Annotated in this window: 48 protein-coding genes, 1 tRNA gene and 1 pseudogene; 30 read left to right on the forward strand and 20 right to left on the reverse strand. The window is 64.1% G+C overall.

Annotated elements, in window-relative coordinates; all coding sequences use genetic code 11:
- Both MTR64_RS19030 and MTR64_RS19035 read left to right on the forward strand, forming a co-directional pair.
- Nucleotides 1-537: amidohydrolase family protein (locus MTR64_RS19030; protein ID WP_243996123.1), on the forward strand; the 537-nt coding region annotated here is incomplete at its 5' end.
- Nucleotides 538-774: 237 nt separating this feature from the next.
- The gene (locus tag MTR64_RS19035; RefSeq protein WP_243996124.1) at nucleotides 775-1,917 is read left to right on the forward strand and encodes an alpha/beta hydrolase family protein; all 1,143 of its coding nucleotides are present in this window, start codon (nucleotides 775-777) and stop codon (nucleotides 1,915-1,917) included.
- A gap of 30 nt (nucleotides 1,918-1,947) precedes the next feature.
- Here the strand turns inward: MTR64_RS19035 and MTR64_RS21420 are convergent, their stop codons facing one another.
- Genes MTR64_RS21420 through MTR64_RS19045 form a run of 3 tightly spaced genes read right to left on the reverse strand, consistent with a single transcriptional unit; the run spans nucleotide 1,948 to nucleotide 4,743 of the window.
- On the reverse strand, nucleotides 1,948-2,076 hold the full coding sequence (locus MTR64_RS21420; RefSeq protein WP_268741024.1) for a hypothetical protein: 129 nt from the start codon (nucleotides 2,074-2,076) through the stop codon (nucleotides 1,948-1,950).
- 46 nt (nucleotides 2,077-2,122) lie between these two features.
- Nucleotides 2,123-3,106, reverse strand: coding sequence for an agmatine deiminase family protein (locus tag MTR64_RS19040; RefSeq protein WP_243996125.1), 984 nt, complete (start codon nucleotides 3,104-3,106; stop codon nucleotides 2,123-2,125).
- The gene (locus tag MTR64_RS19045) at nucleotides 3,103-4,743 is read right to left on the reverse strand and encodes a M28 family metallopeptidase (protein ID WP_419144969.1); all 1,641 of its coding nucleotides are present in this window, start codon (nucleotides 4,741-4,743) and stop codon (nucleotides 3,103-3,105) included. Before MTR64_RS19045 ends, MTR64_RS19040 begins: the two co-directional genes overlap by 4 nt.
- Nucleotides 4,744-4,926: 183 nt before the next feature.
- On the opposite strand from MTR64_RS19045, the gene MTR64_RS19050 reads away from it, so the two are divergent.
- From MTR64_RS19050 to MTR64_RS19065, 4 genes are all read left to right on the forward strand, one after another.
- Entirely contained in the window at nucleotides 4,927-7,617 is a 2,691-nt protein-coding gene (locus MTR64_RS19050; RefSeq protein ID WP_243996127.1) for a bifunctional [glutamine synthetase] adenylyltransferase/[glutamine synthetase]-adenylyl-L-tyrosine phosphorylase, read from the forward strand.
- Nucleotides 7,614-8,087 (forward strand): peroxiredoxin, encoded by a 474-nt coding sequence (locus MTR64_RS19055; protein ID WP_243996128.1) that lies wholly within the window; start codon nucleotides 7,614-7,616, stop codon nucleotides 8,085-8,087. The genes MTR64_RS19050 and MTR64_RS19055 overlap by 4 nt, the downstream gene beginning before the upstream one ends.
- Nucleotides 8,088-8,879, forward strand: coding sequence for a ferritin-like domain-containing protein (locus MTR64_RS19060; protein ID WP_243996129.1), 792 nt, complete (start codon nucleotides 8,088-8,090; stop codon nucleotides 8,877-8,879).
- Nucleotides 8,880-9,029: 150 nt separating this feature from the next.
- Complete coding sequence (locus MTR64_RS19065; protein ID WP_243996130.1) at nucleotides 9,030-9,746, forward strand: M23 family metallopeptidase; 717 nt, start codon at nucleotides 9,030-9,032, stop codon at nucleotides 9,744-9,746.
- Between the two features lie 128 nt (nucleotides 9,747-9,874).
- Here MTR64_RS19065 and MTR64_RS19070 read toward each other — a convergent pair whose 3' ends face one another.
- The 10 genes from MTR64_RS19070 to MTR64_RS19115 form a co-directional block, all read right to left on the reverse strand.
- The gene (locus MTR64_RS19070) at nucleotides 9,875-11,527 is read right to left on the reverse strand and encodes an EAL domain-containing protein (RefSeq protein ID WP_327194293.1); all 1,653 of its coding nucleotides are present in this window, start codon (nucleotides 11,525-11,527) and stop codon (nucleotides 9,875-9,877) included.
- Between the two features lie 39 nt (nucleotides 11,528-11,566).
- Nucleotides 11,567-12,364, reverse strand: coding sequence for a LytR/AlgR family response regulator transcription factor (locus MTR64_RS19075; protein WP_243996132.1), 798 nt, complete (start codon nucleotides 12,362-12,364; stop codon nucleotides 11,567-11,569).
- A 47-nt stretch (nucleotides 12,365-12,411) separates the two neighbouring features.
- The gene (locus MTR64_RS19080; protein ID WP_243996133.1) at nucleotides 12,412-13,575 is read right to left on the reverse strand and encodes a sensor histidine kinase; all 1,164 of its coding nucleotides are present in this window, start codon (nucleotides 13,573-13,575) and stop codon (nucleotides 12,412-12,414) included.
- Nucleotides 13,576-13,638: 63 nt separating this feature from the next.
- Nucleotides 13,639-14,337: a DsbA family protein gene (locus MTR64_RS19085; protein WP_243996134.1), complete on the reverse strand. Its 699-nt coding sequence runs from the start codon at nucleotides 14,335-14,337 to the stop codon at nucleotides 13,639-13,641.
- A gap of 48 nt (nucleotides 14,338-14,385) precedes the next feature.
- The gene (locus MTR64_RS19090; RefSeq protein ID WP_243996135.1) at nucleotides 14,386-15,747 is read right to left on the reverse strand and encodes a M48 family metalloprotease; all 1,362 of its coding nucleotides are present in this window, start codon (nucleotides 15,745-15,747) and stop codon (nucleotides 14,386-14,388) included.
- Nucleotides 15,748-15,847: 100 nt separating this feature from the next.
- On the reverse strand, nucleotides 15,848-17,203 hold the full coding sequence (locus MTR64_RS19095; protein ID WP_243996136.1) for a hypothetical protein: 1,356 nt from the start codon (nucleotides 17,201-17,203) through the stop codon (nucleotides 15,848-15,850).
- 102 nt (nucleotides 17,204-17,305) lie between these two features.
- Nucleotides 17,306-18,595, reverse strand: coding sequence for an MFS transporter (locus MTR64_RS19100; RefSeq protein ID WP_243996137.1), 1,290 nt, complete (start codon nucleotides 18,593-18,595; stop codon nucleotides 17,306-17,308).
- Between the two features lie 41 nt (nucleotides 18,596-18,636).
- Nucleotides 18,637-19,026 (reverse strand): DUF2141 domain-containing protein, encoded by a 390-nt coding sequence (locus tag MTR64_RS19105; RefSeq protein WP_243996138.1) that lies wholly within the window; start codon nucleotides 19,024-19,026, stop codon nucleotides 18,637-18,639.
- Between the two features lie 20 nt (nucleotides 19,027-19,046).
- Complete coding sequence (locus MTR64_RS19110) at nucleotides 19,047-19,727, reverse strand: sterol desaturase family protein (protein WP_243996139.1); 681 nt, start codon at nucleotides 19,725-19,727, stop codon at nucleotides 19,047-19,049.
- 94 nt (nucleotides 19,728-19,821) lie between these two features.
- A complete protein-coding gene (locus tag MTR64_RS19115) occupies nucleotides 19,822-21,345 on the reverse strand; it encodes a DEAD/DEAH box helicase (protein WP_243996140.1) in 1,524 nt (507 codons plus the stop codon).
- Nucleotides 21,346-21,627: 282 nt separating this feature from the next.
- Between MTR64_RS19115 and MTR64_RS19120 the strand changes: the two genes are divergently transcribed.
- Entirely contained in the window at nucleotides 21,628-21,801 is a 174-nt protein-coding gene (locus MTR64_RS19120; RefSeq protein ID WP_243996141.1) for a DUF1289 domain-containing protein, read from the forward strand.
- 17 nt (nucleotides 21,802-21,818) lie between these two features.
- Here MTR64_RS19120 and MTR64_RS19125 read toward each other — a convergent pair whose 3' ends face one another.
- Nucleotides 21,819-22,271: a tRNA (cytidine(34)-2'-O)-methyltransferase gene (locus MTR64_RS19125; RefSeq protein ID WP_243996142.1), complete on the reverse strand. Its 453-nt coding sequence runs from the start codon at nucleotides 22,269-22,271 to the stop codon at nucleotides 21,819-21,821.
- A 467-nt stretch (nucleotides 22,272-22,738) separates the two neighbouring features.
- On the opposite strand from MTR64_RS19125, the gene MTR64_RS19130 reads away from it, so the two are divergent.
- The gene (locus MTR64_RS19130) at nucleotides 22,739-23,401 is read left to right on the forward strand and encodes a LuxR C-terminal-related transcriptional regulator (protein WP_243996143.1); all 663 of its coding nucleotides are present in this window, start codon (nucleotides 22,739-22,741) and stop codon (nucleotides 23,399-23,401) included.
- A gap of 178 nt (nucleotides 23,402-23,579) precedes the next feature.
- Nucleotides 23,580-23,765 carry a hypothetical protein gene (locus MTR64_RS19135; RefSeq protein ID WP_243996144.1) on the forward strand — a complete coding sequence of 62 codons (186 nt, stop codon included), beginning with the start codon at nucleotides 23,580-23,582 and terminating at the stop codon, nucleotides 23,763-23,765.
- A 138-nt stretch (nucleotides 23,766-23,903) separates the two neighbouring features.
- Here MTR64_RS19135 and MTR64_RS19140 read toward each other — a convergent pair whose 3' ends face one another.
- Genes MTR64_RS19140 through MTR64_RS19150 form a run of 3 tightly spaced genes read right to left on the reverse strand, consistent with a single transcriptional unit; the run spans nucleotide 23,904 to nucleotide 25,319 of the window.
- On the reverse strand, nucleotides 23,904-24,374 hold the full coding sequence (locus MTR64_RS19140) for a pyridoxamine 5'-phosphate oxidase family protein (RefSeq protein ID WP_243996145.1): 471 nt from the start codon (nucleotides 24,372-24,374) through the stop codon (nucleotides 23,904-23,906).
- The gene (locus MTR64_RS19145) at nucleotides 24,374-24,874 is read right to left on the reverse strand and encodes an MmcB family DNA repair protein (protein WP_243996146.1); all 501 of its coding nucleotides are present in this window, start codon (nucleotides 24,872-24,874) and stop codon (nucleotides 24,374-24,376) included. The genes MTR64_RS19140 and MTR64_RS19145 overlap by 1 nt, the downstream gene beginning before the upstream one ends.
- Nucleotides 24,875-24,920: 46 nt before the next feature.
- Nucleotides 24,921-25,319 carry a hypothetical protein gene (locus tag MTR64_RS19150; protein WP_243996147.1) on the reverse strand — a complete coding sequence of 133 codons (399 nt, stop codon included), beginning with the start codon at nucleotides 25,317-25,319 and terminating at the stop codon, nucleotides 24,921-24,923.
- A gap of 171 nt (nucleotides 25,320-25,490) precedes the next feature.
- On the opposite strand from MTR64_RS19150, the gene MTR64_RS19155 reads away from it, so the two are divergent.
- The 3 genes and pseudogenes from MTR64_RS19155 (at nucleotide 25,491) to MTR64_RS21425 (ending at nucleotide 27,338) form a co-directional block, all read left to right on the forward strand.
- Nucleotides 25,491-25,567: transfer RNA gene (locus MTR64_RS19155), tRNA-Arg, on the forward strand.
- A gap of 410 nt (nucleotides 25,568-25,977) precedes the next feature.
- Nucleotides 25,978-27,027, forward strand: a pseudogene (locus MTR64_RS19160) (integrase core domain-containing protein).
- 185 nt (nucleotides 27,028-27,212) lie between these two features.
- Nucleotides 27,213-27,338 carry a hypothetical protein gene (locus MTR64_RS21425; RefSeq protein ID WP_268741026.1) on the forward strand — a complete coding sequence of 42 codons (126 nt, stop codon included), beginning with the start codon at nucleotides 27,213-27,215 and terminating at the stop codon, nucleotides 27,336-27,338.
- A 57-nt stretch (nucleotides 27,339-27,395) separates the two neighbouring features.
- Here the strand turns inward: MTR64_RS21425 and MTR64_RS19165 are convergent, their stop codons facing one another.
- Nucleotides 27,396-27,857: a MarR family winged helix-turn-helix transcriptional regulator gene (locus tag MTR64_RS19165; protein WP_243996148.1), complete on the reverse strand. Its 462-nt coding sequence runs from the start codon at nucleotides 27,855-27,857 to the stop codon at nucleotides 27,396-27,398.
- Between the two features lie 301 nt (nucleotides 27,858-28,158).
- Here MTR64_RS19165 and ectA point away from each other — a divergent pair, with 301 nt between their 5' ends.
- The 8 genes from ectA (at nucleotide 28,159) to MTR64_RS19205 (ending at nucleotide 36,840) form a co-directional block, all read left to right on the forward strand.
- Nucleotides 28,159-28,644 (forward strand): diaminobutyrate acetyltransferase, encoded by a 486-nt coding sequence (gene ectA, locus MTR64_RS19170; RefSeq protein WP_243996167.1) that lies wholly within the window; start codon nucleotides 28,159-28,161, stop codon nucleotides 28,642-28,644.
- A gap of 16 nt (nucleotides 28,645-28,660) precedes the next feature.
- The gene (gene ectB, locus MTR64_RS19175; protein WP_243996149.1) at nucleotides 28,661-30,001 is read left to right on the forward strand and encodes a diaminobutyrate--2-oxoglutarate transaminase; all 1,341 of its coding nucleotides are present in this window, start codon (nucleotides 28,661-28,663) and stop codon (nucleotides 29,999-30,001) included.
- A gap of 41 nt (nucleotides 30,002-30,042) precedes the next feature.
- Entirely contained in the window at nucleotides 30,043-30,456 is a 414-nt protein-coding gene (locus tag MTR64_RS19180) for an ectoine synthase (protein WP_243996150.1), read from the forward strand.
- 20 nt (nucleotides 30,457-30,476) lie between these two features.
- Nucleotides 30,477-31,403, forward strand: coding sequence for an ectoine hydroxylase (thpD, locus tag MTR64_RS19185; protein WP_243996151.1), 927 nt, complete (start codon nucleotides 30,477-30,479; stop codon nucleotides 31,401-31,403).
- Nucleotides 31,400-32,839, forward strand: coding sequence for an aspartate kinase (locus tag MTR64_RS19190; RefSeq protein WP_243996152.1), 1,440 nt, complete (start codon nucleotides 31,400-31,402; stop codon nucleotides 32,837-32,839). Before thpD ends, MTR64_RS19190 begins: the two co-directional genes overlap by 4 nt.
- 62 nt (nucleotides 32,840-32,901) lie before the next feature.
- Nucleotides 32,902-34,155, forward strand: coding sequence for an MFS transporter (locus MTR64_RS19195; RefSeq protein WP_243996153.1), 1,254 nt, complete (start codon nucleotides 32,902-32,904; stop codon nucleotides 34,153-34,155).
- A gap of 26 nt (nucleotides 34,156-34,181) precedes the next feature.
- The gene (locus MTR64_RS19200; RefSeq protein ID WP_243996168.1) at nucleotides 34,182-35,510 is read left to right on the forward strand and encodes an MFS transporter; all 1,329 of its coding nucleotides are present in this window, start codon (nucleotides 34,182-34,184) and stop codon (nucleotides 35,508-35,510) included.
- A gap of 598 nt (nucleotides 35,511-36,108) precedes the next feature.
- Nucleotides 36,109-36,840, forward strand: coding sequence for an HAD-IIA family hydrolase (locus MTR64_RS19205; RefSeq protein WP_268741028.1), 732 nt, complete (start codon nucleotides 36,109-36,111; stop codon nucleotides 36,838-36,840).
- A gap of 2 nt (nucleotides 36,841-36,842) precedes the next feature.
- Here the strand turns inward: MTR64_RS19205 and MTR64_RS19210 are convergent, their stop codons facing one another.
- The gene (locus tag MTR64_RS19210) at nucleotides 36,843-37,742 is read right to left on the reverse strand and encodes a MurR/RpiR family transcriptional regulator (protein ID WP_243996155.1); all 900 of its coding nucleotides are present in this window, start codon (nucleotides 37,740-37,742) and stop codon (nucleotides 36,843-36,845) included.
- Nucleotides 37,743-38,068: 326 nt separating this feature from the next.
- Between MTR64_RS19210 and MTR64_RS19215 the strand changes: the two genes are divergently transcribed.
- The 7 genes from MTR64_RS19215 to fcl all read left to right on the forward strand — a co-directional run bounded on the left by MTR64_RS19215 (nucleotide 38,069) and on the right by fcl (nucleotide 47,868).
- Nucleotides 38,069-40,234 carry a TonB-dependent receptor plug domain-containing protein gene (locus tag MTR64_RS19215; protein WP_243996156.1) on the forward strand — a complete coding sequence of 722 codons (2,166 nt, stop codon included), beginning with the start codon at nucleotides 38,069-38,071 and terminating at the stop codon, nucleotides 40,232-40,234.
- 154 nt (nucleotides 40,235-40,388) lie between these two features.
- On the forward strand, nucleotides 40,389-41,312 hold the full coding sequence (locus MTR64_RS19220; RefSeq protein WP_243996157.1) for a phosphate/phosphite/phosphonate ABC transporter substrate-binding protein: 924 nt from the start codon (nucleotides 40,389-40,391) through the stop codon (nucleotides 41,310-41,312).
- A gap of 11 nt (nucleotides 41,313-41,323) precedes the next feature.
- On the forward strand, nucleotides 41,324-42,103 hold the full coding sequence (locus MTR64_RS19225) for a phosphonate ABC transporter ATP-binding protein (protein ID WP_243996158.1): 780 nt from the start codon (nucleotides 41,324-41,326) through the stop codon (nucleotides 42,101-42,103).
- A complete protein-coding gene (gene phnE / locus MTR64_RS19230; protein WP_243996159.1) occupies nucleotides 42,100-43,089 on the forward strand; it encodes a phosphonate ABC transporter, permease protein PhnE in 990 nt (329 codons plus the stop codon). The genes MTR64_RS19225 and phnE overlap by 4 nt, the downstream gene beginning before the upstream one ends.
- Before the next feature lie 23 nt (nucleotides 43,090-43,112).
- On the forward strand, nucleotides 43,113-45,218 hold the full coding sequence (locus MTR64_RS19235) for a phosphocholine-specific phospholipase C (RefSeq protein WP_243996160.1): 2,106 nt from the start codon (nucleotides 43,113-43,115) through the stop codon (nucleotides 45,216-45,218).
- Between the two features lie 557 nt (nucleotides 45,219-45,775).
- Nucleotides 45,776-46,900, forward strand: coding sequence for a GDP-mannose 4,6-dehydratase (gene gmd / locus MTR64_RS19240; RefSeq protein ID WP_243996161.1), 1,125 nt, complete (start codon nucleotides 45,776-45,778; stop codon nucleotides 46,898-46,900).
- A gap of 11 nt (nucleotides 46,901-46,911) precedes the next feature.
- On the forward strand, nucleotides 46,912-47,868 hold the full coding sequence (fcl, locus tag MTR64_RS19245; RefSeq protein ID WP_327194294.1) for a GDP-L-fucose synthase: 957 nt from the start codon (nucleotides 46,912-46,914) through the stop codon (nucleotides 47,866-47,868).
- 74 nt (nucleotides 47,869-47,942) lie between these two features.
- Here fcl and MTR64_RS19250 read toward each other — a convergent pair whose 3' ends face one another.
- A complete protein-coding gene (locus tag MTR64_RS19250) occupies nucleotides 47,943-49,007 on the reverse strand; it encodes a glycoside hydrolase family 76 protein (protein ID WP_243996163.1) in 1,065 nt (354 codons plus the stop codon).
- Between the two features lie 151 nt (nucleotides 49,008-49,158).
- Here MTR64_RS19250 and MTR64_RS19255 point away from each other — a divergent pair, with 151 nt between their 5' ends.
- The 3 genes from MTR64_RS19255 to MTR64_RS19265 are packed head-to-tail and all read left to right on the forward strand — an operon-like array spanning nucleotide 49,159 to nucleotide 51,409.
- Nucleotides 49,159-50,484 carry an erythromycin esterase family protein gene (locus MTR64_RS19255; RefSeq protein ID WP_243996164.1) on the forward strand — a complete coding sequence of 442 codons (1,326 nt, stop codon included), beginning with the start codon at nucleotides 49,159-49,161 and terminating at the stop codon, nucleotides 50,482-50,484.
- Entirely contained in the window at nucleotides 50,481-50,726 is a 246-nt protein-coding gene (locus MTR64_RS19260; protein ID WP_243996165.1) for a hypothetical protein, read from the forward strand. The genes MTR64_RS19255 and MTR64_RS19260 overlap by 4 nt, the downstream gene beginning before the upstream one ends.
- Complete coding sequence (locus tag MTR64_RS19265) at nucleotides 50,723-51,409, forward strand: phosphoribosyltransferase (RefSeq protein WP_243996166.1); 687 nt, start codon at nucleotides 50,723-50,725, stop codon at nucleotides 51,407-51,409. Before MTR64_RS19260 ends, MTR64_RS19265 begins: the two co-directional genes overlap by 4 nt.
- Nucleotides 51,410-51,577: the final 168 nt, after the last annotated feature.

Raw genomic sequence — 51,577 nt, forward strand, 5'->3', positions numbered from 1 at the left:
GAAGGCTCGATCGGCTGGGTGCCCTACCTGATGGAGCGCGCAGATTTCTCGAACTGGCGCCACAAGGCGTGGACCCGCTCGCGCTTCCAGGACATCAAGCCCAGCGAACTGATGAAGCGGCACTTCTGCCACTGCTTCCTGTGGGATCCCTATGGCCTGAAGAACCTCGACGAAGTGGGCGTCGAAAACGTCACCTACGAAGTCGACTATCCGCACTCGGACGCGCTGTGGCCGGATGCCGCCGAACTGCTGTGGGAGCAGGTGAAGAACCTGTCGGACGAGTACATCGACCTGATCACCCACAAGAACGCGATCAAGTGGCTCAGGCACGACTCGCTGTTCGAGAACTACAAGCGCGAGGAAATCAACGTTGGCGCGCTGCACGCCAAGGCCGCGGCCAAGGGCGTCGACACTGCTCCAAAGTCCTCGGGCGGTTCGGTCCCGACCAACGAGACCCGTCCGGTCACCTCGGGCGACGTCATGGAAATGTTCAAGGCGCACGCTGAAAAGCGCGCCGGCGAACACGAAATGGCCTGATTGCCCTCGAACGGCCCCGGTACGACTGTGCCGGGTTCACCGCCGGGGTTCAGGGAGCGCCGCGCGAAGGGATCCGTCCTTCGCGCGGCGTTTTTGCTCCGCTGTCATGCGCCGGGCGGTAATGTGAATGGCTTGCTGCGGGCTTCGGAGCACCAGCGCTTGCTGTGGCAAGCAGGCCTGCATAAGCATTCCTCTCAGAAAATACGCCGGTAGGCTCTGGCAACTGGGAGGGACAAAATGAAGCGGACGTGGTGGCACCGGCTGTGGGCCTGCGCGTTTCTGGCACATGTGACTGCCGGTGCGGCTGTGGCCGGGCTGGCTCTTTCGGCCTCGGTTCCGGCACTGGCTGCATCGGGTGACCGGGAAGAGGATTTCGGGTTCGCCATTGGATTGCGGCGGGCAAGCTGGGTGGATACCGCCCGGAAAATAAAGCCCAATGGCGATTTTCCGGGCGCGGATACGCGCAGGCTCGATGTCATGATCTGGTATCCCGTCACCAGCGGTGCTGGCCGCGGAGCACCGGCGGGCGATGCTGTGTTCGAGGGTGCGCCGCCAGCGGCAGGGCGCCGGCCTTTGCTGATCTATAGTCACGGCACCAACGGCCGGCCCGATAACGCGATGGGTATTGTGCGCGCGCTTGTGCACCATGGTTATGTCGTGGCTGCACCGGCTTATCCGTTGTCTTCGCTGGCTGCCTATACTCACATTCGCATGACCGATGTCTCGGATGTCGCCAATCAGGTAAAGGACATTCACTTTCTCATTGATCAGTTGCTGGCCGACGGAGTGACCGGGCCGGTTATCGACCCCGGCGCCATAGGCATCTATGGCCATTCGCTCGGTGGGGTGACGTCCTATTTCGCCGTATACGGCAGGCAGCTGCGCGACCCGCGTGTCAAGGCGGTGGCGCTGCTCGGCGGGGGTGATCCTGTCCAGACTGCGCTGGCCAACGACATGGGACTGTGGGGCACAGGCCATGCCGAAGTGGCCGTGCCGTCCCTAATCCTCAGCGCGGACAAGGACATCTTCAGCCGCATGACGGGGCGTCCGTTCGCGGCCTACGAGCGGGTGGAAGGGCCGAAGACCGAAGTGCTGATCCACGGAGGCGCTCACGTCTGGTTCCGGGACGAGGAGGCCTGGCCCTCGGATAACAGCAACCCCGACTGCCTGTTTTTCGTCCGCAACATGCCCGGCGTGAAAATTCCGGGCTGCGATGACCGCACGCCATTGATCGGTCCCGGCCGCCAGCAGGCGATCACCGTGGCGGCCTTGCGCGATTTCTTTGATTCTGTCCTTCAGGGTGATGCTCAGGCGAAGACCCGGCTGCATGCTTTGGGGGGCATGGACCCGGCGGTGACCGTAAGGTTCGAGGACCAATAAGCCGCAACCTCCAACCGCCGGAGGCTTCCGTCAGAAGGGCAGGGGCGCCTTCGCGAGGATAAGCGCCAGCGCGCAACCGGCCACGATCAGCGACCGCAGTACCTCGAAGTGCTGAAGACGCGGCGCTCTGGCGCTGGCAAGGGCGATGACTCGGGCCATGGAAGTAAAAATGCGCCCGGGGGTGTTGCCAAAGGGTTAAAGCCTCTCACCCCCGCGAGGGCATCTGCTGGCTGGAACAGTGGAACGAGCCGCCGCCTGCAAGTACCGCGTCAGCCAGAATCCCCACGGTTTCGCGGTCCGGGAACAGTTCGGCGATAGCCGCGATGCCCTCGTCATCGTGGGCGGTGCCGTAGATCGGAACCACCACCAGATTCGAGGTGATTGCGAAGTTCATGTAGCTGGCCGGTTCGATCCGCCCGTCTGTTTCCACCCGTCCGGGCGAGGGGACTTCGCGCACGGTCACGCCCATGGCTTCGGCGCGCGCCCTGGCATCGGCATAGATCGGGGCGTTGGGATCGTCCGCGCCGGTTGCGCGCGGCAGGGCGAGCACGTTGGGCGCCACGAAGCGCGCGAGATTGTCGACGTGGCCGTCGGTGTGATCGTTGATCAGACCATCGCCCAGCCATAGCACACGGGTGTAACCGAGATCGCGCTCGAGGCGCATCTCGAGGTCCGCACGGGTGAGGTGCGGGTTGCGGTTGGGGTTGAGCAGGCATTGTTCGGTGGTGACCACCAGCCCGGTGCCGTCACCATCTAGCGCGCCGCCTTCGAGAATCCAGTCGGCCGTCTCGACCGCCAGTCCGGCGCTCTCTGCCAGTCTGGCGCCGATCTCCTGATCGCCGTCCATCAGGTACTTACCGCCCCAGCCATTGAAACCGAAGCGCTTGGCCTTGCGCTGCCCGGTTTCGTTCATCACGACCAGTGGCCCGGTATCGCGCAGCCAGACGTCACCGTAGCGGCGCACTTCCAGCGTGACCTTCTCGGAGACGAGTGATGCCGCCCGGGCGCGGTTGGCCTCGTCGCGCACGATCAGGCGGACTTCCTGACCGGACTCGGCGACCGCACTGGCAAACTGCGCCATCTGCACCTGGGCAGCTTCCAGGAAGCCCGGCCATTCGACCGGGTCATGCGGGAAGCCGATCCAGATCCAGTCCTGCGCATGCCATTCGGGCGGCAGGGTGAACGTCACTTGTGGCAGCCTCCTGTTGCTGCGGCGCAGGCCTTGTCGCGGATTGCGCGGAATTCGTCGCCCTCGTTCCAGTTCGGCCAGAAATCCGAATCGGCGAGCGTGCGGCCGAGCGCGTAGTAGAGGTCCACGTCCTCGACAATCCCGTCCCAGTTCCAGTCTTCCGAATATTCGTCGCTGGGCGCGTGGTAGTGCTTGGCGGTATATTCCTCGCCGATCTTCTCGCCCGCTTCCTTGCCGCCTTCGAACAGGTCGGAACTGCGGCCCACGTCGAACATCGGCACGCCGCGCTTGGCCATCGAGAAGTGGTCGGACCGGTAATAACCGCCGCGTTCGCTGTGGCCTTCGGGCACTTCGGTCAGTCCGGCATCGGCGAGCGCATCGCGGAACACGCCGGTGAGGTCGGACTTGTCGCCGCCGGTCATCGAATAGGAGCGCGAACGCGGCGCGGGCATCAACGCGTCCATGTTCACGCCGCCCACGGTGTGATCGAGCGGAAAGATAGGGTTGGCCGCGTAATATTCGGAACCCAGCAGGCCCGATTCCTCGAGCGTAACGGCGAGGAACACTTCGCTGCGCGCAGCTGCACCGGCCTCCTGATTGGCCCTGGCGATCGCGGTCAGTGCAGCGACTCCCGTCGCGTTGTCGACCGCGCCGTTGCAGATGTCGTCGCCGGTGGTATCGGGCGTGCAGTGGCCGAGGTGATCCCAGTGCGCCGAATAGAGCACGTATTCGTCGGGCCGGGTCTTGCCGGGGAGAATGCCGACGACATTGTTCGAGGTGGACCGGCGGATGGCATTGTCGAAGCCGAAGCTGACTTTGAGGCCTAGCGGTACCGCTTTGAAGCCCTTTTGCTTCGCGGCGGCGGACAGTGCGGCGAGGTCCTTGCCCGAGGCCTTGAGGATCGCTTCGGCGACGGGATTCTGCACCCATCCGTTGGCCGCGGTCTGGTCCATGCCGTCATTGGGCTTCTGCACGTAGTACTGCGCGCCGGTCCAGCTTGAGTTGACGACGTTCCAGCCGTATGCGGCGGGGAAGGTGTCGTGGACTATGATGGCGGCGGTGGCACCCTGCCGGGCGGCTTCCTCGAACTTGTAGGTCCAGCGGCCATAGTAGGTCATGCGGCGGCCCTTGAAGAGGCCCTCCTCGGTCTCGTTGGCATAGTCGGGATCATTGACGAGGATGACCGCCGTCTTTCCGTGCATGTCGATCCCGGCGTAGTCGTTCCAGCCCAGTTCGGGCGCGTCGATCCCGTAGCCTACGAAGACCAGTTCGCTGTCCTTCACCTGCGTCTTCGGCGTGACGCGGTAGCTGGCGGCGACGTACTGATCGCCGAAGCTGAACGAGAGCGGCTTGGTGCCGCCCGTCACGGTGAGCGGGGTGTGGTCCTTGCCTGTGATCTCGACCGTCGGCACCGGCTGCAGCCATTCGCCGTGGTTGCCCGGCTGCAGGCCCGCCGCCTTGAACTGGGAGATGATGTAGTCCAGCACCTTGGGTTCGACCGCGGTGCTGGGCGCACGGCCTTCGAAATCGTCCGACGCGAGCTGCTTCACCATCGCCTTCATCAGGCTGACCGAGATGTCCGGCGTCTTTGCCGCAGCGGCCTCCGCGGGCGGCGGCAGCGCCGTCCCCTTGGGCATTTTCGGGCCTTCGTAGGTGGACGTGCAGGCGCCCAGGGCCAGGACGGCGAGAACAAGCGCGGGATGTTTCAAGAGTGCGGCCTCTGTCTGGAGTGGGGGGAGGCGCACAGGTGCCAGACGATCCCGGGATATACAAGCCGGGCACCTCTTGCCCCGGCGCCGCGCAGCGGGCAGGGATGCGGCATGAGTGCCGACTGGACCGGAGCGATCGACCGCGCGCGTGCCCACGCGCCGCACCTCGAGGCAGCCTTGCGGCGCTTGCCCGATCTTGCGGACATTCTGGCATCCGGCAATGGCGAAGCCGCGCTCGCTTATGCCCGAGCGGCGGGCGAGGGCGTTGCCGATACGGGTGTGGCCTTGCGGCGCGAGAGGCTGGCGTTGTCGCTGGCTCTGGCGATCGGCGATCTGGCCGGAGCTTTCCCACTGCTCAAGGTGACTGGCGAATTGTCCGCATTTGCCGATCGTGCGCTCGATGCCGCGATTGCAGAGGGCATCCGCCGCCGTGCGCCGGACAGCGAACCGGCAGGGTTTTTGGCGCTCGCGCTCGGAAAGCACGGCGCGGGCGAACTCAACTACAGTTCGGACATCGATCCGATCCTGCTGTTCGATCCGGCGCTGCTCCCCCGCCGAGAGCGAGACGAGCCGGGCGAGGCAGCGCAGCGGGTTGCGCGCGTGGTGGTAGAAACGCTCTCGAATGTTACCGCCGAGGGCTACGTTTTCCGCGTCGACCTGCGGCTGCGGCCTGCCTCGGAAGTGAGCCCGCTGGCGATCTCGATCGATGCTGCTCTGACGCACTACGAATCCTCTGCGCTTGCGTGGGAGCGGGCGGCGTTCATCCGCGCGCGCGCCTGTGCCGGCGATGTGGCAGCGGGCGAGGCGTTCCTGTCGGCGATCCGCCCCTTCGTCTGGCGCAAGAGCCTCGATTTTGGCGCGATCGCCGAGATCGGGCGGCTGACCGGGCAGATCCGGGCGAGTGCGCGCGGTACGCCCGAAGTCGGGCCGGGCTTCGACATCAAGAAGGGCCGTGGCGGCATTCGCGAGATCGAATTCTACGCCCAGACTCACCAGCTCATCCACGGCGGCCGCAATCCGGCGCTGCGCCTGCGCGGCACCCGCGCGACGCTCGACGCGCTGGCCGACGCGGGACTGATCGCCAGTGAGGACGCCTGTCTGCTTGGCGAGAGCTATGACCGGTTGCGTATGGTCGAGCACCGGCTGCAGATGATGCACGACCAGCAGACCCAGAGCCTGCCGGTGCATGCCGAAGCGCTTGATGTCGTCGCGCGGCTCGACGGCTTGCCGGACGGGAAGGCGCTGCTGGCCGAACTGGCTACGATCACTGCGGCAGTCGGCGAACGCTACGATGCGCTGATTATGGCCAATACGCCCAGCGCGCCCGGTGTGGCGGTGCCGATGCCCGATCAGGCGACGCTGCTCGAAGACCTTGAGGGGCTGGGGTTCGACGATCCACAGGCGGTGGCGCAGCGGATCGAGGGCTGGCAGTCCGGCCGGATGCGCGCCTTGCGTTCGGATGCGGCGCGCACGGCCTTCGAAGCGATCCGGCATGACCTGCTTGCCGCGTTGGCCTCTGCGCCAGAACCCGAACGCGCGCTGTCCCGGTGGGAGCAGCTGCTCAACAACCTGCCGAGTGCGATCAACCTGTTCCGCCTGCTCGAAGCGCGACCGGCGCTGCTTGAGCTGCTGGCCCGCATTCTCAGTCTGGCACCGCCGCTTGCCGATGCCCTGGCGCGGCGGGCCGATCTGCTCGATCCGCTGATCGATGCCAGTGCCTTCGACCTGCCTGGAACCACGGACGAGCTGATCGCCGTATTCAGCCGCTTCGAGCCGGGGGACGACTATGAGCGTAAGCTCGATTCGGTGCGCCGCAAGGTGGGCGAACTGCGCTTCAAGCTGGGCGTCCAGCTGATCGAGGGCGCTAACGACCCGCTCGACATCGGCCATGCGCTCGCCCGCGTGGCCGAAGCGGCGCTGGTGGTGCTCACCGATGCCACGGCCGAGGAATTCCGCGCTATGCATGGCATCATTCCCGGCAGCGAAATGCTGGTGCTGGGGCTCGGCCGTATGGGCGGGGGCGTGCTTACCCATGCTTCCGACCTCGATCTGATCTACCTGTTTACCGGCGATTTCCATGCCGAATCCGATGGCCGGAGGCCTCTTGGCGGCACGCACTACTACAACCGGCTCTCGCAGCGGGCGATTTCCGCCTTGTCCGTGCCGACGGCCGAAGGGGCACTCTACGAGGTCGATACGCGCCTGCGCCCTTCGGGCACGCAGGGGCCGCCTGCGGCCAGTCTCGATAGTTTCGAACGCTATCAGTGCGAGCAGGCGTGGACCTGGGAACACATGGCATTGTGCCGGGCCCGGCCGCTCTTCGGTTCGCAAGGCGCGCGCGAGGCGCTTTGCGGTGTGATCGGCGGGGTGCTCAAGGCGCCGCGCGATCAGGAAAGGCTCAGGGCCGATGTGCTGGAAATGCGCGGCACCATGACGCAGCACAAGGCGCCCAAGGGGCCGCTTGACGTCAAGCTGGCACGCGGCGGTCTCGTCGATCTGGAATTCATCGTTCACTATACCCAGCTGCGCGAGTGCAAGGGATTCCGGCCTGATCTGGCCGATGCGATTCGCGAACTGGCGCTGCCGCTCGGCGAGGCGCACGACGCGCTTACCCGCTTTCTGGTTGCCGCACGCCTGTTGGCGCCCGATTCGCAGGTGCCCGGCAGCGCGGCGTGCATGGCGCTTGTGCGCGCCTGCGGCTATGGGAGCTGGGATACCCTCGAAGCCGGGCTGTCGGCCGCGCGCGCGCAAGTGGCCGCCGCGTGGCAGGACGCATTCGGCGAAACACTGGAGACAGCATGATGAGCAAGCCCGGAACCGGCGACACCTTCCCCGATATCGCGATGGAAGCCCCCGATGGCGGCAGCGTGAAGGCGTCGGACTTTGCGGGCCAGAAGCTCGTCGTGTTCTTCTATCCCAAGGACAACACGCCCGGTTGCACCACCGAGAACATCGACTTTTCGGCCTTGAAGAGCGAGTTCGACGCTGCCGGCGTGGCGCTCCTCGGCGTCAGCAAGGATGGGCCAAAGAAGCACCAGAACTTCATCGCCAAGCACGATCTCAAGGCGCCGCTCGCCAGCGATGCCGAGGAAAACGGGCTGTCCGACGCGCTCGGCATCTGGACCGAGAAACAAAACTACGGACGGACCTACATGGGCATGGTGCGCACTACATACCTCGTCGGGCCCGACGGCAAGATCGCGCAAGTCTGGGACAAGGTGAAAGTGAAGGGCCACGCCGCCGCTGTCCTGGAGGCCGCAAAGGCGCTCTGAATGCCTGCCAGTGTTTCTGCCGCCATCCGTGCGGCCATGCTCGAAAGCGATCCGCGCGCCAAGGTCATGGCCGCGCGCAAGGTGGCGCGCGATTGGCGGCTGGGGCGGCTGGCCTTCGTGTTCGACGAGCCAATGCCTGACCAGCCGGGCTGGCCCGATGCGCCCGAACTCCTGCCGCCCGGCCGGATGCCCCGCCGCCGTAAGGCCGGATCGGAACGCGGGCGGATCGCGCTGTGGCACGCGATCGGGCATATCGAATTCGTCGCCATCGATCTCGCGCTCGACATGGCGGGCCGGTTCGGCGCGGAGATGGGCGAGGGATTCGTCGGCGATTTCCTCTCCGTCGCGGCTGACGAAGCGATGCACTTCGTGTTGATCGACCGGCACTTGCGTACACTGGGCAGTCACTACGGAGCTTTGCCGGCCCATGCCGGGCTGTGGAGCGCTGCGCATGACACCCGACACGACGTGGCGGCGCGTCTGGCCGTAGTGCCCATGGTCCTGGAAGCGCGCGGTCTTGACGTCACGCCGTTGACGCTGGAACGAGTCCGCGCGGCAGGCGACGAACGCGGCGCGCGAATCCTGCAACGAATCCTTGACGATGAAATCCGGCACGTCCGTTTCGGCGCAAATCATTTCGCCGACGTTGCCAAACGTCTCGGCGCGGTAAACGGTGAACTGTGGAAAGTACTGGTTTCCCGCCACTTTCGCGGCACGCTCAAACCCCCGTTCAACGACTCAGCGCGTCTTGCAGCCGGTTTGTCGCGAGATATTTACCATGGGGTTGCCTGAACGAAACATGACGGCATAAGTCATAACCCGTGAGACGGCGGGGGGTTCCGACCATCTCCAACAATAACGCCGGACGGCTTTTCGGGGGCCGTATCCAGGAAACGAACGTCGTGCCTGTCGCGGGTTTCGACGAATAACAAGGTATTGCGAGTGGTCGTAACGAAGTCTTTCGCCAAGTTCCGCGCAGTGACCGGTGCATTCGTCGCCGCGGGTCTTTCCATCGCCGCCCATCCCGCGATGGCCAACAGCGCTGCTGCTGCTGCCGATATTTCCGCCCCACTGCGTGCCGCCCAGTCGGCCAATCAGTCGGTCTCCGGGGGTGAGGACGAGCAGTTCCGCAATCTCTTCAGCTCCTGGCAGAACTTCGAGGAAACCGGCCTTGCCGTCTCGAAGGCCAGGCCTGCCGTTTCCGGCGGCATTGCCGGAGTTTCCATCCCGTCGCGCAATCCGCTTGACCGTGATGTGATGACCAGCAGCTTCGGCATGCGCGAACATCCGGTGCTCGGCGGCCGCCGCGCTCACAAGGGTGTCGATCTCGCCGCGCCGGTAGGCACGCCCGTCTATGCTCCCGCCGACGGCGTCGTGGGCCGCGCTTCGTGGTTCAGCAGCTATGGCCTGTTCATCGCACTTGAGCATGGCGCCGACATGGAAACCCGCTACGGTCACCTTTCGCGGCTCAACGTTGCCGAAGGCCAGATGGTCCACAAGGGTGACGTGATCGGCTACGTCGGAACCACGGGCCGCTCCACTGGCCCGCATCTGCACTACGAAGTCCGCGTCGATGGCGTGGCGGTCAATCCGGTGCCCTACATGCAGTCGACGGCCGGCATGGCCGCTGCCGAGATGGACGAAGCCCGGGGCGGCTGATCCGGAAAGTTTCATACCAAGGCTCTGATCCGCGTTCAGACGCGGCGGGCCTGGCAAGGTTTGGAGAGGGAGGAAGAGGCGGTCCGCAAGGGCCGCCTTTTCTGGTTGGGCATGTATGGGCTGCGGTATTACGCGGCTATGGCAGACAACTGACGATGTCTCGTCCGCCCGTGGTGTTCGCTCCGCAACCGCTCCAGGAGGGCGCTGGCGGTTAACGGCCCGCTGTAGTAATAGCCCTGGGCGAGTTCGACGCCGAGGCTGCCGAGCATTTTTGCCTGATCTTCCGTTTCGACGCCTTCGGCGATCACCTGCAACTGAAGATCCTTGGCGATTTCTATGATTCGCTGTGCCACCTGACTGGTGGCCGAGCCGGTGCCGAGTGTACTTACGAAGAGCTTGTCGATCTTCAGATAGTCAACTTCCAGCTGCGCAAGGTAGCCGAGACCCGAATACCCTGTCCCGAAATCATCTACCGCAATCCGGGCGCCCCGGCTGCGAAAGTTCCTGAACGCATCCGCGGCCTTGCCGGCATCGACGAACGAACGTTCGGTGGCTTCGATCAGCAGATTCTCGAACTTTATGCCTGAATGCTTCACGACAGCGGTCACGTCGCGGACGATCGCGGGACAATGGATGTCTGCTGCGGACAAGTTCAGACCAATGTGAAAGTCCGGTGCGATGTCGATCAGACGCGGGGCATCGTCAGTGAGCAGTTCAAGGACCCGGCGCGTAATCTGGCGAATGCTCCCGGTCTCTTCGGCGATCGGAATGAAATGATCCGGTGCGATCATTTCGCCGTTGCGCCTCCGCCAGCGCAACAAGGCTTCCGCGCCGATGGTGCGGCCGGTCGCGATGTCGATGACGGGCTGGTAGAGAAGATGGAACTCCTGTCGCTTGAGCCCGTTGCGGATCATCGCGGGCATCGATGTGAAGTCTCGGATGAAGCGCGACAACAGCAGTGACAGCATCAGTCCGGCAGCCAGGCCGATCGGCACCAGAATGGCGGCCGTTTCGCGGGAGAAGTGCGCGGTGTCTGTCAGGGGCACGGCGGCAATTGAACCGATGTCGTAACGGGACGACCGGGTGACGGAGATCAGATAGCCATTGGACCGGAACACGGTGCCTGGAGGAAGGTCGGTTCGCAGCCAGCTTCTTTGGAATGGGCCCCTGACGACGAGCGGCTGGCGCTGAGACCAGGTGAACGTGCTGATCGCCGATCCGGGGGCGGAATCGACAAAGCTGAGTGGAAGGTCCCTGTGGATGATCCCGGCGAAGGATCCCAAGCCGATGACCAGATAGGGCTGCCCGTGGCCGAAGAGTCTGGCATGGGTCCATATCAGCGATTTCGTTTCACCCATGAAATCGGGTTTGCCCAGATCAATCGGGAGGCTCCGGCCAAGTGAAGAGCAGACGATCCTGGTGCCGTCGAGGCGGCCGACGGCTTGCAGCAAGGTGGACGAGAGGTCGAGATTTCGCATCAGGTCCACAGTGCTGTCCGAGCACGCCGCTGCCGCGGGAACCTTGTTGATGATGTCGCTTCCGGCCTGCACCTGATCGGCTGTATTCTCTGAACTCGCCAGCGCCGCCATGGCCAGCCGCGCAACGTAGCTTTCTTCGCGCTTGTTGGCCTGATGGCGGGCAAGGGCAATGGCGGCGGCAACCGGCACCACGGTTGTCAGGCAAATGGCGGCGATGATGCATGCAGAAAGGAGTCTGCTCCCCTTCATGGCTGTCCTTGCTACGGCTTCAGGCCGGTCAGGGCAGCACCAGTGCCATGCCATGGTTAACTTCCGGTATGGCACACTTAGGGGCTTGTCCCCTTAGTGAACGAAGCGCGCGATCACGTCGCGGTAGGAGCGCGAGACTTTCACCTGCGCGCCCGATTCAAGCACGAGGAAACATTCGCCGTTGGTGTGCGGCTTGACCTGCCGGACCTGGTTGAGGTTGACGATGGTCGAGCGGTGGACGCGCTGGAACACGCGCGGGTCGAGACGGCGCTCGAGGTCCTTCATCGTCTCGCGCAGGATCAGCGAATTGTCGGCCGTGCGGATGCACATGTAGTCGCCGGCGGCTTCGATATGCTCGATGCTGTCCACATCGATGCGGAAGATCTGGCCGCGATCCTTGATGTTGATGAGCTTCTCGTAGCGGTCAGAACTGCCGTCCGCGTCCTCGGGGATCTGTTCGACGGCATCGGGCGCGACTTCGGCCAGAACGGTCTTGAGCTTTTCCGCTTCCTCGGCCGAGCGCTTTTCGGCCAGCCGCTGTCGCACGCGGGCGAGAGTATCGTCGAGCTTGGCCTCATCGACCGGTTTCATGAGGTAGTTGACCGCATTGGCCTCGAACGCGCGCACGGCATGTTCCTGATAGGCGGTGACGAAGACGAACAGGGGCGGCTCGATCTCCATCACGCCCTTGACGACCGAAAAGCCGTCGAAGCCCGGCATCTGGATGTCGAGGAAGACCAGGTCCGGCTTTTCAGTCTTGATCTTGCGGATCGCCTCGCGCCCGTTCGAGCAGGTGTCGATGATCTCGACGTCGGGATATTTCTCCAGCCGCAGCTGCAGCCCCTGGATCGCCAGCTTTTCGTCGTCGACAAGGATCGTGCGAATGGTCATGTCTTACAGTCTCCGAGCCGCTTGAACGCGTGCGGCCCCATAAAGTTTCATCGCGCCGCCAGGGCCGGCTGGCGCAGGACTTCCGGATGGTCTTCGACGGGTTCGCGGCGCTCGGCCGGGATCTCGAGCACGACGGCAAAGCCGCCTTCCACCGGCTCGATCGTTTCGAAGCGGTGGTTTTCGCCATAGGCCTGCACCAGCCTGTCCCGAATGTTCGAAAGGCCGACGCCGGTCGATACCGGTTCCCCTCCGTCGTAGGTCATGCCCGATAACCTGTTGTCGGTGGTCGGACTTTGCAAGCCCGGCCCGGTATCCGAGACGCTGATGCGAAGCATGGAGCCGATGAGTTGCGTGGTGATCGTGATTTCCGCCCCGGTTTCCTGAGGGCTGACGGCATACTTGATGGCGTTCTCGACGAGCGGTTGCAGCAGCAGTGAAGGCAGCAGGCAGGCTTCGGTTGCAGGATCGACCTGGAACGTGGTGCGCAGTCGCTCCTCGAAGCGCATACGCTCGATGTCGAGGTAGAGTTTGAGCGTCTCCACCTCCTGCGCGACGGTGACGCGGGCGGAGGGTTTGTTGACCAGCGTGTAACGCAGGAACGAGGACAGGCGAGAGAGCATGGCGTTGGCTGGCTCGGTCTGCTTGAGCAGCACCAGCGTGGAGATCGAGTTCAGCGTGTTGAACAGGAAATGCGGGTTGAGCTGGTATCTCAGCATCGCGAGCTGCGCGCTGGTTGCCTGGTTCTCCAGCCGGATCAACTGGTCGTTCTGCTCTTCCACCTGCAGGTAGAAGTTCACCATGTAGTAGAGCGCGGTCCAGGCGCCGAGCAGGGTGGCGTCGAGGTAGAACACGCCAAGGAACAGCTGCGTGAAGCTGGCCTCGCTGTCGGTGCGCCACAGCGACCAGACCCAGGCGTCGATAAAGGCGTGCAGTGCCACCGCGAAAGGCAGGACCAGCGCGGTCAGGCCCCAGGTCACGATCGGGCGCCGGACAATCAGGGCGCGGTAGATCACCGAGAGCACGAGGGAGATCGAAAAGCCGGTGATCGTCGCGATCAGCACCAGCACCAGCGAGGTCAATGGCTGGTTGTTGGCGATCAGCGACATCGTGCGCAGCATCATCGCCCCGGCCCAGCCTGCCGTCTGCAGGCGCCAGAACGCCTGGTCCTTGTTGGCGAAGAACGGGATAGGCTGGATCGGCAGGACGCTCATGCCCATGGTTTAGCCGAAATTACGCCGAAGCTGAAATGCCGCTGATGCCATGCGCCCGGGTTTTCAACCTCCGCGCGCTTCCTGCACGGCCTGAGACAGCTGATCCATGCCCACCGCGCCCGAGATCAGCCGGTCTCCGGCGATCCAGCTTGGCGTGCCCGAAAAGCCCAGGCGGCTGGCCAGTTCGAGGTTGTGGTTGATTTCTTCTTCCACGACCTTGCTGGCGGCGACCTTGCGGGCGCGGTCCATGTCGAGGCCCACCTTCTGCGCCACCGCCTCGATCGTCTGTGGATCGAGCTGCCCGGCCGCGAACATCGCGTCGTGGAAGGCGGGGTACTTGCCCTGTTCCGCTGCGGCGAGTGCCATCTTCGCGGCATCCGGGCTCTGGGGGCTGATGATTGGCAGCTCGCGCACGACGATCCGCAGATCGGGGTTGTGGGCGATGAGGCCCATGACGTCGGGCAGGCTCTTGCGGCAGTAGCCACAGGCGAAATCTGTAAATTCGACCAGCGTGACTGTGCCCCGGGGATTGCCAAGCACGGCGCCGGGGAATGGGGTCTCGACCGTGGAGCGGACTCCGGCAAGCTGCTCGGCGCTCTGCCGCCGCTGCAGTTCGTCCATCGCCTGCGGCAGGATTTCCGGGTGTTCCATGATGTAGTCGTGCACCACGTGCTCGACTGCCTTGCGTCCGCCATACCAGCTGCCCGCGCCCACCAGCGCGAGGCATCCGGCGATTACTGCGAACTTCGTGCCATTACCCATGTGATGTCCTGCAACTTTCCCTGTGGCCCGGCGTGGGCCTGTTCCGCCCTAGCGCCGCTTTTTCTCGCGCTCCAGTGCGGCGCGTGCCTGCATCTCGATATCCTGGGCGCGCAGCCAGTCAGGCGAACCGGTGGCAAGGCCTGCCTCGGCCGCCTGCGCGCTCATCAGCGCCTCGTTCATGTTGCCAGAAAGAGCCTGCTGCTCGGCGCTGGCGAGGCGCGCGCGCGGCATGTCGCCATTGGCGGCATAGATCATGCCGAGCTGGTACCAGGCAAAGGGGTTCTCGCGGTCGCGTACGACGGCGGCGCGCAGTACGCGCTCGGCCTCCTTGTAGTTGGCGGGATCTTCGGTGGCCATCAGCGCATGGCCGAACAGTGTTGCGATCAACGGCTGGTTCCCCGTCATTTGCGTCGCGCGCCGCAGGGGTTCGATGGCTTCGCCCGGTCTGCCCGATTCGAGCAGGATCTGGCCCTGCAGTTCGAGGAAATAGGGATCGTCCGGATCGATCGCGATCAGCGCGCCAGTCTCGGCGCGCGCATCGTCCAGTTTGGACTCGCGGTTGTAGGCATAGGCGCGGGCATAGTGTGCGGGCACCGAATTGTCGGTCAGCGGGTACTTGCGGAACACGTCGCGTGGTTCGGCGAGATAGCCGAAGAGCTTCGCCTTCATGCGGACAAAGCGCTTCTGAAGCCCCGGATCGTCCGGCTTGTTCCACGCGAGATCCTGTTGGTAGGTGTCCTGCAGCGTGGCGATGCGGTCGCCGGTCAGCGGGTGGGTGCTGTAGAACTGGTCCTGATTGCGCTGGCTGTAGCCGTAGCGGTATTCCATGTTCTGCAGCTTCTGGAAGAATTCGACCGAACCGCGCCCGCTGATTCCGGCATCCGAAAGGTACTTGGCGCCCGCCGCGTCGGCCGAGGCTTCCTGCGAGCGGCTGTATGCCAGGTACTTGCCGATGGCAGCCTGCTGGCCGGCCATGATTACGCCCATTGCGGCCTCGCCGCCGCCTGCTGCTGCCGCCGCCGCTCCGAGCAGCAGGGACAGCAGCGAAACGCTGGTGGCAGCCTTTGCCCCCTGGTTGAGCACGGCGTGGCCGCCGGTGACGTGGCCCAGTTCGTGCGCGATCACACCCTGCACTTCGGCAGCGGTATCGGCCTCGTTGATCAGCCCGGCATTGACGTAGACCGCCTGTCCGCCCGCCACGAAGGCATTGACTGCCATGTCGTTGACCAGAACGATATCGACATTGGCGGGATCGAGCCCGGCTGCCTTGATCAGCGGTGTCGCCATGTCGTGCAGCAGCGCCTCGGTCTCCGCATCACGCAGGATCGACTGCGCGGCCGCCGGTGCTGCCGACCAGCACAGCAGCGCCAGAAACGTCAGGATGAATGCGGGAATTCGCAGCTTCGGCATCGTGCCTCTTGGGACCTCGCGGCCTTAACTGGTGCTGAAGCGCCGTGCCGCTCGCCAAGGGTAGTGGCGGCGTGTCCCGTTGCAAGGCCCTATGGCGCGGTCAGTCGAGCAGGTGTCGCGCCGCGCGGTCGAGCAGGGCGTCGTCGTTCGAGACCTCGCCCAGCAGCACCAGCCGCCCGTCGTCCATCCGCCGCGCGACGAGAACGGCAAATTCGTTGCCCTGCGCCACCGAATCGAACGAGCGCGGTTCGAGTTTGCGGAGCCCCTCCACGAGATCTTCGTGACCCGGGCGGGGGCGGGCGGGTTTGCCCCCTGCGGTGCGGCGCAGGCGGCGCTCCTCGGCCACCAGGCCTTTGAGGCCGCCGGCGGATTCGGTCAGCAGGCCGATCATCGCGCCGCGTTCGATGCCCAGCCGCTGGCCGTGGGCGATCACCGTCGCGAATTCGGTAAGGCGGGTCTTGTCGTAGTCGACCCCGAAAACGAGTTTGACCAGCGGGATCAGCGGGGCGCGCTCCTGCACTTTCAGCCCGGCATCTTCCACCAGTTCAGCAAAGTCTTCCGGCGCTTCGGCAGCGGCCAGAGCGAAATCGTAGGCCCGACTGACGGCCTCGTAGAGTGCCCGACGCGACCGATCCTCGCTGCTCCGGGCATTGAGCGCTTCTTCGCGTGCGGCTGCGAGCCAGTCGCCCAGCGACAGCTGTTCGGGCGTTCCGGTCAGGAAGGAGTCGTCGAAACAGTCGCCGTGCATGCCGAATTCGGCGAGCGGCAGATCCTGTGGCGCGTAGTCGGAACCGGACTGGCCCATGCCGGGATCGGCGGGGCCATCGGCCCATTCGCTCATCGCGGCTTCGCGCAGCATTGCCGGGCGGGCATCGACGGCTTCGTCCACCTGCCGCATCAGGGCGTCGGTCGCAGACTGGTCGGCCAGTTCCTTCCAGTTGATGACGCCGTAGATGTAGTCGATGGCCATATCATCGCGCGAGAACGGCAGCAGGATGCCGCGGTAGAGAATTGTCACGCCGCGCTGGTTGACGAATTCGGCCTCGAACCCGATCGGTGCCTGATTGGCGAGGATCTGCATGTAGTGGTCGGTGATGCGCGAGAGCAGCGAACGCGCGGGTACGTCGCTCAGGCGGCCGATCGGTCCTTCGGCACCGCACTCCGCGGCCAGATCCGATCCCAGATAGCCGATGGCCGGGTTGTCGATGCCGCTGGTGAAGTCGAGCAGGACCGAATGGGGGCCGAAATCATGCAGCTCTTCGGGGTGCAGCGCGGCGATGTCGGGGAAAGTGCGATTGTCGAGCAGGCTGGCCCAGAAATTGTAGGCGCGCACGTGCATGCGCCGCTCGTCTGCACCGACTTCTGCCGGCGCGCTTGCGGCACCCGCGTTGTCCAGGTCCGAAGAGAAACCATCGGTTCCGTCCTGACTGGAAAACTGACCACGCAACGTATCCATGCGGCTTCCCCATAAACCTTATCCTGCCCATTCTCGCGCAACATGGTAAATTAATGTTTAAGTTGCGCGTGAGCGGGCATCCCGGGGGTGTGCGGGGGAAATTCAGGTGTGTTTGAGCACACCTTCGCCGGGGCGCGGCAGCGGCGCTACCAACCGCAGGATTGCGAACGAGACAAACAGGAACACCGATCCCGCGTGCAGTGCGAAAGGCAGGCTCTTCCAGTCGGCGAGCGCCCCCCAGGCCCATGAACCCAGTGCCATGCCGCCGAAAGTCACGGCCTGATAGATCGACAGGCACCGGCCGAGGATCTCGTCGGGCGAGCGCATCTGAACGGCGGTATTGATCGTTGTCATGATCCAGACCCAACCCATGCCGGCAGCGAACGCGCCGGGCAGGGCGTATAGGACATGACTAACCTCTGCCACGAGCGACATGGAACCCACGAAGAGGGCCGAACCGAGCGCGAGAATACCCTCGAGCCCGAGCTTTTTGCGGATCGTGCCGACCAAGGGGGCAGCGAGAATCGAGCCGATGCCGAACAGTCCGAGCATGAGCCCGAATTCGAGTTCCGACCCGTGCATCTGCGCGCTCACGACCGCAGGCAGCAGCGACTGGTAGGCGGCAAGGCTGAATCCCAGTGCCAGGCCACGGATCAGGATGCGGCGCAAAGGCCAGTTGCCGGCGCAATAGCGGATGCCCACCGCGACGGCGGGCAGGATGGGACGGCGTTCGATCTTGCGCGCTTCGGGCCGCCACCACATCAGGACGGCGATCAGGCCAATGTAGCTGACCGCGTTGATCGCGAAGGCGAACGAGACGTTCCAGATCGAGATCAGCAGCCCGCCCAGCGCCGGCCCGATCGAACGGGCGATGTTGAACGAGATCGAATTGAGCGCGATCGCCTGTGGCAGTTCGCCGGGATCGACCTGCTGGCGCACGGAAGCCTGCCAGGCGGGAGAGTTCAGCGCGGTGCCCGCGCCGACCGAGAGCGTGAAGGCCAGAAGCAGGGCCGGGGTGATCCATCCCGCATAAGTCAGTGCAGCCAGCACCGCGGATACCGTCAGCATCCCCACTTGCGCGGCGAGCATGACCCGGCGGCGGTCGAAGTTGTCGGCAATGGCGCCCGCGAACATGCCCAGCAGCATGATCGGCATCGTGGCCGACGCCTGTACCAGCGCGACCAGCTGGTGCGAGGGCGTCAGTTCGGTCATCAGCCAGGCGGCGCCTACCGATTGCAGGGTCGAGCCGAGGTTGGAAAAGAGGTTGGCGATCCAGATCGCGCGGAAGACCGGATAGCGGAAGGGTGAGAATGTGCCGCTTGGCGGCGGGGGAACCAGCCCCGCTGTCGCCGTCTCGACGATTTCCTCTATGATATCTTCTTCCCGTGCCACGCATCCCGCCTAAGCGGAGCAAGCGGCGGCGGCAAGCCTGCTCAGAACATATAGCGCATGCGAATCGCCAGTTGCACTGTCCGTCCGTCCACGCCGAACGCGGCGTCGACGAAATCGGGCGGGCCCATGCGGACGGGCGCATCCCGCGAGAAGCCGAAGCCTTCGCGCGGGATGATCAGGCGCTTGTCCAGCTTGCCGTTGCCATTCTCGTCATGGACCAGCGCAATGGCGTATTCGCCGCGCGGGACGGGGCCGAAATCGAGGTGTTGCGCGCCGCTGGCGGGCACGATCAGCTTGCGGGCGTGCGGGTCCTTGTCGCAGTTGGGGAAGGTTTCCGGGCGGGCGGTGAGGCAGGCGAGTATCTGGCCCTTGGCCGATCGCAGGCCGGTTACCGTCACCGAGACATCGCCTCCGACCGGTGCGGCTGCCACGAGCAACGGTGAGATGGCGGTCAGGGCGAGGACAATCCCCGGTCGGTGCCGCACAGGTGATCCCAGAATCGGAAGTAGAGGCCGTAATTGCATTGATAGCTTTCGTGGTGCCGGTGGTGGTGGCTGGCGGTGATCAGCCAGTGGCCGACGCGCGAATGCACCAGCCAGCGCGGGAACAGTTCCCAGCCCATGTGATTGGTGATGCCCATCACCGTCATGATTGTGAGCAGCAGCCCCAGGATACCCGCATGGACAGGCACGATGAAGACAATTGCCGGGATGACCACTGCGCCGGTGACCGCCTCCACCGGATGAAAGCTCATCGCCGCCCATGCCGTTGGCGGGCGGCTGGCGTGGTGGACGGCATGGGCCATGCGGAACGGCCGGGGCCAGTGCATCCAGCGGTGGGTCCAGTAGAACCAGGTGTCGTGGAGAAACAGGCAGAGCAGCAGAGACACGGGCATCCACCACAAGGGGTGAGCGGCGGGATCGGTGTAGATCAGCGTCCAGCCGTGCTCGCGCCAGCCCCATGCGGTCACGCCTGCGGGCAGGCCGTAGATCGCCGCCGAGATCAGCGACCAGCCGATCTCGCGCCGGATCTGCCGATCCAGCCCCTTGTACAGGCCGGGCCGGACCTTGCCGGTGATCCACGCGAACAGGCCCGAGGTCAGCAGGTAGCGCAGCCCCACGATCGCCGTCATCACTGCGGCGGAGGCGGCAACTGCCCACAGACCTGGACCAAAACTTGCTGGCATCGACCCGCGTTATGGCGCGGGTCGTTGGCGGAGGCCAGACTTAGCCGGTACGGCGCACCTTGTTCTTGTGTGCGCCCATGCCCTTGGGGCCGCGCGGGCGGAAACGGCGCTTGCGCTCGCCGCCGTCCTCGCTGCCGTGGTCGTTGCCGCGTTCGCCGCGTGGTGCTTCGTGCCGGGGGCGTTCACCCTGCGGACGCTCACCCTGAGGACGTTCGCCGTGCGGACGGTCGTGACGGCGATCGTCGTTGCGCTTGCCGCCACGGCTCTGGCCGCCGCCCTGGCCCTGCTGGTTTCGGGGCTTGCCCGAACCCTGCTTGCCGCCACCCTGACGGCGTTCACCCTGCGGTGCGGCAGGGGCCTTGCGTGAAGGCGCGGGCAGGCGGGCGGCCTGCTTCTGGAAATCCTCGGGCAGAGCCAGCGGTTCCAGCTTGACGCGGGTCAGCTTTTCGATGTCGCGGATGTACGGCTTCTCGTCAGGTGCGACGAAGCTGATTGCCACGCCATCAGCGCCCGCACGCGCGGTGCGGCCGATGCGGTGGACGTACTGCTCGGGCACGTTGGGGATCTCGAAGTTGTAGACGTGGCTCACGCCCGAAACGTCGATGCCGCGCGCGGCGATGTCGGTGGCGACGAGAATGCGCACCGTGCCCTGGCGGAAGCCGCCGAGTGCGGCAGTGCGCTGGGCCTGGCTCTTGTTGCCGTGGATCGCTGCTGCCGGGATGCCGGCAGCGGTCAGGTGACGAACCACGCGGTCGGCGCCATGCTTGGTGCGGGTGAAGACGAGCGCGCGATCGATCGCGCCGTGCTCGGCCTTTTCGGCGGCATCGGGAGCAAGGCCCTCGCGCAGGCGCAGGGTCAGCAGGGCCTGCTTCTCGGCCTGGTTGATGAACGTGGCATACTGCTCGACGCGCTCGGCCGTCGTCGACTGCGGCGCGACTTCGACCTTGACCGGGTTGTTGATGAACTGGCGGCCAAGTTCGGCAATCGCCTGCGGCATGGTGGCCGAGAAGAACAGGCTCTGGCGCTGCTTGGGCAGCAGCGCGGCGACGCGCTTGAGCGGCACGATGAAGCCGAGGTCCATCATCTGGTCGGCTTCATCGAGGACGAAGATCTCGACGTGGCGCAGCGTCAGGGCGCGCTGGTCGATCAGGTCGAGCAGGCGGCCTGGCGTGGCCACCAGAATGTCGGTGCCGCGTTCGAGCGCGCGGGCCTGCTTGCCGACAGGAACGCCGCCGAACACGCACTGGACCGAAAGGTTCAGGAACTTCGCATAGCCGCGCATGTTGTCGGCGATCTGCGCCGCCAGCTCACGCGTGGGCGAAAGCACCAGCATGCGGCAGCCGGCATTGCTGCGCGGCTTGGGATCGGCGGCGAGGCGGTGCAGCGAAGGCAGCGAGAACGCGGCGGTCTTGCCGGTGCCGGTTTGCGCGATGCCGAGCAGGTCGCGGCCTTCGAGAAGAGAGGGGATCGCCTTGCGCTGGATCGGCGAGGGATCGGTGTAGCCCTTGGCTGCGAGCGCGCGGAGAATGGGCTCGGCAAGGCCAAGTTCGGAAAAATAGGACATACGTCACTTTCAATAAGTGCGGAGCGCGCGGGGCTTCAGGTCCGCGCACACGGCAAGGTGTCGTTTCGGGCGACCCTGCGTGAGGAAGGAAGCTTGGGTTCAAGGACAACCGCTCGTCCGGGCCGGTCCCTGCGGTGTTCGCCGGGACCCCACGCTGCTCTCGGATTGCGGCGAAGCTGGGCTCCGCGCGCCGGTTGCTGGCGGGGCATCTAGTGTGCATTGCACCAAAACGCAAGAAAATTACGCTTGCCGGACGGGCGCGGCCCTGCTGAGGGGGCTGCGATGGCAACCGTACCCTCTCCCTGCACCGGTGTGTGCCGGATCGAACCAAAGACCGGCTGGTGCCTGGGCTGTCGCCGCACGATGGACGAAATCGCTGGCTGGCGCGACATGAGTGAGGCCGGGCGCCGCGCGGTCGTGGCGCAACTCGGGGAGCGCGAGCCAGTCCGGACCTGACGGCGGAGGCGAGCCGGTCAGCCGGGCAAGGTCCTCGTCTGGCGTAAGGCTTCGCCCAGCGCGAGAGAGGCCGATGTGGCAAGGTTGAGCGAGCGCACTTCGGGCCGCAGCGGAATGCGCACCCGGGCATGGCAGACATCGGCGACGCTCGTGGGGACGCCCGCGCTTTCCTTGCCGAACAGCAGGATATCGTCCGCCTCATAACGGAAATCGTAGGCCGATTGCGTGCTCTTGGTGGTGAACAGCACCAGCCTTCGCGAACCCGTGGTGGCCTTGAAAGCATCGAACCCGGGATGGCGGGTCACGGAAACGTGATCGATATAGTCCATGGCCGCGCGGCGCACGCGCCGGTCGTTCCACACAAAGCCCATCGGCTCGATCAGGTCCACCGCCGCTCCTAGGCATGCCCCAAGGCGAAGAATGGCGCCGACGTTTCCGGCAATCTCGGGTTCGAACAAGGCAATGCGCATCGCGGCTGATTGGCGCCGGTGCAGGAACGATGCAAGCGCACTGTGGGCTCCCGAACCGCCGGGCCTGCATCCGCGTGTCTTCAGCATGGGTTGCGCGGTCGATTCCGGCCCGAATGAACGACCGCAATCGGTAAAGCGCCAAGAACAGGTCGAACGGCAGCAAGGTCGGAGGCCGGCATCCAAGCTTGCCGCACACCTGTGCCGAAATTTTGCCACGCCACCGCCCATCTTCATTGGTTCGTGTCGCTCATGATAATCGGTCAAACGTTTGCCCCCTCAACTGTCACAAGTTGAGACAAGGCCAAAGATGCGCTGTTTTCCGACCCGAAGAACAGTTAGCGCACATCGAAAGGAGTATAAGTACATCTCGCGAGAGGAAGGCTGAAAACCCTATCTGGTTAGTCGGGTTTGAAGTGCGGCCTTCCACTGCGTTTGCACGAAATGCTGCCCTCGGAAATTGGAGCGCCATGATGATCTCGAAAATCTGCCTGCTGGGCTCTGACGAAATCTTCAGGATGGGCCTGGCCTTGATGCTCAAGGTCGAAGGGTTCGAGATAACAGCCGAATTCGGCAGTGCCTCCGAGTTGAAGGAAGCAGGGCTGGATGCGGAGATTCTTGCGATCGTCGATCTGCCCGGCAGCGAGGAGCAGGCTGAGGCGGTGACAGCATTCAAATCGCTTTCGTCTTCCAGCCATGTTATTATCCTTTCAAGGGAATTTGCATTCGACGCGATGATGCGGTGCTTCAATCTCGGGGCGAGCAGCTACCTTCTCAGGTCGCTGAAACCGTCCGCGCTGATTGCGGCGCTGCGCCTGGCGGCACTGGGCGAACGGGTCCTGCCTTCGAACCTGGCCGACGAACTGCTCTCTCCTTCGACGATTTATCGATCAGCCGGTGAAGCGAACGATGGCGTCGCAGCGGCGGACCTGACGCCTCGCCAGTTCGATGTGCTGTCTCGCCTGGCCGATGGCTGCCCCAATAAGGTCATCGCCCGCCAGCTCGACATGTGCGAGGCGACGGTGAAGATCCACGTAAAAGGTATCATGCGAAAGTTGAACGTGAGTAACCGTACGCAAGCCGCGATATGGGCGAGCACGCACGGGATCAGGGAATTACCCCAAATGGATTGAAAGGGGGATATTCGACCCACCCGGAATTGCACCTGACGTCTCACCCCGCCGTACGTATAAACGTAGGCTAACGAAAATGATGCGCGGGTTGTGTATGACTGATCGGAACATGAGGGGCCTGCGACGGGGTATTGCCACGGCAGCTGTCAGAGTGGCAGAGCGTCAGGCAAGCACTCAAATGTTCGATCCGTACCATTCCCAGACGACCGTGGAACTGGCGGTAGGCAAGAATCTCAGTGTTGACGAGCTGCAGGCATGGAAATCCGGGTTCGAAAGGGACAAGAGTGGCAGCGGCTATCGGATAGTCGGGTTCCGCCAGCAGTCCGACAGCCTGCTAATCGCCATCATTGCCAGGTCAAACTAGCGCAATTTCCTGACCCGGAAATGCGAAGTCGAGCGCAAAGGCTGCAGGCTCTCACTCTTATTGATGAATGACCGCAATGGCGGTCTATCCGGAAAGCCAGGTTCTGGCGAAGAGCGGCGGATAGCCGGCGCACCGGCCTTAGTACTTGCCCGCCAGTTTCCCGTGATCCCAGCTCACCACCCGGAACGGCGTGAAGCGCAGCACCACGCGTTTGGCCACCGAGGTGCGGACCTGTTCGGACATGGCGCCGTCGATGCTTTCCGCCAGCGGTTCGGCGGCGCGGATGCGGCGCATGAGCGTGGCGACCTGTCCGGGCTCGCGCACGATCTCGGCATCGGCATAGAGGATCACCGACCGGAGTTCGGCATATGTTTCGCCGCTTTCGACCAGCAGGCTGGCGCGCGGGTCGCGCTCGAGGTTGCGCACCTTCTGGCTGTGCACGAAGCTGGTGACGAGCACGCGCCCCTCTTCGTCGAGGCCATAGTTCATCGGCACTGGATGCGGCAGGCCGTTTGGGCCGTTGGTGACAAGGATCACCCGCCGCTGGTTGCCGAGATAGGCGCGCACCTCGTCCGGCGACATCGCCACCAGATCCCGGCGGGAGGGCATCAGCCCTGTCCGCCCCACTGCTGCGTGTGCGCGTCGCCCAGGTTCACCAGACGTCGCAGCGAGGCGCGCGCGAGCCGTTCGACTTCCACCTTGCGGCGCGCCGCGGCCAGCTGGCCGAGCGGTGCGGGGCGCAGGATCTCCGCATCGTATCCGTCGGCAACGATCACGCCGCAGCGGTCCGGCAGGAAGGCTTCGGTTTCCAGCGGCGCGCGGTCCAGCCCGGGCGAGAGGCCCCAGTAGAACCGGTCGCAATAGTCGAGATAGTCCGTCCACTTGCCGTCGCCGAGCAGGTCCGCGCGGCTGACCTTGATCTCGACGATAATGACATGCCCCTTGGCGTCGATCCCCATCAGGTCCGCCCGCCGCCCGCAGCGCAGCGGCATTTCCGACAGGCACCAGATGTCGTTGCGGGCAAACAGCCGCCCGATGCCGCGCGCTACGTCAGGCGCCGTGACACCGGTGAGCGGGGAACCGGAGAGGAGAGAATCAGCGTCGGCCATGCCCCATCATAGGAACATAGCAAGAACTCGCAAGCCGCCTGAGCGATCAGGCAACCTCGCGCGGTTCGCTGGACCCTGCGGATACGATCTGCAGCAGTGCATCGCGTGCCAACACGAACTCTCGCCAAAGCGCTTGCGCCGCACCGCGCGGTTGGTACTCGTGCCCCATGGCGGAGAGCAGGGCGGCAAGCCCTGCTTCCATCAGGGCAGACAGATCTTCGATTCCCTGCTCGGCTCGTGCGCGCTGGCCGTTGCCGGCGTCGCGCACTGCAGCCGGGAAGTTGCGCACTTCGGCCCCGAGCGGCCCGGCGTCCGCCCCCGCAATTGCAGCCACGGCCTGGGCTGCATCATGGAGCGCAGACCACTTCAGGCTGAGCACGCTGGCCGATTCCCTTTCGAATTGCACATGGCCTGCGCTGTTCGAATTGGGGTGAGTGGGGTCCATGGTGCGCAAGGCTAACGCGGCTGGCATTGCCAATTCCCTAATTGCGGGGCGCGGACATCCGGTACGGCGCGCTTCAGTTGACAACAGGATGAACAATAATGCGCTCTGTGGGGAAAGCCGATGATTTGCCGCTGGAAACCCCCGGCGTGCTCTGCTAACCGCCCCTCCACTGCACCCGTAGCTCAGCTGGATAGAGCGCTGCCCTCCGAAGGCAGAGGCCACAGGTTCGAATCCTGTCGGGTGCGCCAGTTTTTCAATAACTTAGGTGAGCGCCGCTCGTTTCGTATGGAATGAGTATGGAAAACATGGGGTCTGAACGACCCGGCTTCGATCTGGCCTGAGAAGCCCGAAGCCGTGTCCCGATCCAAAATCTTTGCGCGGCCGGCGGTTCGGTTTTTTGCGGGTCCTACCTGCGGGATGCTCAGGCCTGAAGCGCTAGCTGACCGCTCTTTCTGCGGCTGCGCTGCTTCCAGGCATTGGTTTCAGTTAGAAGTTACAATGGCGGCTTGGGGGCCTGGGGCGAAGCGAGAAGGGCGAATTGGATGGATCGCTGACAATTCGCGGACACTAGCGAAATTCAACCGCCATTTCAGGTGCTCTGCCCCCCGAAAGGTCCCTCATTCTGATGTAGAGTCTGCCCACGAGAAGGAGCAGACGCATGAGGAAGAGCCGTTTCACCGAGGCGCAGATCATCGGGATGATCAAGGAACAGGAGGCAGGGCTTCCTACGGACGAGGTTTGCCGGAAGCACGGCCTGAGCACGGCGACCTTTTACAAGCTGAAGGCGAAGTACGGCGGCATGGAGGTTTCCGATGCCCATCGGTTGCGGCAATTGGAGGACGAGAACGGCAAGTTGAAGCGGCTCCTAGCCGACAGCATGCTGGACAACGCGATCCTGAAAGACCTGCTGGGAAAAGGCTGACGACGCCGGGCCAGCGGCGCGACGTGGCGCTCGGTGTGATGCGGGACTACCAAGTCTCACAGCGCCGGGCCTGCGTGCTGATGGGCGTCGATCCCAAGACGGTCAGGCGCGAACGCCCGCCGGACCACGGAGCCATCCGCGAAGCCATGCGGGAGATCGCAGGGCAGCGCCGTCGGTTCGGCTATCGCCGGATCGGCGTCATGCTGGAGCGCAAGGGCATGAGCATGAACCACAAGAAGCTCTACCGGCTATATCGGGAAGAAGGCTTGTCTGTACGCCGACGACGCGGCCGCAAGCGCGCCCGAGGCAGCCGGACGCCGGTGCCGGGAGAACCTGTGCTTGGCAGCGGACACCAGCATCTCGAGGGCTCGAGTGGCGCGCGAACTGGATGCGCTGGTTCGCCTGCATGGGAAATCTGCTTGCATTGTCCGTGACAATGGCACGGAATTTACGAGCCGGGCGATCCTGCAGTGGGCCAACAAGAACAAGGTCGAGTGGCAATACATCGACCCCGGAAAGCCCCGGCAGAATGGCTTCATCGAGAGCTTCAATGGCTCATTGCGCGATGAGCTGCTCAACGAGGAACTGTTCGACAACCTGGCTGACGCCCGCCGGAAGCTGGCCATCTGGCGCTACGACTACAACCATGTTCGGCCCCACTCATCGTTGGAAAATCGAACGCCTGCACAAGCGCGTCGGACGTTCGTGCAGGACGATAGCATCACGCCCGACGCGCTTGTGCAGGCGAGTGTGCCAGAATATTCAACTGCAAGACTCTCATTATGACCGACGGACCGCTGGGAGGGCAGGTCAGAGGCACCACTGGCTGCCTTTGGGGACATTCCTGCCGGACGCCGCTTCTACTGGGAACGTCCGGCCACGCCAAAACCGGGCATTCGTCGAACTGAGACAGCCCTCTCTCATACGTCAGGGCTGTCGGAGGATCCGGAACGGCGCCTTTCGGGTGTCAATTGCTCGAAGCCGACATTTCTTCAGACCGCCAGTTTGGCGACCTGACGCTGGCTGCGGGATTGAGGGAACCGGCCGCGCTGCTTTCAGATGAAAATGAAAAAAATCCAAATCAAATAAATGGATAAGGTCGCTCTCGTTTCGAGGGGGCTTGCCGAACAACATTATCGCAAAATTGAATCGCCTCACCCTCTATAGGCATCATCCTTCACTTCGGCATCCACCCCCGACAGGCTGGCCAGGCGCTCGAGTACGGCGAGGATCATGGCTTGCTCCCATGCCTCCAATTGTCCGTAGCCCTGGCTGAAGCGCAGTTGGAGCGGAAAAGGGGATGCCTGCAACCGCTCCTCACCTTGTGGCGTCAGGCGCAGAAGCACGTGGCGCTTGTCGTGCTCGCCGCGCGTGCGCGTGACCAGTCCGGCTACGGCTAGACGGTCGACGATGTTGGTGACCGTTGCCTGGCCAAAGCCGAGCACGGAAGCCACCGCGCTGGGCGTAATGGAATCGCGGGCGCCGATCTGACGCAGCACCAGCACTTGCGAAGGCGTCAGTCCCGTAGCTGATGCCATTTTCCGGGTGTCCACTTCGGCCGCATGCAGAATTTTTCGCAAGGCAGCGAGAGCGGCTGGCGTAAGGTCGACGTCCATGCCCAATTGCTAGCTTTCCTGCGCGTTTGCGCCAAGTGTCAAGTTTATTTCAAAATCGAAGGATATGACGCCGGGGAAGGTGCGGCTGGGCTTCGGCCGAGGTGCTGGAGGTTGCTAAATTTCCCAATAAAACTATATGACCCGCCCACATCGAACGAAAAGAGGCAACAGCCAAGCACATTTATATGTTTCGGAGGGTGAAGTAATATTTGATCCAGACGTGAATGATCACAGCCTCCGGGGCGATCCCGGGGGGCTTCGTCGCACGGCCGCGGATGATGGAGAGGACGATGGGTTCGTCCTGCGCAGCCCCACAGCAGAAGACGGTCCAGCCGTCACGGCGCTGATTGCGGCATCGCCGCCGCTCGATCCCAATTCGGCCTATTGCAACCTGCTCCAGTGCAGCGATTTTGCCGGAACCTGCGTTGTCGCCGAATGCGAAGGCAGGATCGCCGGATGGATTTCCGGCTACCGGCCGCCTTCGCATCCCGAGAGGTTCTTCGTCTGGCAGGTGGCGGTCTCCGCCTCGGCGCGCGGGCGCGGCCTGGGCGGGCGCATGCTCGACTGGCTGATTGCGCAGCCTGCGGTGCATGACGCGACCACGCTGACCACCACCATCACCGAGAACAATCCGGCCTCCTGGGCGCTGTTCACGGCCTTTGCCCGCCGCCACGGCGCCGAACTCACGAAATCCGAGCGCTTCACGCGCGACGCGCACTTTTCCGGTGCGCACGACACGGAATGGCAAGCGAGCATTGCGCCGCTGCCTTCCTTCCTGACCAACTGAACAGGGGCCTATCGACATGATAACCAGACCCAAACCGAGTGCGAAAGCGCCTGATACAAAGATCTACGAGCGGCGCGAGTCCGGTGTGCGCAGCTATTCGCGTGCGATGCCCCGCCAGTTCAACAAGGCGCAGGGCGTGTGGATGCACGACAACGAAGGCGGCCGCTATCTGGACTTCCTGTCCGGCTGCTCCTCCCTGAACTACGGGCACAATCACCCGGTCCTGAAGCAGGCCCTCGTCGACTACATCGCCGGCGACGGGGTGACCCATGCTCTCGACCTGCACACCGATGCCAAGGCCGAGTTCCTGTCCGAGCTGGAAAACGTGATCCTCAAGCCGCGTGGCCTCAACTATCGCGCCATGTTCACCGGCCCGACTGGCACCAATGCCGTCGAGGCGGCCATCAAGCTGGCCCGCAAGGTCACCGGCCGCGAAATGGTGGTGGCTTTCACCAATGGCTTTCATGGCATGACTCTCGGCGCGCTCGCCTGCACTGGCAATGCGGGGAAGCGCGGTGGCGCGGGCGTGCCGCTGAGCCACGTCAGCCATGAACCGTTCGATGGCTACTATGGTCCCGATGTCGATACCGCCGACCTGCTGGAACAGCGGCTCGCCGATCCGTCGAGCGGGCTCGATGCGCCGGCCGCCTTCCTGGTCGAGACGGTGCAGGGCGAAGGCGGGCTCAATGCCGCTTCGCCCGAATGGCTGCGCAAGATTGCCGCGCTCGCCAAAAAACACGGCGCGCTGCTGATCGTCGATGACATCCAGGCCGGTTGCGGCCGCACCGGCGGCTTCTTCAGCTTCGAGGACATGGGCTTCACGCCCGATATCGTCACGCTGGCCAAATCGCTGTCGGGCATGGGCCTGCCGTTCGCGCTGACGCTGCTGCGCCCCGAACTCGACGTGTGGTCGCCGGGCGAGCACAACGGCACGTTCCGCGGCAACAACCACGCTTTCGTCACTGCAACGGCGGCGCTGCGCACATTCTGGGCCGATCCCGCCTTTGCCAGGGATGTCACCCGGCGCGGCGCGCTGCTCGAACGGCGGCTGGAAGACATGGCTAAGCGCTTTGATCTGTCCACGCGCGGGCGCGGCATGATGCGCGGCATCAATGTCGGCAGCGGGGACGTTGCCGCGAAGATCACCGGCATCTGCTTCAAGGAAGGCCTCATCATCGAGACCAGCGGTGCCCATGACGAGATCGTCAAGGTGCTCGCGCCGCTGGTGATCGAGGACGCGACGCTCGAACTCGGGCTCGACATCCTCGAGAACGCCGTCGCCGAAACGATCGCCCCGGTCGATGCGTCGGATTCCACCGGCCGCCAGACCAGCCGCAAGCTCGGCATTGCCGCCTGACGCTTCGCTCCCCGGCTTGCAAATTCAAGGAAAGACGTAAAATGATTGTCCGCAAACTCAAAGACATCCGCAAGAGCGACAAGAACGTGAAGTCCGACGGCTGGGAAAGCGCCCGCCTGCTGCTCAAGGACGACGGCATGGGCTTCTCGTTCCACGTCACCACGCTCTACACTGGTGCGGAACTGCACATGCATTACCAGAACCATCTGGAGGCCGTGCTCGTCCTCAAGGGCAAGGGCACGATCGAGGATCTGGGCACCGGCGAGACTCATGAGCTCAAGCCCGGCGTGATCTATGCGCTCAACAATCACGACAAGCACATCGTGCGTGTCGAGGACGAGATTCTGTGCGCCTGCGCGTTCAATCCGCCGGTGACCGGCCGCGAAGTCCATGACGAGACCGGCGCCTATCCGGCCGACACCGGCGAAGAGCGCGAACCCGCGCTTTCGGACTGAGACGGCACAGGGGGACAGATATGCAGGATCTTTATCCGACCCGATGCTCGGGCGAGCCGGAGCTGCTCGCCCGCCAGGAACCCGTTGCGCGCCGCGCCTGGGAGCCAGGTGCGCCGCTGACCGCCGGGCAGATCGAACAGTTCGACCGCGATGGCTACCTCGTTCTCGAAGGCCTGTTCTCGGAAGCGGAAATCGCCGTTTTGCAGGCTGAAATGGGCCGTCTCCTGAGCGATCCGGCGGGCCTCAAGGACGAGACCGTGATTACCGAACGGGGCAGCCGCGAAGTTCGCTCGATTTTCGAAATTCATGGCCAGAGCGCCATGCTCGCCCGGCTTGCGGCCGATGAGCGTCTGGCCGGTGTCGCCAGCTACCTGCTCGACGACGAGGTCTACATCCACCAGTCGCGGCTCAACTACAAACCGGGCTTCGAGGGCAAGGAGTTCTACTGGCACTCCGACTTCGAAACCTGGCATGCCGAAGACGGCATGCCGCGCATGCGGGCGCTGTCGATGTCAGTGCTGCTGGCGGAAAACACGCCCAACAACGGGCCGCTGATGGTCATTCCCGGATCGCAGCGGGTCTATGTGACCTGCGTCGGCGAGACGCCGGACGATCACTACAAGCACTCGCTGCGCAAGCAGGAATACGGCGTGCCCGATGAGGACAGCCTCGCCGAACTGGCGCACAGGCACGGTATCGTGGCGCCGACCGGCAAGCCCGGCACGGTGGTCGTGTTCGACTGCAACGTGATGCACGGATCGAACGGCAACATTACACCGTTCCCGCGGTCGAACGCGTTCTTCGTGTTCAACGCGGTGAGCAACCGGCTGGCCGCGCCCTTTGCTGCGCGCAAGCCGCGCCCCGGCTTCATCGCCGCGCGCGATGCAGAACCGATCGTGCCGGTGGCAGGCCATCTCGAAGGCCAGGAAGCGGGAGCAGGGGCATGAACGGATCGCACTCTGTCGAAAAAATCGGCGGCACATCGATGGCGGCCACTTCGACCGTCTTCGACAATGTGCTGATCGCTGGGCGCAGCGGCGGCGGCCTCTACAATCGGATCTTCGTCGTCTCGGCCTATGCCGGGATGACCGACCTGCTGCTCGAGCACAAGAAGACGGGCGCGCCCGGCGTCTATGCCCATTTCGCGGGTAATGAAACGCCCGGTGCCTGGCGCACGGCGCTGGCCGACGTGCTGGGCGCGATGTGGAGCCGCAATGCCGACATGTTCGCGCGCCCCGAAAGTCGCGAGGAAGCGGATCGCTTCGTAGCACAGCGCGTGGCGGCTCTCGAAGCCTGCCTCGACGATCTCGACCGGCTCCGCGCGCACGGACGGTTCTGCCTCAAGGAACAGATGATCACCGTGCGCGAAATGCTCGCGGGGCTGGGCGAGGCCCATTCCGCGCATTCGGCCGCGCTCTTGCTGCGCGACCGCGGGGTCAATGCGGTCTTCGTGGATCTCACGGTGTGGAACCACGAGGATCTGGTGAGCCTCGACGACCGTATCCGCGAGGCGTTCGAACCGCTCGATCTCGCCACGCAGATGCCGATCGTTACCGGTTATGCGGGCTGCGAAGGCGGCATGGTGCGCCGCTATGCGCGCGGCTATTCGGAGATGACCTTCTCGCGCATTGCCGTGCTGACCGGCGCGCGCGAGGCGATCATTCACAAGGAATTCCATCTTTCCAGCGCCGATCCGCGTCTTGTGGGCGAACAGAAGGCCCGCAAGATCGGCCGCACCAACTACGACGTGGCTGACCAGCTCGCGAACCTCGGCATGGAAGCGATCCATCCACGCGCCGGGCGGGGCCTGCGCCAGTCGGGGATTCCGCTGCGCGTGCGCAACACCTTCGACCGCTACGACGAGGGCACGCTGATCCGGGGCGACTATGTTTCCGACAAGCCCCGTGTGGAGATCGTGACCGGCCTGGCCTCGATGCAGGCGCTGCAGTTCTTCGAACAGGACATGGTCGGCGAGAAGGGCTACGACGCCGCGATCCTGGAAGTGCTGACGAAGCACCGCGCCTGGATCGTCAGCAAGAGTTCCAACGCCAATACCATCACCCATTACCTGAGCGGTACCGACGCCGCGCAGATGGCACGTATCATTGCCGATCTCGAGGCCGCCCATCCCGGCGCCGCGATCACGACGCAGCCGGTCGCGATGGTTTCGGTCATCGGCAGCGATCTGTCCGAGGCGGGATTGGTTCCGCGGGCGCTGACGGCGCTGGCCGAGGCTGGCATCGGCATGATCGCGATGCAGCACCAGATCCGCAATGTGGATGTGCAGTTCATCGTCGCCTCGCAGGATTTCGACAAGGCCGTTCAGGCGCTGCACGGGGCCCTGATCGAAATGTCCGCGCGGCCGGACCTCGCTGCGGCCTGATTGGAGGGGATGGGCCGGGCACAGGTGTTGCGTCCGGTCTCTTCCCAATTCACCCTGTCCCCATGCTCCAGGCCATCCTTCCCGTCCGCAGCCTCCTGATCGCCATCTTCATGCTGATGGCGGGAGGCGGTTTCATGAATACGCTGGTCAGCGTCCGGCTGGAACGCGCAGGCAGCGGGGCGCTGCCGATCGGCCTTGTCGGCACCGCTTATTTTGCGGGACTGGTCATAGGATCGCTGCGCGCGCCCGCGCTGGTCCGGCGCGTGGGCCATATCCGCGCCTTCGCCGCCTTCGTGGCCGTGGTCAGCGCCAGCACGCTCGTCTATGCGGTATACCGCGACGTATTGCTGTGGGGCCTGCTGCGCTTCACCGACGGTTTCTGCCTCGCGGGTGTTTACGTCTGCATCGAAAGCTGGCTGAACGAGCGGGCTAAGCCCGAAACGCGCGGGGCGGTCCTGGCCGGCTATATGATCGCGCTCTACAGCGGGCAGGCGCTGGGCCAGTTCCTGCTCGGCCTTGGCGATACGAACCCGGCCATGCCGCTGCTGGTCGCCTCCATCCTGATAACGCTCGCCTCGATCCCGGTCGTGCTGACGCATATCGTCGCGCCTCCGCCTGATGAGGGCGCCGCTCTGCATTTCCGCGAACTGTACAGGGTTTCGCCACTGGGCATCATCGGCGTGTGCATGACCGGCGTGATGATCGGCGCCTTCTATGCGCTGGGCGCGGTCTATGCCCGCAGGCTGGGCATGAACCTTTCGGCCACGGCGCTGTTCATGAGCATAGTGATCCTTGGTGGCGTGGCATTGCAATGGCCGTTGGGACGGCTTTCCGACCGGATGGACAGGCGCAAGGTGATCGTGTTCAGCTTTGCCGGCGCATTCGCCGCAAGCCTTGCGATCGCGCTGCTCGGCCGCCCGGGTCCCGTTCTGCTGGGGCTGGGCGCGCTGTTCGGTGGGCTCTGCTTCGCGCTCTATCCGCTCTGCGTGGCGCATACCAACGACCATCTGGCCGCCGAGCAGCGTGTTGCCGCGAGCAGCGGGCTGGTCCTGCTCTATTCGCTGGGCGCGGTGATTGGTCCGCTTGCTGGTTCCACCGCAATCGCGCTGCTGGGAGCAAAGGGCCTCTTCCTCTTCATCGCCCTGTGCGCGGGAAGCGCGCTCGGCTTCGGCCTGTGGCGGCAGACCCGGTCGCGGCCGGTCCCGATCGCCCTGCAGGAGGACTACGTCATCCTGCCGCGCACGACGGCCGTGTCCGCATCGCTCGATCCGGTGGCGCCGGACGACGGCCCCGACGACCTACGGAGTCTTTCTTGACCCACCACCATGATCATCAGCCCGGCATCGGCGCCGAAGTCCCCAGTGGCCATCCTGAAGCGACACCGCCCGGTGTAATTCACCGTGCCATCGCCGCATCCGCCATCGGCAACGCCACCGAATGGTTCGACTATGGCATTTATGCCTATGGCGTGACCTACATTGCCGCAGCGCTGTTCCCCGGCGCGGCGGGTGAGGCGACGCTGTTCGCGCTGGCGACATTCGCGATCTCGTTTCTCGTCCGTCCTCTGGGCGGGCTGTTCTGGGGACCGCTGGGCGACCGCTATGGGCGCAAGGCGGTGCTGGGCGCGACAATCATCATGATGGCGGGTGCCACGGTCGGTGTCGGCCTGCTGCCTTCATACGCAACGATCGGGCCATGGGCGCCGCTGCTGCTGATCGTGCTGCGCATGGTGCAGGGGTTTTCGACCGGCGGGGAATACGGCGGCGCGGCGATCTTCATGGCCGAATACGCGCCGGACAGGCACCGGGGCTTCTACGGCAGCTTCCTCGAAGTCGGCACGCTTGCGGGATTTTCGGCCGGGGCGCTGCTGATGCTGGGTTTCTCGCTGTGGCTGGGCGATCAGGCGATGCAGGATTGGGCCTGGCGCCTGCCGTTCCTGCTGGCCGGACCGCTGGGCCTCGTCGGCGTCTACCTGCGTTCGCGCATGGCCGAGACGCCGCTGTTCCGCGAACTCGAGGAGCACCACGAGCAGGAAGCTTCGGCGCCGGTCGAATTCCGCCATCTGCTGACACGCTACCGGCGGCCGCTGCTGGCCATGAGCGGCCTCGTCATCGCGCTCAATGTCGTGAACTATACCCTGCTCAGCTATATGCCGACCTATCTGGAGCGCAGGCTGCATCTGTCCACCGACACTGCGCTGATCGTGCCGATTGCGGGGATGCTGTTCATGATGGTGCTGCTGCCCTTTGCCGGTGCCCTGTCCGACCGGCTGGGCCGCAAGCCGCTCTGGCGCTTTTCCCTGATCGGGCTGCTGATCGGCGCGATCCCGCTCTATCACGTGATCGGCCTCGGGACGGTGAGCGCGGTGATCGGCTTTGCCGTCCTCGGCCTGTTCTACGTGCCGCAGCTTGCGACGATCTCGGCGACGTTTCCGGCCTTCTTCCCGACGCCGGTGCGCTTCGCAGGCTTTGCGCTGGCCTACAATGTGTCCACCTCGTTATTCGGCGGGACGGCACCTGCCTTCAATTCCTGGCTGATTAGCTGGACCGGCGATCCGCTTATCCCTGCCTATGTCATGATGGCAGCGTGTCTTGTCGGCCTGGTCGCGCTAAGCTTCACCGAGGAAAGCGCTGGTGTCCCGTTGGGCCAAGTGAGGGCCTTGGCGAGCTGAACTGATAGCGGCTTTCAGCGACGCGCATCATCGCCAGGAACGACGGCTCTGTCGGCGGATCCCACCGGCCAGCCTGACATAACCCGAATGACTGCTCTTTTCAGATTGCGACGTTCACGCCGCCAGAAGCGAACGTTGCAATATGGTCCGCAGCCGCCGGCTCAAGAAGACACGGACGCCGCGTCCACTGCCGCCAACAGACCCGACGTTCAAAAGCCAATCGGGACTTCCTTATACCTGCCTTCCATTCATCAGATTTCGACAGGGCGGCTTTGCGCCCCCAAAAATGCCATCTCGCAACCAGATTTGGTCGTGAAAGCGTTTGTCCGCCACAATCTCCCATACCGGTACCGCCGTCCAACGATTTTCGCGCCCGCTCTGCGGTGCTCGATGTACGAAGTGAGCCACCGCTATTGTCGAAGTAGATGTGCGCCCCCCTTCCTTTGCTACTCGAACACCTTACCTCCGTAGAGAATGAGAAATATTCACATAATGTTGACATCAATAATGAGTGTAGGGCACTGAGCGGCCTGGCGGCCAGGAGGAGTAGGTTTTGTCCCTCGAGCAGCGTGTTGAAATCGGTTCCGTTGAACGTCGAATGCTCAGTGCGGCCAGAGGGGTCCTCCTGGATTGGGACGGCTGCATCGCCGTGAACAACCGTATTCTGCCGGGCGCGAAACAGTTCATCACCCAGAATGCCGACCGGGTGGCGATCGTTTCCAACAATTCGACCCACCTGCCGGCCGATCTCGGGGAGATCCTTGCCGGGCACGGGGTCGCCCTCCCATCGGACAGGATATTCCTCGCGGGGGTGGAGGCCCTGCGCAGCGTCGCGCGATCAGGTGTCTCGCGGGTGATGCTGTGTGCGGCGCCGAGGATGCGCGGCTTTGCCCGATCGCTGGGATTGCGCGTGGTGCAGGACAATCCCGAGGCCGTGGTCCTCATGCGCGATGCGCATTTCACCTATAGGAAGCTGGAAAGGGCGGCCAATGCCTTGCGGCAGGGAGCGCGCCTGATCGTCGCCAATGCTGATCGCACGCACCCTGGGCCTTATGGCCGTGTGGTGCCGGAGACCGGCGCGCTGCTGGCAGCCTTGCTGGCCTGCGTGGACGAACGGTCCGTGGAGCCCTGGGTGGCGGGGAAGCCCTGTCCCATGCTTTTCGAGCGGGCGTGCGAGGGGCTGGCGATCACGCCGGAAGAGGCGGTGATGATCGGCGACAATCCGGAAACGGATGGGGAAGGGGCCGCGCGGCTGGGCATCAGGCCGATCCTGATCGGCGGCGCCTCGCACCTCAGCCTGCTCGACCTGCTGGAGCCGGTCGCCGCGTAAGCTCAGAAACGCTTGATCGAGAGGACGTCGAACGTCTTCTTGAGCACGTCGGTCGCGTGATCGTAATCGGCCAGCGCAAGCCCGGCGATCAGCGCGTCGATGACGCAAAGCTGCGCGATCCGGCTGGTCATGGCCTCGGTGCGGAACCGCGTTTCGCGGGCCATCGTGAACAGCACGACGTCGGCATAGGCCTGTATCGGCGAACGCGCGAAATTGGTGACGACGATCGTCTTTGCGCCGGCTTCCTTGGCCAGTTTCGTGGCGATGACGGTTTCGTGCGTAGCGCCGCTGTGCGAGATGGTGATCGTCGCGACTTCGGGGCTGCATTGCGAGGCGCTGATGGCCTGGACGTGGCTGTCCGTGACCGCGCGGGCGTCGAGCCCGATCCGCAACATCCGGTAATGCGTGTCTTCGGCGATCGGGGCAGAGGAACCGATGCCGTAGATTTCCACCCGCTTTGCGCCCCGGACAGCCTCGACTGCCTGGGACAGTGCGACGGGATCGAGCACCGAGAGCGAATCGCGCAGCGCCTGAATGCCCGAATGGAAGACCTTGCGGCAGACGGTTTCCATGTCGTCGCTGCGGTCGAGGTCTTCGTGGATGAACTGGACCGGCTGGACGATCTCCTGCGCTAGGCTCAGCTTCATGTGCTGGAAGCCGGACAGGCCGATGTTGCGGCAGAAGTTGATCACGCTGCCTTCGCTGACGCCGGTCGCTTCGGACAGTTCGGTCACCGACATGCCGACAATGTCTTCGGGCCGCTCGAGAATGAATTCGGCGATTCGCTGCGCGCTCTTGGCCATGGTCGGCAGCGCGATCCTGATGCGGCCAAGGGCGTTTTCGACCGGCCGGGTATCGGCCTGACCGGCTCGGCCGCTCTGTGTTTTCGACGTGCTGGCCATGCAGGGACCTTCCGGGGATTCGTTGCATCCGACTATGGATGCTCAAACTCTTTCTGGCCAGACATGAGTGAAACTCAATTTTGGAAAAGGTCTTTCAGGCCTCGGAAACGCGTGGGTTTGAGGGCATTTTGCTCAACCATTTATGCATATTGCTCATGTTTAATGTTTCATAAATTGAGAAACATTCACTCAACTGTCACATCGAATCTCTAGGTCCCCGGCATCGCAGTGCCGGAACCGCCACCGCCGAGCCTCCGCTCGGGTACGGGGGACGGCAAAGCCGGGACGCTGCGCGAGAAACCTTTTCCTTTGCGGGGGCATGATCGGTGAACACGCGATTCAAACATCAACTGACGTACATTCTGGCATCGGCGGCGACGGGCGCTCTGCTCTGCGCGGCTCCGGCCCGCGCGGCGGACGCAGCAAGCGACGCTGACTCGGCGGCCGATCCCTCGACCATCGTCGTGACCGGCCAGGCGGTCGAAGCCACGCAGGTCGCCGAAGAGGCCGTCGAATTCGGCAACTATGTCCAGATCGTCGACGCCAAGCAGATCGAGGCCAGCGGCGCCAGCAACTTCGCCGAACTCGCCCAGTTCCTGATCAAGGGCGCCAACGTCGGCTACTCGCCCGACGAAGGCGAATATACGATCCGTCTCGATGGCGGCGGGGACCGCGACACGCTGGTCGTGCTCGACGGCGTGCCGCTCTACGACCGTGGCCCGGCGCTCGAGGAAATCTGGGGCACGACGACGATCGACCCGCACATGATCGAGCGCGTCGAGGTGTTCCGCGGCGGTAACAGCCTGTTCTTCGGCTCGAACGGCGGCATCGGCGTGGTGAGCATCGTCACCAAGCGTCCCGACGGTACGAACAAGGTTGAACTCGGCGCCAGCTACGGCTCGTTCAACTCGCGCGAACTGTGGGGTAACGCCCGCGCCGCACTCGACAGCGAAGGCCGCATCAGCGCCATGGTCTATGGCAGCATGCAGGACACCGATGGTCCGCGCCTGTTCAATCCTGACGACTTCGTCGACAACGTCGCTGCGGCCGGGGCCATTCACACCTATCCGCTGAACCGCACCAATGTCGGCATGAAGTTCCTGTTCAAGCCGAGCGATGCGACCGAAATCCGCCTGAACGGCCAGTACACGCAGATCGAATTCGACGACGCTTTCCCGGACAACGAGGTCATCTCGCCCAACCGCGTGCGCTACCCGATCATCGACGGCAGCATCACGCATCGCTGGTCGGACAAGCTGTTGACCGAGTTCTCGGCCTACTGGAGCAACCCCAAGCTCAACAACACCGAGACGTACGCCGAAGTCTGCCGCCAGGCGGAGGGCTGCATCGATCCCGCGACCGGCGCCGCCATCGCCTTCGGTGACGCGACCGGCCGCTCCATTCCCTATCCCAACAAGGGCTTCGGAAAGGACTCCAAGGTCAGCGCGTTCATGGAATACGGCATGAACCTGCGCAACACGCTGATGCTGCCGAATGTCGGTGAAGCGGTCTTCGGGGTGCAGCGCACGTCCTACCGCAACGACTCCGATCCCGTGTTCCCGATCAGCCATGAATGGAACACGACCACCGGTGTCTATCTTGACGTGCGGCCGACGCTGCCGTTCAGCCCGAACACCAAGGTCAGCCTTGCCGGCCGCGTCGACTTCTCGAAGGCGTTCGACTCCAAGTTCATCTGGAAGTTCGGCCTGCGTCAGCCGATCGGGGCTTTCTACGTTCGCGCCAATGGCGGTACGTCGTACAGCCTGCCCAAGACGAACGAGTTGTTCATGGATACCGTGGACCGCATCGGCAATCCCGACCTGAAGCCGGAATCGACCGAAACCTACAACGGCGCGATCGGTTTCGCGAAGACCTTCGGCGATGTCAGCATCAGCGGTGAGGCCGGGATCTTCCACACCGACATCACCAACCGCATCCAGTCCACTTCGGGCCTGACGCCGAACACGTACTACAACAACACCGCCGTTACCCAGATCCGTGGCCTGACCGCGGACCTGAACCTGGCGATCGGCAAACAGTGGACCTTCAACCTCGGCTACACGCGCCAGAAGGCCCATCTCAAGGGATCGGACCTGCAGATCAACGAGACGCCGGAATACATGATCCAGGGCACTGCCGCCTGGAGCTCGCCGGATGACCGTTTCCACGTCAACCTGTTCCCGCGCTACCAAGGGCCGGAATATGCGACGGGCGGTATCGGCGGCAGCCTGCGCCACAATTTCGGCAACTACCTCGTCGTGAACGGTTCGATCGCGTTCTGGGCGGGCGAAGAGAAGCAGCACCGCTTCCAGTTGCGCTTCGTGAACATCTTCGACGAGAAGTATGCCGAGCGTTACGGCTACGGCAACATGCGCTTCAGTTCGGCTTTCATTCGCGGCGAGATGACCACGAGCGACCCGGACTACTACTTCGGCTATCCGTTCGAAGGCAAACCGCGCAGCGTGTTCTTCTCTTACACCACCAGCTTCTGAGCCTCGTGGAGATCCGGGCGGGAGCTGTTCCGCCCGGATCGATTTGCGGAGCCGCCGTGTCCATCTTTCCCGTCTCTCACCGACCTTCACCTTCCTGTCATGCCGACCGCCTAGCGACCGGCGCGCGCCTGTGCGCGGTTCAGGGGGAACGATAATGCGAAGGATCTTTGCTCGGGCGCTGGCGGTAGCGGTGCTGGCCGGTCTGGCGGCCTGTTCGGCCGGGAAGAATGCGGATCAGGCCCCGCCGCTTCATGTCCTGCTGATCCCCGCCGACGGCGGCACCGAAAGCGGGACGCTGGCGGACTACAAGCCCGTGTTTCAGGCGGTCGGCCAGACCGCCGGGATCGATTTCGACCTCAAGGTGGCGCAGTCCTACGGCGCTGTCGTCGAGGCGCTGTGCAATGGCACGGCGGATGTCGCCTTTGTCGGGCCCGTCACTTACCTGCAGGCCAGGGAGCGCGGCTGCGCAGAGCTGCTGGCCGTGGCGGTGGAGAACGGCAAGTCCGAATACTACGCCGGCATTTTCGCGCGCAAGGATGGCCCTGTCCACGCGATTAGCGACCTTCGCAGCCGGAGCCTAGCGCTGGGCGACGTGAACTCCACGTCCTCTTTCGTCATTCCGGTGGCCATGCTGGTCGAGGCGAAGCTCGATCCGGTAACGGAGCTTGGCGCCCTGCGGCTCACGGGCAGCCATGCCAACAGTCTGGCGGCTCTGCTGGAAAAGCGTGTCGATGCGGCGGCGCTTTCGTTCGATTCCTTCGAAAAGGCGGTGCGCGAAGGCGTCCCGGGCGTGGAGAACGTGCAGGTTGTCGCGCGCAGTGAGCCCATTCCCTATCCGCCGCTGGTCATGAACAACAAGCTGCCCGGGGCGCTCAAGACGAAGCTGCGTCAGGCCTTCGCGGATGTGGCCAAGGCACCGAGTATTCGCCCCGAAATGATCCGTGGCTACGGCGGCAAGCAGGTCGATGGTTATGACGCAGCCTTCCCGGCGGAGCGCTTCGACGATGCGGCGCGCAAGATGGCGCTGGTGAGCGATGAGCTGAAAGGCGAAATCCTCAAGAAGTCGGCCGAGCGCTGAGGGGACGGGCCATGGAAATCCAGTTCCGCAACATCGGCAAAGTATGGCCCGACGGAACCACGGCCTTGCGCGAGGTCGACCTGACCGTTCCGGCCGGACAGTTCTGCGTCCTGCTTGGCCATTCCGGGGCAGGCAAGTCCACCCTGCTGCGCTGCGTCAACGGGCTGGAGGTGCCGACGAGTGGACAGGTCCGCATCGACGGCCAGCCGGTTGGCAAGACCTCGCTTCCGGCACTGCGCCGCCGGATTGCCATGGTGCACCAGCACTTCGGCCTCGTCCCGCGCGCGAGTGGCGCTGCCAATGTCATGGCCGGAGCGGTTTCGGTTCTTCCGCTCTGGCGGGTCCTGACGGGCGTCTATCCGGCGGCCACGAAGCGCAAGGTCTGCGATCTGCTGAAGGCGGTGGGGCTGGACGAAGCGCACCTGCGCCGCCGGGCCGAACAGCTTTCGGGCGGCCAGCAGCAGCGCCTCGGATTGGCGCGTGCCTTCATGCTCGACCCGGTGGTCATTCTGGCCGACGAGCCGGTGGCCAGTCTGGACCCGGCACTCGGGCGCGAGGTGCTCGAACTGCTCAAGGCGCAGGCGCGCGAGCGGGGCGCTACGGTGCTGTGCAGCCTGCACCAGCTCGATCTCGCCCGTGCCTTTGCCGACCGGATCGTCGCGCTGCACCGGGGGCGCGTGATCTTCGATGGGCCGCCCGAAGCTCTCAACGCAAGGGACGTCGCGGCCATCTATGCCCGCGATGACACCGCCGAACCGCACGCACCCGTGCCGCTGCGGGAGGCGGTATGAAAGCCGCCGCTCCCATCGGCAGCGCCCCCGGCTGGACCTATCCGCAGCCGTTCGGCGCGCGTAGCCTGCTGATCCTGATCGCGGCGGCGGCGCTGCTTTTCTACACCGGGGGACGCGTCGAGGCCGGACGGATGCTGTCGCTGACCGGCGCCGCGCTGCTGGGTGAAAAGGCCGGGGACGGGGGCAATGTCTTCGCGCGCCTGTTCCCGCTGCAGGTTTCGGACCGGCAGGAGGTTTCGCGCATCGCGAACTTTGATCCCGCCCATCTGCCGCCTTTCTCCTATCTGGAAGAGGTGCGCGCCAGCGAGAAGACGCTCGATCCCGAAACGCTGGAGATGACGGAGCGGCCGGTTACCCGGACTTATCTGGTCCAGCCGCTCGGTTATATCGGCCATGTCGCCATCAAGGTTATCGAGACGCTGGAAATCGCACTTTGGGGCACGCTGATCGGCATGATCCTGGGCCTGCCGCTGGCCCTGCTCAGCGCCCGCAATGTCATGCCGCTTGGCGCCGTGCGGTTTCTGGCCCGTTCGCTGGTGAGCTTTCTGCGCGCCTTGCCCGAACTGATCAGCGCGCTGTTTCTCGTGATCGCTTACGGCTTCGGTCCGATTGCCGGTTTCATGGCGCTTGGCCTGCATGCGGTGGGCGTGCTTGGCAAGTTCTACGCCGACGACACGGAGAACGCCGACCGCCGTCCGCAGGAGGCGCTGGCGGCGATCGGTGGCGGACGGCTCGCGGTCTGGCGCCTGGCGGTGCTGCCGCAGGCCCTGCCGCAATATATCGGCGCGACGCTCTACGTGCTCGACCGCAATGTCCGCATGGCCACGGTGATCGGCCTCGTCGGCGCCGGGGGCATCGGGCAGGAGCTGAAGGGCCGCTACGACATGTACGAATACGGCCACGTCGGCACGATCCTGATCGCCATTTTCCTGGTGGTGCTGACGCTCGACCAGATTTCCGCCCGCTTGCGGCGGCGTTTTCTCTGACCCTTTCCCGCAGGAGACGATCCATGGTGACGAACAACAGGCGTGACTTCCTCAAGGCTGCCGGCGTGCTCGGCACCGCCGCGTCTTTCCCCGCGAGCATCGGGCGGGCGCTGGCCATCCCGGCGCGGCGCGTCACCGGCACGATCAAGGACGTGAAGCACGTCGTCATCCTGATGCAGGAGAACCGCTCCTTCGATCACTACTTCGGGACGATGAAGGGCGTGCGCGGGTTCGGCGACCGGCACACGGTGCCGCTGCCGGATGGGCGTACGGTCTGGGACCAGTTGAACGGCGCGGGGGTGTTGCCGCCGTTCCATCTTGATACCGAGGCGACCAATGCCATGAAAGTCCCCGGCACGCCACATTCCTTCGCGGATGCGCAGGCGGCGTGGAACCAGGGCAACTTCGGCCTCTGGCCCAAGTACAAGACCGACTATTCGATGGGCTATTTCGGGCGCGAGGACATTCCTTTCCAGTTCGCGATGGCCGAAGCCTTCACCATCTGCGATGCCTATCACTGCTCGGTCACATCGGGCACCGACCCCAACCGCATCGTCTTCTGGTCCGGCTCCAGCTTCGATCCGCGCGAGCGCGAACGCGGCGTCAATTGCCGCGACGACAAGTCCGAGCCCAACAACCTGCGCTGCTGGATCAAGGGTGCCTTGCCCGAACCGGGCTATACTTACGCCGGCAACGCGCTTGAATGGGCGACGATCCCCGAAGTGCTGGAGCAGCAGGGTATCGATTGGCGCATCTATCAGGACCCCAACGATAACTGGACCGGCGCGATGCATGGCGGCCTCGCCTTCGAGGGTTTCCGCACCTGCAAGCCGGGCGAGGCACTTTATGAGCGCGGGATGCGGCACTGGTCGCTGGAACAGCTCGAACGGGATGTGAAGGACGGCACCTTGCCTGCCGTGTCATGGGTGTTGCCGCCGAGGGAATGGTCCGAGCATCCTTCCGCCTCCACGCCGATTGAAGGCGCCGAATTCACGGCGCGCGTGCTCGATGCGCTCACCGCCAATCCCGACGTCTGGGCCAGCACGGTGTTCTTCCAGACCTTCGACGAGAACGACGGCCTGTTCGACCATGTGCCGCCGCCCGCGCCGCCTTCCATCAATGCGGACGGGACATTTGCGGGCAAGGCGACATTCCCGCTCGACGGCGAATACTTCGACGATCACGAGGACAAGTACACCTCGCGCGACGATGGGATCACCGGCACCACGCGTCCCTGGGGGCTGGGGCCGCGCGTGCCGATGTATGTGGTCTCACCGTGGAGCAAGGGTGGCTGGGTCAATTCGGAGACCTTCGACCACACCTCGGTCGGCCGCTTCCTCGAAGCGCGCTTCGGCGTCACCATTCCGGCGATCAGCCCATGGCACCGCGCGATGTGCGGCGATCTGACCTCATGCTTCGATTTTCGCACGGAAGCGGACCGGGCCTTTCCGCGACTGCCGGATGCAACCGGCTCGAAGGAAGCGCTCGCCCTTCATCTGCAGCGCCCGAAGATCCTGCCGCCCCGTAACGGCGCGCACCCGCTTCAGGAACAGGGCCTGCGCCGCTCGCGCGCATTGCCGTACGTGTTGCATGTCGATGTCGAGCCCAATCCCGAAACCGGCACTGTCACGCTGCATTTCATCAACGAAGGCATGGTGGGTGCCGTCTTCCAAGTTTACGACAAGCACCGCCTCGACCGGCTGCCCCGGCGCTATTGCGTGGAAGCTGGCAAGCAGCTTGCCGACATCTGGCGTCCAAAGGGCGAGCAGGGCTTCGATATTCTGGTTCTCGGGCCCAACGGCTTCCGGCGGTCCTTCACGGCGGACCGAGCAGAAATGCTGCCCTTGCTGGCCGCCCGCTACGATCTGGCCGGGCAAGCCCTGGTTCTGGCATTCAGCAATCCTGGACCTGCATCATTGGAACTGAATGTCGGCGCCGACCGCTATGGGGTGAACACGCCGCGCAAACTCGGCATCGAGGCAGGCACGAAGCAGCGGCTGCGCTGGTCTGCCGCCGAGACGCAGCGCTGGTACGACTTCGAGGTAACCGGATCCGGGTTCAGCTCAAGACTCGCCGGCCGCTTCGAGGACGGCAGCCATGGGGTGAGTGATCCCTTGATATTCAGCTGATGGCGAAGCTTCTGTGCCAGGGGCTTCGAAGGCATCATGCTATTGGCTGAGCGAACGGCTACTTGCGCCGATCATCCTCCGGGAAGAGACGTTCCGGATCGTCCGGCTTTGCCGACATTTAGCCTTCGCGCTCATGTGCCGATCACGACCACCCAGTTCTCATCTTCATCCTGCCCGGCGCGCCACCTTCTGCGGAAGGTGGCCTTCTCCCCCTGTAATCTTGGGTTTCCGGAGAACGTTGGCTCCGTCACGTTGCGAAGGAGTTGCGTGCCGACAGGTCAATCGTGGCATGAAGAAATGAGTTGTCCAGGGCCTCTCCGTTTGGCCTGGCGACGAACGATCTGTGCTATTGAGCTAACTCTGCCGAAGGAGTTGCGAGATGCCACCGGTGTGGTGGATGATCGATCGAGATCGTAAATATGGCGATGCCGTTTGCCTCAAGAGCTTCGAGCTTATTTTCGGGTAAGTCCCGATTGTTCCCGGCCTATCCGGGTGGCAGTTGACGGCCATCTCGGCTAGAGCGGCCCATCCCACTTTGAAAAGGCTTTGGTGTTAGCATGGTGAAGAAAAAGGCCCTCATTACAGGGGTTACCGGACAGGACGGTTCCTACCTTGCAGAATTCCTTCTCGAAAAGGGTTACGAGGTCCACGGCATCAAGCGCCGCGCCTCGCTTTTCAATACCCAGCGCATCGATCATATTTACGCCGACCCTCATGTTGAGAGCGCCGACTTCCATCTGCACTACGGCGACCTGAGCGACACTTCCAATCTCACTCGCCTGATCTCCGCGATCGGGCCGGACGAGGTCTATAATCTGGGCGCACAGAGTCACGTTGCAGTGAGTTTCGAGGCGCCCGAGTATACCGCCGATGTCGACGGTATCGGAACGCTGCGCCTGCTCGAGGCGATCCGCTTTCTCGGGCTGGAGAAGACGACGCGTTTTTACCAGGCATCGACTTCTGAACTCTACGGCCTCGTTCAGGAAATCCCGCAGCGCGAGACGACACCGTTCCACCCGCGTTCGCCTTATGCGGTGGCCAAGCTCTATGCGTACTGGATCACGGTCAACTACCGTGAGGCCTACGGCATGTATGCATGCAACGGCATCCTGTTCAACCACGAGAGCCCGCGTCGCGGCGAGACTTTCGTAACCCGCAAGATCACGCGGGGCTTGGCCAACATCAGCCAGGGCCTCGAAAGCTGCCTCTACATGGGCAACATCGATGCCCTGCGCGACTGGGGGCATGCCAAGGATTACGTGCGCATGCAGTGGATGATGCTGCAGCAGGACCACCCCGAGGATTTCGTGATCGCCACGGGCGTCCAATACTCGGTGCGCGAGTTCATCCAGTGGTCGGCGGCCGAACTGGGCATCACCCTGGCTTTCGAAGGCGAAGGCACCGAGGAAGTCGGCGTCGTGGCAGCAATCGAGGGCGATATCGCCGCGTGCGTGGCGGTAGGCGACGTGATCCTGCGCATCGATCCGCGCTATTATCGCCCGGCCGAAGTCGAAACGCTGCTGGGCGATCCGACCAAGGCGAAGGAAAAGCTGGGCTGGACGCCCCAGATCACCGCGCAGGAAATGTGCGTGGAAATGGTGGCCGAAGATCTCAAGGCGGCCCGGCGCCATGCGCTGCTAAAGCAGCATGGTCTGACCATGCCTGTCTCGCTGGAGCTCTGAAAGGCATGTCAATGAAGGTTTTCGTTGCAGGCCATCGCGGCATGGTGGGCGGTGCGATCGCGCGCAAGTTGCGAGAACGGGGGGATGAACTCGTGGTGCGCACGCGGGCCGAACTGGATCTGCTGGACCAGCAGGCGGTGCGCGCGTTCATGGCGTCCGAAAGGCCCGACGCGGTGGTCCTGGCTGCGGCCAAGGTGGGTGGCATCCATGCTAACAACACCTATCCTGCGCAGTTCATCTTCGAGAACCTGATGATGGAATGCAACGTGGTGAACGAGGCTTTCGCGGCGGGTGTGGAGCGGCTCCTGTTCCTGGGGTCCTCATGCATCTATCCGCGCGAGGCGGCGCAGCCGATCCGGGAGAGCGCATTGCTGACAGGACCGCTGGAAGCCACCAACGAGCCCTATGCGATTGCCAAGATCGCCGGAATCAAGCTGTGCGAAAGCTATAATCGCCAGTACGGCACCGACTATCGCAGCGTGATGCCGACCAACCTCTATGGTCCCGGCGACAATTTCCATCCTGTCAATTCGCATGTCCTGCCCGCGCTTTTGCGGCGGTTCCACGCTGCGGCGCAGGAAGGTCTCGAGGAGGTCGTGATCTGGGGAACGGGGACGCCCCGGCGCGAATTCCTGCACGTCGACGACATGGCGGAAGGCTCGCTCTTCGTGCTTGACCTCGACAAGGAAACCTACGCGGCAAATACCGAGACGATGCTCAGCCACATCAACGTGGGCTATGGCGAGGACGTCACAATTGGCGAACTGGCGCACCTCATCGCGCAGGTTACCGGCTATTCGGGGCGCATCGGCTTTGATGCGAGCAAGCCTGATGGGACGATGCGCAAGCTGATGGACAGCTCCCGGCTCGAGGCGATGGGGTGGAAAGCGCGCATTGCACTGGAAGACGGCGTGCGCGAGACCTATCGCTGGTTTCTCGCGAACGGTGCTGAACTGCGCGAGGCATGATACTGGCAGTGCTGCCGGGCGGTTGGCGAAGGATAACGGTACGCTCTAGCGGCTGCGCCAGCCTTTCCTGACCATCACCGGAGTGGCGGGCGATCTCCCGCGACAAGCAGCACGGCGAGACCGGATACCTGGGCCGCCGCGCCCACTTGCAAGCTCCTTTCCGCCCAGTCACCGCTGACCGGCTGCCTGCCCGAAGCGCTCTGGATCCAGACTGCCCCGGCATTCTGGCGGACCCATGCCATGATTTCTCGGCGCTCGGGACCATCCGGCAGACTCTCCAGAAGGTGGCCGAGATGATAGGCGAATATGCCCTTGAACAGGAGGCCGTCCGAGCCGATTGCGTCGACGGGCTCGTGGAGGATTCCTTCGGGCGTTGAAAGACCGCGTATGGCGGCGATGGCCGTCCGCACCGCGAGTTCGTCGTAGTGTGCATTTCCGGTCACCCCGGCCAGATCGTTGAGGCCGCCGATCAGCACGCCCTGATTGTAGCTGAAACGGGGCTGGCCGTTATTGCGGCAATCCGCGTCGAGGCCATCGTTCACCAGCCCGTCGGGCCCGATCATCGACGACTGCGCGAACCACGACCAGCCGCGCAAGGCCCATTCCCGGTAGCTCGCCTGTCCGGTCGCACGGAACATCTGTGTAGAGGCATAGATGAGCAATTCGTTGGTGATCGCATTCTTGTAGGTTCGCCGCCGGTCCCACCACAGCCCGCCGCCGCAGTGATCGTCCCAGTACGTGGTAACGACATGGCGGTATGTGGCGGCGGCATAGGCCAGCAGTTCGGGGTCGCGCCCGATCCACCAGGCATGGACGCTGGCGATGACCGCCCACAGGTCGTCGTCGTTGGCGGAAAGGCCGGTGCGGTTGCGCACGGCACCGGTGATCTTGCGGTCCCACCGGCGGTCACCGGTCCGCCTGCGATAGTCGATCAGCACGTCGGCGGCGACGAAGCGTTGCCAGGGCTCGATGCCGTCCCATCCGCCAGCTACGCCCCAGTGCCGGTCGAGATATCTGGCGGTGATCCGTGCGCGTGTTGCCCATCCGTCGTCCCGGGCCAGGAGCGGCGCCGAACCCAGCAGGAGTAGTAGGGCGGCGAACAGGCGCGCCAGCCCTGCGCGAAGGGGGGCATGCTTCAACCGCGGCTTCCTTCTGCCTGCCTGGACCGCGGCGGGATGTAGCAAAGACACCTTGCGCCGTCAGCCGGGATGCCTGACGCCAGTGGTAAACATTGCGGGGTACGAAGCTCTGGCGTAGAATAAGCCTCAAACTAACCGAGCGGAGCATCCCATGACGATGCAGAGCCGGATGACAGAGAGCGAGACGGACCTTCTCCACGGCCTGCGTGCCGCGGCGGAACGCCTGCCCAGTCCTGATGCGCCCGATTTCGCAGATGCTTTCGAGCGTTTCGGCAATGCCCGCGTGGTCTTGCTGGGCGAGGCGACACATGGAACTCATGAATTCTACGCGGCGCGCGCGGCTATCACGCGTCGGCTGATCGAGCGGCACGGCTTCAACATCGTCGCGGTCGAGGGCGACTGGCCGGATATCGCGCGCATCGATGCCTATGTCCGGTGCCGCGCGCCGCGTCCGCGCCGGGGCGAGCCGTTTCTGCGTTTTCCCACCTGGATGTGGCGCAACGAGGAAGTGCTGGCTCTGGCAGACTGGCTGCGCGGGCACAACGCGGCGCTGCCTGAAGACAGGCGCGCGAGCATGCACGGGCTCGACGTCTATTCGCTCAGCGAATCGATCCATGCGGTGATCGCCTATCTCGACGCTCACGATCCGGATGCGGCCGCCGAGGCCCGGCAGCGTTACGCTTGCCTGATGCCCTGGCAGGACGAACCGCAGCACTATGGCCGGGCGGTGGAGCACGGTACGCTGCGCGGCTGCGAGGATTCGGTCTTGGCCCAGCTCGAGGGGCTGCTGGCCCGCCGCATGGAATACATGCGGGAAGACGGCGAGGCCTTCTTCGACGCCGAGCAGAACGCCCGGATCGTGCGCGGGGCGGAGCAATACTACCGCGCGATGTACCGTGGCTCGGCTGCGAGCTGGAACCTGCGTGACCGGCACATGTTCGATACCTTGCTGCGCCTCATGGCGCACCGCGAGGACGCGCGCGCGGTGATCTGGGCGCACAATTCGCATATCGGCAATGCCTCGGCCACGGCGATGGGCTGGCAGGGCGAATTCAACATCGGCGAACTTTCGCGCGCGGCCTTCGGCGACGAGGCGGTCCTGATCGGTTTCGGCACCGACCGGGGCACTGTCGCCGCCGCGTCGGACTGGGGCGCTGACATGCGCGTGATGCAGGTGCGCCCGGCCCGCGACGACAGCTGGGAAGCAGCCTTCCGCCACACCGGCATTGCCCGCAGTCTGACCGACTGGCGCGGCCCCCGGCGCAAGGCGCTTGGCGAAATGCTCTCGCAGACCTTGCTCGAACGCGCGATCGGCGTGGTCTACCGGCCCGGGACCGAGCGGCAGAGCCATTACTTCGAAGCCGTCATCGCCGACCAGTTCGACGCTTTCGTCTGGTTCGAGGAAACGCGGGCTGTGACGCCGCTGGGGCACGAGAAGCCCCACGGCGCCCCCGAAACCTGGCCATTCGGGCTGTGAACGCGGCGTCGCTCTCCGCTGCGCTGAACGCTGGGGCAGACGGCCCGCGCATTACCGTCGACGTCCCCCGTGGCGGACGCTTCATCGCACTCAACGCCGATGCTTATGAAGCCATGCACTGCGAGAGCGACATGACGATCCTACAGGTCGCGGGCCATCTGTTCGAGGAACCCGGCGCGCTCGATCAGGTCTTCGCTCCCGCCAGCGCATGGTCCAGGGGCCATCTTGGAGACATGCGATGACCGGCCAGATTCTGTTCACGGATCGCCGTGAAGCCGGGCGGAAGCTGGCCGGGGCGGTGCGGGACCTCGATTTCAAGGATCCGGTGGTGCTGGCCCTGCCGCGTGGCGGCGTGCCGGTGGGTTTCGAGGTCGCTGAAGCGCTGGGCGCACCGTTGGACATTCTGATGGTTCGCAAGATCGGGGCGCCGGGGCACGAGGAATACGGCATCGGCGCCTTGGTCGACGGGGTTTCGCCGCAAGTCGTAGTCGATGAGGGGCTGGCGCGGATGGTGGGGGCGTCCCGCAACTACATCGATATGCAGATTGCGCGGGAGCTGGCCGAAATCGAGCGCCGCCGCGCACTCTACCGGACCGGATCGCCTGTCACGCTCACGGGGCGTACGGTGATCGTTGTGGACGATGGGATCGCTACGGGCGGCACGGTTCGCGCGGCGCTGCAGGGCATAGCGAAGGCCGGGGCGGCGAAGGTCGTGCTCGCGGTTCCTTTGGCGCCGGCAGATGTACTGTCGTCCCTGACAGAGTTGTGCGACCGGGTCATCTGTCTTGCCTCGCCCGACCCATTTCATGCCGTGGGCATGCACTACAGCGACTTCCGCCAGACCGAGGATGAAGAGGTCATCCGCCTTCTCGCCGAAGCCAGAAACGGGAACAGGCCGGGCCAGTCCTCCGCAAAGGTGACTTGAAGGGCGCAAGCGGGTGTGGACCGCCTGCTTTCCGTTTGAAGGGAAGCGACCGCGGAGGGCACGATTCATCGGTTTTCATGAAACTTCCACCCAGAAGCGGCGGAAAACTGCCAAAAACTGGACTCGATGAACTTTTTTTGAAGAAAGTGTTTGACCGAATCGGGGGTG

The organism is Novosphingobium album (ex Hu et al. 2023), from assembly GCF_022832385.1.
GTDB classification, from domain to species: domain Bacteria; phylum Pseudomonadota; class Alphaproteobacteria; order Sphingomonadales; family Sphingomonadaceae; genus Novosphingobium; species Novosphingobium album.

What these genes read in the sequence shown, in the direction of transcription:
- MTR64_RS19035 (WP_243996124.1), top strand. Translation starts at nt 775, where the DNA reads ATGAAGCGGACGTGGTGGCACCGGCTGTGGGCCTGCGCGTTTCTGGCA.
- MTR64_RS21420 (WP_268741024.1), bottom strand. Translation starts at nt 2,076, where the DNA reads ATGGCCCGAGTCATCGCCCTTGCCAGCGCCAGAGCGCCGCGTCTTCAG.
- MTR64_RS19045 (WP_419144969.1), bottom strand. Translation starts at nt 4,743, where the DNA reads ATGCCCAAGGGGACGGCGCTGCCGCCGCCCGCGGAGGCCGCTGCGGCA.
- MTR64_RS19050 (WP_243996127.1), top strand. Translation starts at nt 4,927, where the DNA reads ATGAGTGCCGACTGGACCGGAGCGATCGACCGCGCGCGTGCCCACGCG.
- MTR64_RS19055 (WP_243996128.1), top strand. Translation starts at nt 7,614, where the DNA reads ATGATGAGCAAGCCCGGAACCGGCGACACCTTCCCCGATATCGCGATG.
- MTR64_RS19060 (WP_243996129.1), top strand. Translation starts at nt 8,088, where the DNA reads ATGCCTGCCAGTGTTTCTGCCGCCATCCGTGCGGCCATGCTCGAAAGC.
- MTR64_RS19070 (WP_327194293.1), bottom strand. Translation starts at nt 11,527, where the DNA reads ATGGCATGGCACTGGTGCTGCCCTGACCGGCCTGAAGCCGTAGCAAGG.
- MTR64_RS19075 (WP_243996132.1), bottom strand. Translation starts at nt 12,364, where the DNA reads ATGACCATTCGCACGATCCTTGTCGACGACGAAAAGCTGGCGATCCAG.
- MTR64_RS19080 (WP_243996133.1), bottom strand. Translation starts at nt 13,575, where the DNA reads ATGAGCGTCCTGCCGATCCAGCCTATCCCGTTCTTCGCCAACAAGGAC.
- MTR64_RS19085 (WP_243996134.1), bottom strand. Translation starts at nt 14,337, where the DNA reads ATGGGTAATGGCACGAAGTTCGCAGTAATCGCCGGATGCCTCGCGCTG.
- MTR64_RS19090 (WP_243996135.1), bottom strand. Translation starts at nt 15,747, where the DNA reads ATGCCGAAGCTGCGAATTCCCGCATTCATCCTGACGTTTCTGGCGCTG.
- MTR64_RS19095 (WP_243996136.1), bottom strand. Translation starts at nt 17,203, where the DNA reads ATGGATACGTTGCGTGGTCAGTTTTCCAGTCAGGACGGAACCGATGGT.
- MTR64_RS19110 (WP_243996139.1), bottom strand. Translation starts at nt 19,727, where the DNA reads ATGACGGCGATCGTGGGGCTGCGCTACCTGCTGACCTCGGGCCTGTTC.
- MTR64_RS19115 (WP_243996140.1), bottom strand. Translation starts at nt 21,345, where the DNA reads ATGTCCTATTTTTCCGAACTTGGCCTTGCCGAGCCCATTCTCCGCGCG.
- MTR64_RS19120 (WP_243996141.1), top strand. Translation starts at nt 21,628, where the DNA reads ATGGCAACCGTACCCTCTCCCTGCACCGGTGTGTGCCGGATCGAACCA.
- MTR64_RS19125 (WP_243996142.1), bottom strand. Translation starts at nt 22,271, where the DNA reads ATGCGCATTGCCTTGTTCGAACCCGAGATTGCCGGAAACGTCGGCGCC.
- MTR64_RS19130 (WP_243996143.1), top strand. Translation starts at nt 22,739, where the DNA reads ATGATGATCTCGAAAATCTGCCTGCTGGGCTCTGACGAAATCTTCAGG.
- MTR64_RS19135 (WP_243996144.1), top strand. Translation starts at nt 23,580, where the DNA reads ATGTTCGATCCGTACCATTCCCAGACGACCGTGGAACTGGCGGTAGGC.
- MTR64_RS19140 (WP_243996145.1), bottom strand. Translation starts at nt 24,374, where the DNA reads ATGCCCTCCCGCCGGGATCTGGTGGCGATGTCGCCGGACGAGGTGCGC.
- MTR64_RS19145 (WP_243996146.1), bottom strand. Translation starts at nt 24,874, where the DNA reads ATGGCCGACGCTGATTCTCTCCTCTCCGGTTCCCCGCTCACCGGTGTC.
- MTR64_RS19150 (WP_243996147.1), bottom strand. Translation starts at nt 25,319, where the DNA reads ATGGACCCCACTCACCCCAATTCGAACAGCGCAGGCCATGTGCAATTC.
- MTR64_RS19165 (WP_243996148.1), bottom strand. Translation starts at nt 27,857, where the DNA reads ATGGACGTCGACCTTACGCCAGCCGCTCTCGCTGCCTTGCGAAAAATT.
- ectB (WP_243996149.1), top strand. Translation starts at nt 28,661, where the DNA reads ATGATAACCAGACCCAAACCGAGTGCGAAAGCGCCTGATACAAAGATC.
- MTR64_RS19180 (WP_243996150.1), top strand. Translation starts at nt 30,043, where the DNA reads ATGATTGTCCGCAAACTCAAAGACATCCGCAAGAGCGACAAGAACGTG.
- thpD (WP_243996151.1), top strand. Translation starts at nt 30,477, where the DNA reads ATGCAGGATCTTTATCCGACCCGATGCTCGGGCGAGCCGGAGCTGCTC.
- MTR64_RS19190 (WP_243996152.1), top strand. Translation starts at nt 31,400, where the DNA reads ATGAACGGATCGCACTCTGTCGAAAAAATCGGCGGCACATCGATGGCG.
- MTR64_RS19195 (WP_243996153.1), top strand. Translation starts at nt 32,902, where the DNA reads ATGCTCCAGGCCATCCTTCCCGTCCGCAGCCTCCTGATCGCCATCTTC.
- MTR64_RS19205 (WP_268741028.1), top strand. Translation starts at nt 36,109, where the DNA reads ATGCTCAGTGCGGCCAGAGGGGTCCTCCTGGATTGGGACGGCTGCATC.
- MTR64_RS19210 (WP_243996155.1), bottom strand. Translation starts at nt 37,742, where the DNA reads ATGGCCAGCACGTCGAAAACACAGAGCGGCCGAGCCGGTCAGGCCGAT.
- MTR64_RS19220 (WP_243996157.1), top strand. Translation starts at nt 40,389, where the DNA reads ATGCGAAGGATCTTTGCTCGGGCGCTGGCGGTAGCGGTGCTGGCCGGT.
- MTR64_RS19225 (WP_243996158.1), top strand. Translation starts at nt 41,324, where the DNA reads ATGGAAATCCAGTTCCGCAACATCGGCAAAGTATGGCCCGACGGAACC.
- phnE (WP_243996159.1), top strand. Translation starts at nt 42,100, where the DNA reads ATGAAAGCCGCCGCTCCCATCGGCAGCGCCCCCGGCTGGACCTATCCG.
- MTR64_RS19235 (WP_243996160.1), top strand. Translation starts at nt 43,113, where the DNA reads ATGGTGACGAACAACAGGCGTGACTTCCTCAAGGCTGCCGGCGTGCTC.
- gmd (WP_243996161.1), top strand. Translation starts at nt 45,776, where the DNA reads ATGGTGAAGAAAAAGGCCCTCATTACAGGGGTTACCGGACAGGACGGT.
- fcl (WP_327194294.1), top strand. Translation starts at nt 46,912, where the DNA reads ATGAAGGTTTTCGTTGCAGGCCATCGCGGCATGGTGGGCGGTGCGATC.
- MTR64_RS19255 (WP_243996164.1), top strand. Translation starts at nt 49,159, where the DNA reads ATGACGATGCAGAGCCGGATGACAGAGAGCGAGACGGACCTTCTCCAC.
- MTR64_RS19265 (WP_243996166.1), top strand. Translation starts at nt 50,723, where the DNA reads ATGACCGGCCAGATTCTGTTCACGGATCGCCGTGAAGCCGGGCGGAAG.